At 41.6% G+C, this 57,208-nt stretch carries 53 protein-coding genes and 4 tRNA genes; 46 read left to right on the top strand and 11 right to left on the bottom strand.

The window, feature by feature from the left end:
• Positions 1-1,681 (bottom strand): site-specific DNA-methyltransferase (locus tag JI65_RS06525; RefSeq protein ID WP_191014574.1); only part of this gene is annotated, 1,681 nt, incomplete at its 3' end.
• 145 nt (positions 1,682-1,826) lie between these two features.
• Here JI65_RS06525 and JI65_RS06530 point away from each other — a divergent pair.
• Positions 1,827-2,096 carry a helix-turn-helix domain-containing protein gene (locus JI65_RS06530; RefSeq protein WP_191014575.1) on the top strand — a complete coding sequence of 90 codons (270 nt, stop codon included), beginning with the start codon at positions 1,827-1,829 and terminating at the stop codon, positions 2,094-2,096.
• Between the two features lie 464 nt (positions 2,097-2,560).
• Here JI65_RS06530 and JI65_RS06535 read toward each other — a convergent pair whose 3' ends face one another.
• The 3 genes from JI65_RS06535 to JI65_RS06545 are packed head-to-tail and all read right to left on the bottom strand — an operon-like array spanning position 2,561 to position 3,841.
• Positions 2,561-2,785 (bottom strand): hypothetical protein, encoded by a 225-nt coding sequence (locus tag JI65_RS06535; RefSeq protein ID WP_191014576.1) that lies wholly within the window; start codon positions 2,783-2,785, stop codon positions 2,561-2,563.
• Between the two features lie 29 nt (positions 2,786-2,814).
• A complete protein-coding gene (locus JI65_RS06540) occupies positions 2,815-3,030 on the bottom strand; it encodes a hypothetical protein (RefSeq protein ID WP_197971920.1) in 216 nt (71 codons plus the stop codon).
• 16 nt (positions 3,031-3,046) lie between these two features.
• Positions 3,047-3,841, bottom strand: coding sequence for an Rpn family recombination-promoting nuclease/putative transposase (locus JI65_RS06545; protein WP_191014577.1), 795 nt, complete (start codon positions 3,839-3,841; stop codon positions 3,047-3,049).
• A gap of 485 nt (positions 3,842-4,326) precedes the next feature.
• Between JI65_RS06545 and JI65_RS06550 the strand changes: the two genes are divergently transcribed.
• Complete coding sequence (locus JI65_RS06550) at positions 4,327-5,670, top strand: DUF4832 domain-containing protein (RefSeq protein WP_191014578.1); 1,344 nt, start codon at positions 4,327-4,329, stop codon at positions 5,668-5,670.
• Here JI65_RS06550 and JI65_RS06555 read toward each other — a convergent pair.
• Positions 5,662-6,024, bottom strand: coding sequence for an MGMT family protein (locus tag JI65_RS06555; RefSeq protein ID WP_191014579.1), 363 nt, complete (start codon positions 6,022-6,024; stop codon positions 5,662-5,664). The two genes, JI65_RS06550 and JI65_RS06555, sit on opposite strands and share 9 nt — an antisense overlap.
• Before the next feature lie 318 nt (positions 6,025-6,342).
• Here JI65_RS06555 and JI65_RS06560 point away from each other — a divergent pair, with 318 nt between their 5' ends.
• From JI65_RS06560 to hisS, 14 genes are all read left to right on the top strand, one after another.
• On the top strand, positions 6,343-8,421 hold the full coding sequence (locus JI65_RS06560) for a methyl-accepting chemotaxis protein (protein ID WP_191014580.1): 2,079 nt from the start codon (positions 6,343-6,345) through the stop codon (positions 8,419-8,421).
• Positions 8,422-8,580: 159 nt separating this feature from the next.
• Positions 8,581-9,603 (top strand): LacI family DNA-binding transcriptional regulator, encoded by a 1,023-nt coding sequence (locus JI65_RS06565; RefSeq protein ID WP_191014581.1) that lies wholly within the window; start codon positions 8,581-8,583, stop codon positions 9,601-9,603.
• A 25-nt stretch (positions 9,604-9,628) separates the two neighbouring features.
• A complete protein-coding gene (locus JI65_RS06570; protein WP_191014582.1) occupies positions 9,629-10,822 on the top strand; it encodes a sugar ABC transporter substrate-binding protein in 1,194 nt (397 codons plus the stop codon).
• Positions 10,823-10,892: 70 nt separating this feature from the next.
• The gene (locus JI65_RS06575; RefSeq protein WP_191014583.1) at positions 10,893-12,149 is read left to right on the top strand and encodes a carbohydrate ABC transporter permease; all 1,257 of its coding nucleotides are present in this window, start codon (positions 10,893-10,895) and stop codon (positions 12,147-12,149) included.
• On the top strand, positions 12,146-12,997 hold the full coding sequence (locus JI65_RS06580; RefSeq protein WP_191014584.1) for a sugar ABC transporter permease: 852 nt from the start codon (positions 12,146-12,148) through the stop codon (positions 12,995-12,997). Before JI65_RS06575 ends, JI65_RS06580 begins: the two co-directional genes overlap by 4 nt.
• A 568-nt stretch (positions 12,998-13,565) precedes the next feature.
• On the top strand, positions 13,566-15,737 hold the full coding sequence (locus JI65_RS06585) for a beta-galactosidase (protein ID WP_191014585.1): 2,172 nt from the start codon (positions 13,566-13,568) through the stop codon (positions 15,735-15,737).
• A gap of 18 nt (positions 15,738-15,755) precedes the next feature.
• Positions 15,756-17,729, top strand: coding sequence for a glycosyl hydrolase 53 family protein (locus JI65_RS06590; RefSeq protein ID WP_191014586.1), 1,974 nt, complete (start codon positions 15,756-15,758; stop codon positions 17,727-17,729).
• 247 nt (positions 17,730-17,976) lie between these two features.
• On the top strand, positions 17,977-19,806 hold the full coding sequence (locus JI65_RS06595) for a hypothetical protein (protein ID WP_191014587.1): 1,830 nt from the start codon (positions 17,977-17,979) through the stop codon (positions 19,804-19,806).
• A gap of 11 nt (positions 19,807-19,817) precedes the next feature.
• Positions 19,818-20,414: a hypothetical protein gene (locus tag JI65_RS06600; RefSeq protein WP_191014588.1), complete on the top strand. Its 597-nt coding sequence runs from the start codon at positions 19,818-19,820 to the stop codon at positions 20,412-20,414.
• A gap of 9 nt (positions 20,415-20,423) precedes the next feature.
• A complete protein-coding gene (locus JI65_RS06605) occupies positions 20,424-21,638 on the top strand; it encodes a hypothetical protein (protein WP_191014589.1) in 1,215 nt (404 codons plus the stop codon).
• Positions 21,639-21,855: 217 nt separating this feature from the next.
• Complete coding sequence (locus tag JI65_RS06610) at positions 21,856-23,634, top strand: glycosyl hydrolase 53 family protein (RefSeq protein ID WP_191014590.1); 1,779 nt, start codon at positions 21,856-21,858, stop codon at positions 23,632-23,634.
• A gap of 209 nt (positions 23,635-23,843) precedes the next feature.
• Positions 23,844-24,941, top strand: a complete 1,098-nt coding sequence (locus tag JI65_RS06615; RefSeq protein ID WP_191014591.1) for an N-acetylneuraminate synthase family protein — start codon at positions 23,844-23,846, stop codon at positions 24,939-24,941.
• A 313-nt stretch (positions 24,942-25,254) separates the two neighbouring features.
• A complete protein-coding gene (locus JI65_RS06620) occupies positions 25,255-26,754 on the top strand; it encodes a glycoside hydrolase family 5 protein (RefSeq protein WP_191014592.1) in 1,500 nt (499 codons plus the stop codon).
• A gap of 206 nt (positions 26,755-26,960) precedes the next feature.
• On the top strand, positions 26,961-28,268 hold the full coding sequence (hisS, locus tag JI65_RS06625) for a histidine--tRNA ligase (RefSeq protein WP_191014593.1): 1,308 nt from the start codon (positions 26,961-26,963) through the stop codon (positions 28,266-28,268).
• Positions 28,269-28,300: 32 nt separating this feature from the next.
• Here the strand turns inward: hisS and JI65_RS06630 are convergent, their stop codons facing one another.
• Together JI65_RS06630 and JI65_RS06635 are read right to left on the bottom strand one after the other, a co-directional pair.
• Positions 28,301-28,690, bottom strand: coding sequence for a hypothetical protein (locus JI65_RS06630; RefSeq protein WP_191014594.1), 390 nt, complete (start codon positions 28,688-28,690; stop codon positions 28,301-28,303).
• A gap of 11 nt (positions 28,691-28,701) precedes the next feature.
• Positions 28,702-29,124: a (deoxy)nucleoside triphosphate pyrophosphohydrolase gene (locus JI65_RS06635; RefSeq protein WP_191014595.1), complete on the bottom strand. Its 423-nt coding sequence runs from the start codon at positions 29,122-29,124 to the stop codon at positions 28,702-28,704.
• Between the two features lie 277 nt (positions 29,125-29,401).
• Between JI65_RS06635 and JI65_RS06640 the strand changes: the two genes are divergently transcribed.
• The 17 genes from JI65_RS06640 (at position 29,402) to JI65_RS06720 (ending at position 40,546) form a co-directional block, all read left to right on the top strand.
• Entirely contained in the window at positions 29,402-30,145 is a 744-nt protein-coding gene (locus tag JI65_RS06640; RefSeq protein ID WP_191014596.1) for a YebC/PmpR family DNA-binding transcriptional regulator, read from the top strand.
• Between the two features lie 84 nt (positions 30,146-30,229).
• The gene (ruvC, locus tag JI65_RS06645) at positions 30,230-30,736 is read left to right on the top strand and encodes a crossover junction endodeoxyribonuclease RuvC (RefSeq protein ID WP_191014597.1); all 507 of its coding nucleotides are present in this window, start codon (positions 30,230-30,232) and stop codon (positions 30,734-30,736) included.
• Between the two features lie 86 nt (positions 30,737-30,822).
• A complete protein-coding gene (locus JI65_RS06650; RefSeq protein ID WP_191014598.1) occupies positions 30,823-31,188 on the top strand; it encodes a bactofilin family protein in 366 nt (121 codons plus the stop codon).
• A gap of 24 nt (positions 31,189-31,212) precedes the next feature.
• A complete protein-coding gene (locus tag JI65_RS06655) occupies positions 31,213-31,833 on the top strand; it encodes a tetratricopeptide repeat protein (RefSeq protein WP_191014599.1) in 621 nt (206 codons plus the stop codon).
• Between the two features lie 5 nt (positions 31,834-31,838).
• The gene (gene mtaB, locus JI65_RS06660; RefSeq protein WP_191014600.1) at positions 31,839-33,281 is read left to right on the top strand and encodes a tRNA (N(6)-L-threonylcarbamoyladenosine(37)-C(2))-methylthiotransferase MtaB; all 1,443 of its coding nucleotides are present in this window, start codon (positions 31,839-31,841) and stop codon (positions 33,279-33,281) included.
• 43 nt (positions 33,282-33,324) lie between these two features.
• Complete coding sequence (locus JI65_RS06665; protein ID WP_191014601.1) at positions 33,325-34,104, top strand: ABC transporter permease; 780 nt, start codon at positions 33,325-33,327, stop codon at positions 34,102-34,104.
• 4 nt (positions 34,105-34,108) lie between these two features.
• Complete coding sequence (locus JI65_RS06670; protein ID WP_191014602.1) at positions 34,109-34,792, top strand: cell division ATP-binding protein FtsE; 684 nt, start codon at positions 34,109-34,111, stop codon at positions 34,790-34,792.
• Positions 34,782-35,006, top strand: coding sequence for a hypothetical protein (locus JI65_RS06675; protein ID WP_191014603.1), 225 nt, complete (start codon positions 34,782-34,784; stop codon positions 35,004-35,006). The genes JI65_RS06670 and JI65_RS06675 overlap by 11 nt, the downstream gene beginning before the upstream one ends.
• A complete protein-coding gene (locus JI65_RS06680) occupies positions 34,951-35,760 on the top strand; it encodes an MlaD family protein (protein ID WP_191014604.1) in 810 nt (269 codons plus the stop codon). Before JI65_RS06675 ends, JI65_RS06680 begins: the two co-directional genes overlap by 56 nt.
• A gap of 16 nt (positions 35,761-35,776) precedes the next feature.
• A complete protein-coding gene (locus tag JI65_RS06685) occupies positions 35,777-36,778 on the top strand; it encodes a hypothetical protein (protein ID WP_191014605.1) in 1,002 nt (333 codons plus the stop codon).
• A gap of 184 nt (positions 36,779-36,962) precedes the next feature.
• On the top strand, positions 36,963-37,691 hold the full coding sequence (locus JI65_RS06690) for a helix-turn-helix domain-containing protein (protein WP_191014606.1): 729 nt from the start codon (positions 36,963-36,965) through the stop codon (positions 37,689-37,691).
• Between the two features lie 126 nt (positions 37,692-37,817).
• A complete protein-coding gene (gene infC / locus JI65_RS06695; RefSeq protein WP_191014607.1) occupies positions 37,818-38,339 on the top strand; it encodes a translation initiation factor IF-3 in 522 nt (173 codons plus the stop codon).
• Between the two features lie 34 nt (positions 38,340-38,373).
• Complete coding sequence (gene rpmI, locus JI65_RS06700) at positions 38,374-38,574, top strand: 50S ribosomal protein L35 (protein ID WP_191014608.1); 201 nt, start codon at positions 38,374-38,376, stop codon at positions 38,572-38,574.
• 40 nt (positions 38,575-38,614) lie between these two features.
• Positions 38,615-38,974: a 50S ribosomal protein L20 gene (gene rplT, locus JI65_RS06705; RefSeq protein ID WP_191014609.1), complete on the top strand. Its 360-nt coding sequence runs from the start codon at positions 38,615-38,617 to the stop codon at positions 38,972-38,974.
• A 35-nt stretch (positions 38,975-39,009) separates the two neighbouring features.
• Positions 39,010-39,705 (top strand): cell division protein ZapB, encoded by a 696-nt coding sequence (gene zapB / locus JI65_RS06710; RefSeq protein ID WP_191014610.1) that lies wholly within the window; start codon positions 39,010-39,012, stop codon positions 39,703-39,705.
• Between the two features lie 24 nt (positions 39,706-39,729).
• The gene (locus JI65_RS06715; protein ID WP_191014611.1) at positions 39,730-40,068 is read left to right on the top strand and encodes a cell division protein ZapA; all 339 of its coding nucleotides are present in this window, start codon (positions 39,730-39,732) and stop codon (positions 40,066-40,068) included.
• Positions 40,058-40,546, top strand: coding sequence for a DUF188 domain-containing protein (locus tag JI65_RS06720; RefSeq protein ID WP_191014612.1), 489 nt, complete (start codon positions 40,058-40,060; stop codon positions 40,544-40,546). The genes JI65_RS06715 and JI65_RS06720 overlap by 11 nt, the downstream gene beginning before the upstream one ends.
• Before the next feature lie 6 nt (positions 40,547-40,552).
• On the opposite strand, the gene JI65_RS06725 is transcribed toward JI65_RS06720, so the two are convergent.
• The 3 genes from JI65_RS06725 to JI65_RS06735 are packed head-to-tail and all read right to left on the bottom strand — an operon-like array spanning position 40,553 to position 44,023.
• The gene (locus JI65_RS06725) at positions 40,553-41,881 is read right to left on the bottom strand and encodes an HD domain-containing phosphohydrolase (RefSeq protein ID WP_191014613.1); all 1,329 of its coding nucleotides are present in this window, start codon (positions 41,879-41,881) and stop codon (positions 40,553-40,555) included.
• Positions 41,882-41,922: 41 nt separating this feature from the next.
• The gene (locus JI65_RS06730) at positions 41,923-42,762 is read right to left on the bottom strand and encodes an RsmB/NOP family class I SAM-dependent RNA methyltransferase (protein ID WP_191014614.1); all 840 of its coding nucleotides are present in this window, start codon (positions 42,760-42,762) and stop codon (positions 41,923-41,925) included.
• Complete coding sequence (locus JI65_RS06735) at positions 42,746-44,023, bottom strand: glycoside hydrolase family 3 protein (protein WP_191014615.1); 1,278 nt, start codon at positions 44,021-44,023, stop codon at positions 42,746-42,748. The genes JI65_RS06730 and JI65_RS06735 overlap by 17 nt, the downstream gene beginning before the upstream one ends.
• A gap of 150 nt (positions 44,024-44,173) precedes the next feature.
• On the opposite strand from JI65_RS06735, the gene JI65_RS06740 reads away from it, so the two are divergent.
• Positions 44,174-44,983: an SDR family NAD(P)-dependent oxidoreductase gene (locus JI65_RS06740; RefSeq protein ID WP_191014616.1), complete on the top strand. Its 810-nt coding sequence runs from the start codon at positions 44,174-44,176 to the stop codon at positions 44,981-44,983.
• A gap of 71 nt (positions 44,984-45,054) precedes the next feature.
• Here the strand turns inward: JI65_RS06740 and JI65_RS06745 are convergent, their stop codons facing one another.
• On the bottom strand, positions 45,055-46,053 hold the full coding sequence (locus JI65_RS06745; RefSeq protein ID WP_191014617.1) for a class II fructose-bisphosphate aldolase: 999 nt from the start codon (positions 46,051-46,053) through the stop codon (positions 45,055-45,057).
• A 330-nt stretch (positions 46,054-46,383) separates the two neighbouring features.
• Here JI65_RS06745 and JI65_RS06750 point away from each other — a divergent pair, with 330 nt between their 5' ends.
• From JI65_RS06750 to JI65_RS06805, 12 genes are all read left to right on the top strand, one after another.
• On the top strand, positions 46,384-47,133 hold the full coding sequence (locus tag JI65_RS06750) for a flagellar filament outer layer protein FlaA (RefSeq protein WP_191014618.1): 750 nt from the start codon (positions 46,384-46,386) through the stop codon (positions 47,131-47,133).
• Positions 47,133-47,843: a flagellar filament outer layer protein FlaA gene (locus tag JI65_RS06755; protein ID WP_191014619.1), complete on the top strand. Its 711-nt coding sequence runs from the start codon at positions 47,133-47,135 to the stop codon at positions 47,841-47,843. Before JI65_RS06750 ends, JI65_RS06755 begins: the two co-directional genes overlap by 1 nt.
• 259 nt (positions 47,844-48,102) lie before the next feature.
• Positions 48,103-49,170: a flagellar motor switch protein FliG gene (locus JI65_RS06760; protein ID WP_242457186.1), complete on the top strand. Its 1,068-nt coding sequence runs from the start codon at positions 48,103-48,105 to the stop codon at positions 49,168-49,170.
• Positions 49,163-50,788 carry an insulinase family protein gene (locus JI65_RS06765; protein WP_191014621.1) on the top strand — a complete coding sequence of 542 codons (1,626 nt, stop codon included), beginning with the start codon at positions 49,163-49,165 and terminating at the stop codon, positions 50,786-50,788. The genes JI65_RS06760 and JI65_RS06765 overlap by 8 nt, the downstream gene beginning before the upstream one ends.
• Entirely contained in the window at positions 50,754-52,223 is a 1,470-nt protein-coding gene (locus JI65_RS06770; protein ID WP_191014622.1) for an insulinase family protein, read from the top strand. Before JI65_RS06765 ends, JI65_RS06770 begins: the two co-directional genes overlap by 35 nt.
• Before the next feature lie 186 nt (positions 52,224-52,409).
• Positions 52,410-52,646, top strand: a complete 237-nt coding sequence (locus JI65_RS06775) for a hypothetical protein (protein WP_191014623.1) — start codon at positions 52,410-52,412, stop codon at positions 52,644-52,646.
• An 84-nt stretch (positions 52,647-52,730) separates the two neighbouring features.
• Positions 52,731-53,927 carry a hypothetical protein gene (locus JI65_RS06780; RefSeq protein WP_191014624.1) on the top strand — a complete coding sequence of 399 codons (1,197 nt, stop codon included), beginning with the start codon at positions 52,731-52,733 and terminating at the stop codon, positions 53,925-53,927.
• Between the two features lie 126 nt (positions 53,928-54,053).
• The gene (gene clpB, locus JI65_RS06785) at positions 54,054-56,648 is read left to right on the top strand and encodes an ATP-dependent chaperone ClpB (RefSeq protein WP_191014625.1); all 2,595 of its coding nucleotides are present in this window, start codon (positions 54,054-54,056) and stop codon (positions 56,646-56,648) included.
• Between the two features lie 111 nt (positions 56,649-56,759).
• Positions 56,760-56,831, top strand: a tRNA-His gene (locus JI65_RS06790).
• A gap of 22 nt (positions 56,832-56,853) precedes the next feature.
• Positions 56,854-56,927, top strand: a tRNA-Arg gene (locus JI65_RS06795).
• 42 nt (positions 56,928-56,969) lie between these two features.
• Positions 56,970-57,042: transfer RNA gene (locus JI65_RS06800), tRNA-Lys, on the top strand.
• 72 nt (positions 57,043-57,114) lie between these two features.
• Positions 57,115-57,194, top strand: a tRNA-Leu gene (locus JI65_RS06805).
• The last annotated feature ends 14 nt before the right edge of the window (positions 57,195-57,208 follow it).

Here is a 57,208-nt window from a genome sequence, read left to right on the forward strand (position 1 = left end):
AGCCGTTCAACTCTGGATAGTAATATTGCGGAATGATTTTGACGGAGATTTCTTTTTGCTTTAAAAGCTCTTTTTGCGCTTTTGAAAGCAGAACATCGTGCCCAAGATATACCACCACAGGTGGCTTTTCTACGACAATCTTTTTACAAAACTCTTCCAGCTCCTCTTCCGTCAGCACAATGGCGACCGCCTTGTTATGCTCAAAGTCCACGGCGTTTTCAAGTTCCACAAGCTCGCGAACGTGCAAAAGCAATTTGTCGGCGTATTCGTAGTATTCTTTTTCCGTGATTTCAACAAAATCCACTTTGAAGTATTTGAGCGAGCCTGAAAGTCCGTCAGAATATTTTGAGCCGTCTTTGCGTTCGCCAGTGATAACCGTTTTTAGACGCTCGTAGGTGATGTCGCGACAAATGCCGTTTTCGTTGTTCGTGCAAAGAATGAATTTGCGATGCCCGCCGTCTTCTGCATTGAGTTTGAGAACAGCGTGCCCAGTTGTGCCAGAGCCTGCGAAAAAATCGAGAATAGTGGAGGAATGGCTTTTTTCAGATACATTTTTCAATAATTTTGCAATTATCTCGACCGGTTTTGGATTTAAGAATTTATCTTTAGTATTAAAGATTTCTGTTAACACATTTGAGCCGTCGCCTGTCTCTGCAACATCATATATGATACTTCGATCTTTTATGATTTTAGTTTGTCCTGTAAAATATTCTTTCTCGTAAGGAATCCATTTATTTTCTTTTTGCTCCCAATGAATTAAGTTATTCTGTTCAAGAATTTTCATTTTTTCCTTTCCAATACGCCAACGTCCATCATTTCCGTCAGGAGCAATTGGAAAGCAATCTGAATTGTCTGGGGCTTTTATTGGAAAATACATTGTTGGTCTATCCTCTTTTCGTGAGGTATTTCCCCATTTTGCTAATTTTGTTGTTTTGAAAATTCCATTGGAATCTGAATGATTAAATTCTTTTGATGAACGTTCTACAGTTTCATCTCGCCAAAACATTTGTTCAGTTTTCCTGTAAACACAAATGTATTCATGTTCTGTTGAGAAATAATCCACGGCTTGCCCACCACCATATTTTTTCCGCCAAATATAGTTTCCGACAAAATTATTTTCCCCAAAGATTTCATCACAGAGGATTTTTAATGTTGCTTGCTCATTATCATCAATTGAAATAAAAAGCACGCCCTTTTCGCTCAGCAATTCACGAGCAATGCGCAATCTTTTTTCCATAAAAGAAAGCCACTTTGAATGACGAAACGAATCGGCGGAATCTACAAAATCATCGTCGTAGATAAAGTCCTTGTTGCCTGTATTGTATGGCGGATCGATATAAATCACGTCGATCTTGCCCTTGTGTGTTTTCTCCAGAAGTTTCAGAGATGCAAGGTTGTCGCCCTCAAGCAAAAAGTTCATCTCGCCGCCGTTGCCGACGAACAGCTCTTTTTCTTCCGTCAGAACAGGCAGATTGTTTTCAAGTTTTTCGTCAATCGCTTCTTTGTGCTCCTCAAACACAAGCCCGTATTTCTGACCCTTGATTTCTGAAATAAGTTCGCCTAGGTAGTCCGTGAGTTTCCGGGCATTTTCGTCGTAGAGATTTGTTTTCAGGAATTTTCTGATTTCTTCTATTTTATTAAGCAAGTCTTCGCGTTTTTGTTTAGACAGGTTGGTAGACATTAAGTTTTCCTTATATAACGGAGTAAATAAGAAGTGTTACTCCAATGTATAAAGTATATCGGTATTATCACTCCATTAAATTAGATTTTCAAAATAAATACTCAATTAATATGAGTGTATGGAAAATTTTTTCGACGATTTTCGCATGAATATGAAGTATTACCGTGAACAAAGAAAATTAAGCCAATCAGAATTGGCAATCCAAGCTAATAGTTCAAATGGAATGATAGGAAATATTGAATCAGGAAAAGCAAAACCATCTTTTGATAATATTATAAAAATCGCCGCTGCTCTCCAAATCCATCCCGCCGACCTCTTCCTGCGCAACGCCTCAACAACCGTCTCGAACACGAAAAATCTTCTCAGAACGGAGCTCATCCCGCAGATTGAGGAATTCGTGGAGAGAAGATTGTAGAAAAACGCCCTGCAAAAACATTTCAACCAACGGCGAGTCCTTTGTTTTGTACGATTATTTTGCGGAGAAAGCCTCACTTTGTGAATCATAGGCTCAATTTCGAGTTTCAAAACTAGACCCCAAAAATGCGGTAACGGGAAGAAAAGGGGAACGACAGTATTCTATGCATGGTTCATAAAAATTGTTTTGTCGTTCCTATCATTTTTGCAAAGCAAAACTGAGTAAGGCATTTCTGAAGGTTCGCAAGTAGGGAGCGACGGCTTTGCCGGAAAAACCTGTGAGACAGGTTTTTAGCGATTCTCCGAGCAACTGTGTTGCGAAGGCTGAAACGAGCTCAGTCGGATTCCTATTGCCTTCAGCCATGACAAAAAAGACGCGCTTTTCTGGTAGTGGACGCATTTTTTAAGCTGATTAAAAAAACTCGATATTCGACCTCATATTTGCAATCCCGCTTGTAAAATCGTTTAACCAAGAATTTGCTTCACTGTATCAATCGATAATCCTGTCGCTTGTGTTATAGTTTCTAGCGGAATCCCCAGGGACTTTAATCTTCTAGCTGTTTCAATATTTGCTTCAAGTTTTCCTTCTATTTTACCTTCAAGTCTGCTTCTGCGCTCAACGTCTCTGTCGTGGAGATTCCATGCAAGATATTCATTCACAAACGACTGTTCGAATTTCTTTGTCTGCACTATATTTGCAATCCCGCTTGTAAAATCATTTAGCCAAGTATTTGCTTCACGGTCTCAATCGATAATCCTGTCGCTTGTGCGATAGTTTCCAGCGGAAATCCCAATGAGTTTAATCTTCTAGCTGTTTCAATATTTGCTTCAAGTTTGCCTTCAAGTCTGCTTCTGCGCTCAACGTCTCTGTCGTGGAGATTCCATGCAAGATATTCATTCACAAACGACTGTTCGAATTTCTTTGTCTGTACCATATTTGCAATCACAAAATTAGGATTTCAATTTCTCTATTTCAGACAGAGAAAGCCCTGTCATTTGAGAAACTTGAGCAATAGTTAATCCCATCGCAAGAGCATTGCGAGCTGTCGTTTTTACCCCCTCGATAATGCCTTGCTGTCTACCTCTGCGCTCAACATCTCTGTCGTGGAGATTCCATGCAAGATATTCATTTACAAACGACTGTTCGAATTTCTTTGTCTGTACCATATTTGCAATCCCCCTTGTAAAATCAGATTCTGCTTTGTTTTTCTTTACGAAAGAAAGAAAATCTTTTATTTCTGCATCATCTTCACTTTCGTAAGCCGCCGCGTTAAAAATCAAATGGTGTGTTTGATCCCCTAATTCCACGCTTTCATTTTCGCTGCATTTCCGTTCAAAAGTGTACACTGGAAGTCCGGCTTCGAACGGATCGTCCATGCAGATGAAAATGACATAGCTTTCTTTGAGTTCAGAATAATCCGCGCCTTTCATCAAGCTGTCAATGTCAATCATGCTCTGATAGTATCGAGTTCGCTTTCCTATGCTCTCAACTTTGTATGACTGACATTCCACATCGAAAACTTTGTCAGAGTTGGCGACGTACACATCAAGCCGAACGCCTTTCCGCGAATAAAAAGGGCTTATTGACTTTTGAAGCTCCGGATATTCGATATGGTCAATCTTTATTCGCAAAAGCCGCTCAATAACTCCTTTGCAGATTTCAGGTTCTCGCATAACAGCACCGAACATAAAATCATCAGTGAACACAAGTTCTTCAATCGGTTTAATCAGCCTCGATTCTTTCATGCTTATAATATACAACAACAATACTTAAAAGACCATATTGATTTTCTTGGAGCTTATCCGGAGGCTTGAAAACTTTTCGGACAAGGGCTTTAAAAAAGCAAAACCACCTAAAACAGGTGGTTTGTATGTTGTCTAAATTCGGCTTTAAGTTGCCCGAATGACATTCAAAAGGTATCGGCTTAGCTGCCGTCAGCATTAAAATCAAATCTGAATCAAGACCTTAAAAAGGTCGGCTATCTTTGTCGGAAATTGCATAACGCCTCCTTTTCGTGCAGCCGGTGTAAGTCCTCATCTCTTTCCTGACCACGATTTAATCTTATCATAGCTTTGGCAGAATGCAAGCGAAAATTCAAGTTTTTTTAATCTTTTGAGATTCTGGGACTAGCTAGGAATGAAGGTGGTGAATGAAAATTGCAGATAAACATTGTAAAAAATTTTCAAAAAAATCTACATATATTTTTAAAATTTTATTATAATCGCTTTTTATGATGAAAAAACATAGCTTATTTTTGTTTTTAACGACATTTGCTTGGTTTTGGGGAATTTCGTGCACCCTTGAGGAAGCGTTTTCAGTTGAACCTGAGATTTTGTCATATTCAAAAGTTCAAACGGCCCAGCCGTTAAAAGGTTTTGCCACGTGGGAAGGGGACGCGGAGAATGGCGTTCCGTGCAGTTTGGAATATATTCCGATTCCGTTTAATAAAGTTCTTGTTGCCGAAAACAAATGTGATTTTTCGTTTTTGGAAAAGAAACTTGAAGACGCTAAAAAGCGTCGGCATCAGGCAATCGTAAGGTTTATAATCGATGATACGGGAACGGGGTTGTATCTTCCAGAGTTTCTTTCGTCCGTAAAAAAATTCAACTACACGGATGGAAGCTACACGGGATATTCTCCTGATTACAACGACGAAAAGTTGCTCGGTCAAATTGAGTTTTTTATAAAAGAACTTGCAAAAAATTACGACGGTGATGTGCGAATCGCAAATATTGAGACGGGAATAATCGGTCATTGGGGCGAGCAGCACACTTATTATTGCGAAAAAATTGCAGAGAAAGAAAAGGCAAAAGTGAGCGATGCGACTTGGAAGAGATTTTTTAAGGCTTTTTCTGACAGTTTTTCAGAAACCTGTATTTCTGTGCGTTCTCCGAGTCATCCGGGCGTTTCTTCGCATCCAAAGTTGGGCTATTACAACGACATGGTTTATAGTGATTCTGATGATGAATATTTTAGGGAAATGCTGAATACCGAAAAATCGCTTTGGGATCATTGGAAAGACTCCATGATAACCGGGGAGTTCGCGCCTGGGCTTCAAAGTGATTTTATTTCGAAGTGCGGAAAAAGTTCAGTCTTCTCAAAATATAAAAAGCGAATCGAAGAATTTCACGTTTCTTCGCTTTTGTGCGGCAAGGCTTTTGAGTCAAATCAGAAAAAAGAGCTGATTCTTGCAGCTTCAAATGCCTTGGGCTATGACTTTACGGTGCTTTCTTCGTCGTGTTCGTATTCTGACTCGGAACTAAAAATTTCTCTTTCGATAAAAAATGTCGGAATTGCACCTTTTTATTACAAGTGGCCTGTAAAAATCGCGCTTTTAAAGAACGGCAAGATTATTGAGTCGTTTAAGACGGACTGGGACATTCGGACGATTTTTCCCGACAACACGAAAACGTTCGAATTTTCAAAGACAGTTTCTTCTGCGGAAGGCTGCACGGTTCTTTTGGGAATTCCGAATCCAATGGGAAGCGGTTACCCTGTTTCATTTTCGAATGAGGAGCAGGACAAGGATTTAAAAGGCTGGCTTTCGCTCGGATCGTTGAAAGATTCACTTTAGTGCGAGTCGAATCACTTCAAAATCTTCTTCCGAAATGCAGAATCGCTTCATGTCGATTTGATTTTGCGTAAATTCGACTCCTTCTGATTCGAGTTTTTCTTTTTGGGCATTTGCTCCGCCAAAGGCAAAATTTGCGGAGCAGAGTCCTTTTGCGTTCACTACGCGGTGGCAGGGCGTTTGTTCGTTGCTGGGATTTTTGTGTAGAACGTTCCCAACGTAGCGGCGCAGGTTTTTGTTTCCCGCGAGGGCGGCAATTTGCGAATAAGTGGCGACTTTTCCGCGGGGAATTTGCCTTACTGCGGCATAGATTTTTTGTGCGAGAGTTGATTTTTTTTGTGGCAGAATGTCGTTCATGTTTTTAGTTTCGGTGATTTTTTCAGATTTTTGACGCAGATAAACACTGATAACTGCAGATTGGCCGAAGCTAGTTGTAGAGTTTTATGGCGAATGCCGTCATGCTGAACTCGATTCAGCATCTGCTGTTATGGATTTCGAAACAATTTCGGAACGACTGTAATTTATAGGTTGAATTTCAAGATTTTTCAATAATTTTCAACACTTTTCATAGTTTTTTTGCTGTTTTTCATAATATTTTATAATCTGAATTTTATAATGATTAAAAAGTCAAATTTTGAAAGTTTTTTTCTAAAAGCAGAACTCATGGGGTGATACATGAAAATTGGATTTAACAGTCTTCGGGCAAAACTTATTTCTCTGATTGTGGCGATTGTTGTTTTTTCAAATGCATTGCTGGTTTTTATTTCTTACAAGATTTCAAAGCCTTCAATTGAAAAATCCGTTGAGGAAGTTTTAAAGTCAAATTCAAAGCGTTTTGCGGATGTCGTTTACAAAGAGAATGAACGAATCTTTTCTATTCTGAATGTGATTTCTGGGCAGCCGTACATCATGTCGAATGAGATGGAAATTCAGGAGAAAAATGAAATCCTTGCAAGAATAACGAATTCAAATAAAAATCTTAATCGGCTTTTTTTTGTGGATAACAAAGGCGTTTCATTTTCTCAGGACGGCGAGATTGAGTCTGTTAGTGGCGAGGAATATTTTAAATCTGCCTTGAACGGAAACAATTATATTTCAGACCCTTCAATCGGGGATTTGCAGGTTTTCTTCTCGGTTCCGGTTTATGACGAAAATCGTAATTTTTCTGGTGCGCTGGTTGCTATTTACAAAGGCGAGGCTTTTTCTACGATGTGTGCGGAAACTCTCATTGGCCAGGAAAGCCATCCGTTCATTATCAATATGAAGTCTGGGCGCACGGTTGCTGATGCAAATCCAAAATATCCTGCAAAAGGTCAGATTTTGCGCGACTCTACAAAGGGAGCGATGTACGAGGCGATTTGTGATGCGATGGCTGGAATTGACACTTACAAAGTTTTCTTTGAGCCACGGCGAGCAAAATATATGGTCGCTTCATACCGTCCTGTAGGCGACAACTGTGATTGGGCGGTTTTCTGTATGGCTCCGTATGTTGAATATTTTGGCGGCCTTCGTTCGCTCGTGCAGATTCTTGTGGTTGTTACGTTGATTGTACTTGTATTTGCGAACTTTGTTGCAATTTTGGTTGTTTCGCGCAACATGCGTCCTCTCAAAGAGTTAAAAAAATCAATTTCTGAAATTGCGACTGGTGACGGCGATTTGACAAAAAGAATCAAAATTGCTTCAAAAGATGAGATTGGCGATGTTGTTCGCGGATTCAACACTTTCTGTGACAAGCTTCAGGGAATCATTTTTGACGTTCTCACTGCCAAGAACGAGCTTAACATTTCTGGCGAGAACATGAATGCGAGTGCGGAAGACACTGCCACTTCGATTATACAGATTATTTCAAATATCGATACCGTGCATTCTCATATTGCGAACCAGAGTTCGAGCGTTGAGCTTACGGCGGGGGCTGTAAACGAGATTGCTTCGAATATCGAGTCCCTTGAGATTATGATTCAGAATCAGTCTCAGCAAGTTTCTCAGGCATCTGCGGCGGTTGAGGAAATGATTGGAAATATTTCTTCCGTAAATCAGTCCGTTGACAAAATGGCTTTGTCGTTCGATGAGTTGCAGAGAAATGCGCAGGTGGGCTACGAAAAGCAGCAGGACGTTAATGACCGCGTAAATCAGATTGAAAACCAGTCGAATATGCTTCAGGAGGCTAATGCGGCGATTTCTGCGATTGCGGAACAGACTAACCTTCTTGCAATGAATGCAGCTATTGAGGCGGCTCATGCGGGCGAGGCCGGAAAGGGATTCAGCGTTGTTGCAGACGAAATCCGAAAACTTTCTGAGACTTCAAGTGTTCAGTCGCGCACGATTGGTGAGCAGCTCAACAATATTAAGGATTCGATTAGCAGCGTCGTTGCTGCTAGTGCGGAATCTAGCGTTGCGTTCAGCATAGTTTCAAGAAAAATAGGCGAGACTGACCAGCTTGTTCAGCAGATAAAGGCCGCAATGGCGGAGCAGACTGTAGGTTCTAGGCAGATTGGAGACGCGCTCCACGTTATGAACAACAGCACTATAGAAGTAAAAACGGCTTCCAGCGAAATGGCAATCGGTAACAAGGCAATTCTTGACGAGGTTCATAACCTTCAGGAGGCGACTAGCGTTATTGATGTTAGCATGAAGGAAATGTCTGCCGGTGCAAGAAAAATAAATGAGACCGGAAACGCTTTAATGGGCATTGCCACCCAAATGAACGATTCAATCGAAAGAATCGGGAACGAAATCGGGCAGTTCAAAGTTTAATATAAGTTTTCAGATTTTTAACGCAGATAGTTGTGGGAAATTAGATATTTCTTGAACATATCTGCGTTCATCTGCGTCACCCCCTAAAATATTAAAAATTTGCTAAAAATAAAGAAATTTTATTTTGACAATTTGTGCAACCGATTGCATAATAAAAACATGGACAACCGATTGCACAATAAAAATTACACGATGGAAGATATTGCTCTTGAGCTTGGAGTTGCAAAAAGCACTGTCTCGCGTGCGTTGGCTGATTCCAAACGGATTAGTGCAGAAACTCGCGAAAAAATTCAGCAGTTTGCCAAAACGCATGGATTCAAGCCGAACCTTGTGGCACGTGCGCTTGCGGGGCAAAAAACGCTGAATCTTGCGGTGGTAATGCCGCTTGAAGCTACGGCGGTGCAGATGATGTTCTTCCATGAATGTCTTTCTGGAATTGTTACGAGCGCGGCAAAGCAGGGCTATAGCGTGCTTGTTTGCATGACGAATGACAATGGCGGCGACGAACTTTTGGAAAGTTTGCTCACGAATCATAGGGTTGACGGTGTTATTCTCACGCAGCTTTTGCAGGAGGACAAAAATCTAAAAATCGTTCGGGAATATGGCTTACCGTTTGTGGTCATTGGTTCTGGCGCGGGGGACGACGTTTTTCATGTTGACTCGCGGATGAAAGAGTGCTGCGAGGAATTTACCGAAATGTGCGCAAAAAAAGTTTGCGACGGCGGTCGGGTGCTTTTTGTGTGCGGCTCGCTCGGCATTGTGGCAAACAACAATCGTCTTTCGGGTTTTCTTGCCGGCATGGAAAATTTGACTGAGAAGAATTTAAAATACGCGGTTTGCTCTAATTATTTGGATATCGGCACTGAATTTGACTTAAAAGACTGGCATTTGATTCTTTGTTCTGACGACGTGGTTTGCTCAAAAATCCTTGAAATCTCAAGAAAACATGGTTTTTCGATTGGCGAGGACAAGGATTTTATGCTCGCCTCGTTCCATGACAGCATAATCCTTGAATCAAACTGTCCGGGGATTAGCGCGCTTCGTGTTAATGCCTTCGGTCTTGGTGAAAAGGCTGGCGAGGTTGCGCTAAAACTTCTTTCTTCAGCTAAAGATGGCGTTGAGTGTGAGATAGAAAAAAACAATTACGTTGAATGTTCGTATGAAATGCGCGAGTCTACTTGAGCGCAAAAATAAAAGGGGATTTTGAATGAAAAAAGCTATTCGATTTTTGATTTCAGTCTTGCTGGTTCTTCCGTTTGTCTCCTGCAACGAGAAAAAGGCATCGGACGGAAAAATTACTCTTACGGTCTGGGAGTCAACTCGCGGTCCTGATGAGTTTATAAAGCGTGCCGGTGAGATTTATGAAAAAACTCACGAGAATATCAAAATCAAATTCGTGAACGTGGAAGTTGGCGATGCCGTTGGCCAGTTGATTCTTGACGGTCCTGCGGAAGTTGGTCCTGATGTTTTTGCGGCGCCTCACGATTCTCTGGGAATCCTTGCGATTGGCGGTCACGTGCTGGCAAATCAAAATCCGGCTTTTGTAAAAGAAAAGGCCCTTGCTTCTTGCGTAAAAGCCCTCACGTATGACGGCGTTATGTACGGCTATCCTGTTTCGGCCGAAACCTATTCGCTTTTTTACAACCGGGCTTTAATAAGTGACGACGAAGTTCCTACATCGTGGGAAGGGCTTCTTGAGTGGTGCGAGAAATTTAAAGAAAAGAATCCTGAGAAATTCGGTTTTACGATGGAAGTCGGGGCGGGATATTACACGATTATTTTTACGACTTCCGAGGGAAACAGGCTTTTTGGCGAGAGCGGAACAGACCGCGAGCATTCCAACATAAATTCAGATAAATCTATACAGGGCATGACTTTCTTTAAAAAACTCCGCTCTGTTCTTAATGTACCGGCTTCCGATTTGGATTCTGCCACCCTTGACGCGGCTTTTCAGGCGGGACAGGTTGCAATGTATATTACCGGTCTTTGGAACGTAAAGGGCTTTACCGATGCCGGAATTGATTTTGGCGTTGCTCCTTTGCCTGCTCTTCCTGGAAACAATCAGCCTGCGGCGTCGTTCAGCGGAACTCGTGCAATGTTCGTTTCGGCGTATTCGGATTATCCGAAAGAGGCGAGTGATTTTGCAGAATTCCTTATGAGCGATGAAATGCAGAAACTTCGTTTTGAAATTACGGGTGCGCTTCCTAGCGTAAAAATGGAAGTTGACCGGCCGTATCTAAAAGGATTTTTGACGCAGCTTGATTATGCGTTCCCGATGCCTTCGATTCCGGAGATGAAGCTTTATTGGGACGCAATGAACAGTGCCAGCAAAAATATTTGGGATGGAGCTGACGTAAAATCAGAACTTGATGCCTGCAACATGGCGATTACTGGAAAATAGGGAGACTGTGTATGGAACTTGACAGGAACGGCACGGATTCAAAAAAAATAAAAGATTTGCGGTTGTTTTTATGGGACTTTCGCATTTGATTTTTTTGAAGGATTACATAAAAGGAATCTTTTTTGCCATTTGTGAGCTTGGCTTTTTGGCGTTGCTTCCGGTGACGGTGCGTAAGCTCATAAACTTGGTGACTCTTGGAAGTCCGCATCCGGAACTTCCTATAAAACAAAGAGACAATTCTGTTTTTATGATGATTGACGGTATTCTCTTTTTGGCCATAATCATCGTGTTTGCAATAGTTTATTGGCTCAGCGTAAAAAGTGCGCAGAAAGGTTATGAGGAATATTGCAGGACGGGACGCTTTAAGAATCAGAAGGCTTCCCTTGATTCAACGCTTTCAAGTTCTTTCCCGATTTTTGGGCTTGCTCCTGGATTCATACTTGTTCTTGTGTTCGTAGTGGTACCGCTCCTTTTTAGCGTTGCGGTGGCTTTTACGAATTATAGTGCTCCGGCTCACTTGCCCGCGAATAATACGGTTGACTGGATTGGGTTGCAGAATTTTAAAGAACTTATAGGCGGGCACACGAACTGGTCGAGCGGATTTGTTCGGGTTGCCGTCTGGACGCTGGTTTGGGCCGTTATGGCAACTTTTACATGTTATTTTGGCGGGCTCATAATCGCAGTTCAGCTAAAAGAAATCCATGTGAGAATCGCACCGATTTTTAGATTCATCTTTATTCTTCCGTATGCTGTGCCTGGAGTTGTTTCAATGCTGGTCTGGAAGAATCTTTTAAACGGCTCTTTCGGAATTATAAACAGAACTTTGCTGGCTCTGAACATAATTTCTGAGCCGATACCGTGGCTTGGAAGTCCGCATCTTGCCCAGTTCATGTGTATTCTCGTGAATCTTTGGGCTGGCTTTGGATACTTTATGCTTCTTGCGATGGGAACGATGACTGCAATCAGCGAGGATATGAACGAGGCTGCGAGAATTGATGGAGCTAGCAAACGGCAGATTTTCTCAAAAATCACTATGCCGCTCGTTTTGTATCAGACTTTGCCGCTCATCATTATGAGTTTTGCCCACAATGTTAATAACTTTGGCGCAATTTACTTTTTGACGAACGGTGCGCCGAACGTTCCTGACACTACAATCACGACTGCTGGTGCTACGGACATTCTCGTAACTTGGATTTATAAACTCACCATGAACATGATGAAGTACAACTACGCTTCGGTAATAGCAATTATGATTTTTATTGTTCTTGCTCCGTTTGCGATTTTCCAATTCAGAAAGACAAAGGCTTATAAAGAGGGATCGTTATGAGACAGATAAACTATCAGAAAACTGTTGACGGGCTTAACCGCGCCGTAATTTACTTTTTGTTCGTGATTATTTCATTCGTTGTGCTTTATCCGCTTGTTTACGTTGTTGCTGGAGCTTTTTCTCCGGGAAACAGCATGGCTCAGCTCAATATTATTCCGTTCAAGGACGGTTTTACGTTGGAGCATTTTGTTGAGTTGTTCACCAAAACTGATTATGGACGTTGGTTTTTGAACACGCTCATAATTTCGGTTGAGACGAGCCTTGCAACGGTCGTAATAGCTTCGCTTTCGGCCTATGTTTTTTCTAGATTCAAGTTCAAATTCAAAAAATCATTTTTGATGTCGCTCCTTATTTTGCAGATTTTTCCGAGTTTTGTGGGAATGATTGCAATTTACGTGATTCTTCGTCGAATCGGCGGGCTTGATACTTTGTGGGGGCTTGTTCTCGTGTATGTTGCCGGAAATATTCCGTACAACACGTGGCTCGTAAAAAACTACATGGATACGGTTTCTAAGAATCTTGATGAAGCGGCCCGGATTGATGGGGCAGGGCACTTTAGAATTTTCTGGCAGATTATTTTGCCGATTGCCCGCCCGATAATCACTTTCTTGGGGATAACGAGTTTTACGGCTCCGTGGATGGATTTTATCTTCCCAAAAATGGTTCTTCGCAGCGTAGAAAAACAGACTTTGGCTCTAGGACTTTTTAGCTTTGTTTCTGACAAAAAGAATGAATTTACGATTTTTGCGGCCGGCTCCCTTGTAGTCGCGATTCCGTTCGTAATTTTCTTCCTGATTACTCAGCGCACCCTCGTAACCAGCTTTGGCGGAGCCGCGGTGAAGGAATAAAAGGCTGCGGCAAAGTTTACTTTTAGACAGAAAGTTGACCATTGCCGCAGCCCGGCAGTTTTCTAGAGAAAACTGCCGAATACAATGCGGTAGAGGGGGCTTTTTGACAGAAAGTAGATTTTGCCGCAGCCCAGCAGTTTTCAAGAGAAAACTGCTGAAGGTAATGTGGGAAAAACTGACGTGCCTGTCGGAAAGTTTATATGGCCCCGCCCCAGAAGTTTTCCAGAGAAAACTTCTGAACTCATGCGGTGGAGGGAATTTTTAGGCGGAAACTTGAGTTTGGGCGGCTTAAAAACTGCTGTCATGCTGAAACAATTTTGCGGGAATGCTGCAAAACTGAGCTTTTACACGCTCTAGAGGTGGTTGAGCGAAGTCGAAACCACTTTCAGAACTTATAACACATTATGTATACGCTAGATATAGCGTTTTTTTTATAAAGCAAACACTATATTTTCAGATTTTTTTAGACTTCATATTTTATACTTAGCCCCGGAAAATGAATTTTGCGAGGCTAGGAAATCAAATGTGCAACCGATTGCACTAAAAATATGATTCTTTTGGAGATTTTATGAACTACACATACGATAAAAAGAGTTTGATTCGGGACGGAAAACGATGGTTCCCGATTATGGGCGAAATTCATTATTCCCGCGTGCCTTGCAAATACTGGGCGGACGAACTTAACAAAATGAAGGCTGGCGGAGTTGATGTCGTTTCAACTTACGTAATTTGGATTCATCACGAAGAGATTGAAGGTGAATACGATTGGAGCGGGGAGCGAAATTTAAAAGAATTCCTTGCGACTGCAAAAAAATGCGGCGTAAAAGTTTTTCTTAGAATCGGACCGTGGTGCCACGGCGAAGTTCGTAACGGCGGATTTCCTGACTGGCTTTTAAAAAAGGATTTTGAGGCGCGCACCAATGACGAGCGTTATTTTGAAGTCGTAAAAAAATTCTATTCAAAAGTTTATGAGCAGTCTTGTGACTTTTTGTGCGACGAAAACGGCAAAGATGACAACACTGTAATCGGTGTGCAGATAGAAAACGAATACGGTCATTGTGGCGGGCTTTACGAAAAAGAAGCTGGCGAAGCTCACATGAAGCGACTTCTTTTGATTGCGCGCGAAATTGGATTCAAAGTGCCCTTGTACACTGCGACTGGCTGGGGCGGTGCTTGGACTGGCGGAATGATTCCTGTTATGGGCGGATATTGCGATGCTCCGTGGGACCAGCGAATTACAGAAATCGAACCGAGCGGAAACTTTACTTTTACCCATGAGCGGAACGACCACAACATTGGAAGCGACCATGGATTTGGCTACGGAGTTACGTTCGACATAAAAAAATTCCCGTACCTTACGGCGGAACTTGGCGGCGGTTTGCAGGTTACGGCTCACAGACGAACGATTGCGCTGGCAAAAGACATTTCTGCCGTGGCTACGGTAAAACTCGGAAGCGGCGTAAATCTTCTTGGATTCTACATGTATCACGGCGGCACGAACCCGGAGGGCAAACTTACCACGCTTCAGGAATCTACAGATACAGGATATTTAAACGATCTTCCTGTAAAATCTTACGACTTTAGGGCGCCAATCCGCGAATTCGGGCAGGTTTCTGACACTCTCCGCGAGTTAAAATTGCTCAGTCTTTTTGCTAAGGATTTTGGAGAAGAACTTTGCACATTCAAGGCAGAAATTCCTTCGGATAATCCGCTTGACCCAAAGAATTTGGAAAATTTGCGATATTCATACAGATGCAGCGAGGACGGCTCGAAAGGCTATCTTTTTGTGAACAATTACGTTCGTCATCAGGTGCTAAAATCCCACGAAAACGTAACGTTCGCTTCGCCTGACGGAAAAGTGACTTTTCCAAAAATGAACATCAAAAATGGCGATTTCTTTTTCTTTCCGTTCAACATGACTTTTGGCGACGGAAAAATTCGTTCGGCCGAGATGACTCCGTTGTGCGCCTTAAAGCAAGAAAATCTATTTGTCTTCTATATAAATAGTGTTTCTGACAAAGAAGATTTTATTGATTTTGAAAAACAACCTTCGGATTCAAAATATCTCGTGCTTTCGAGAAAAGACGCGCTTAACGTTTGGAAAGTCAAGAATCATATTTTTGTTGCAAATGATTCTTCGTATGTGTTTGAAAACGAAAATGGCGGAATCACTGTAACGGATTCTTGTTCGGACGGAAAAATCGGTTTTTACGTTTACCCGGATTTGGCTGAGATTCCAAAGGGATTTAAAAAGGGAGCCACAAAGAATCTTAATGTTGCTTTAAAACTTCCGAAAGTTGACTTTGCATATTATGAAAAGTCCGTTGACGCGGGTGAGCTAAATATGCGTGTTGGTGCGCAGGAGATTTCTGATTCTGATTCATCTAAAAAAATTGCTTTGAATCTTTCTGAGTATCTTTTGCAAATCGGAAAAAATGACGTGTCGGACGTGTTCGTAACGATTGATTACGTTGGGGAGAGGGCAAAACTTTACGAAAAAATCGGGGAAGAGCGAAAGTTGATTCTTGATAATTTTTGGGTCGGGGAAGATTTTCCGTGGGAAATCGGCTTAAAACGGTTCGCGGATTCAAAAATCAACCTGGCGAATTTGGAACTTGAAATCCTTCCGCTAAAAAAAGGCGCAAAAATCTATCTTGAGAAATGGCCAGAAATTTCGGGCGATTCAGTTTGCAAAATCAAATCGGTTTTTGTGCGAAAAGAATACACTGTAAAATTTTGAGAGTTTTAGGAGGCAAATATGATTAGGGGGACGCGATTGAAGAAATTTGCAGCTCTTGCAACTATGCTTCTTAGCTTTGGGCCGGCTTTTTCTTCGGGAAAGGCCAGCGAGGCTATAAAGCAGAAAATTGTTGTTGAAAAAGTTGACGGTCTTCGGGAAGACTTTATGAAGGGCGTTGACATAAGCATGATTGACCAGATTGAAAAGTCTGGCGGAAAATTTTACAACGTCCGCGGCGAAGAAGATGATATTTTTAACATCTTGAAGGAGCATGGCGTAAATTACGTTAGAATCAGGCTTTGGAACAATCCTACCTACGAAGAGAATCAGTACGACAAAAACGGAAAGCTCATTGCAAAAAAAGGCTCAAAACGTGGCGGCGGAGACAATACGATTGAGACTGACCTTAGAATCGCAAAGAGGATAAAGGCTGCTGGCTTAAAATTCATGCTCGACTTCCATTATTCTGACTTTTGGGCAGACCCTGGAAAGCAGTACATGCCTCAGGACTGGAAAAATTTGACTCCGGCTCAGCTTGAGGACACGGTTGAAAAATTCACCCGCGAGACAATTGACCGCTTTGTTGCGGCAGGTTGCGCTCCTGATTCCGTTCAGATTGGAAACGAGCTTAACTCTGGATTCATGTGGCCTGTCGGTCAGACTTGGAGCGAGAATCCAAAAGAAAAAATCGGCGGAATGAAGGAATTTATGCGTCTTTTGGACCGCGCTTCTAAGGGCGTTCGTTCTTCAAAAGCGGGCGAGAGCATAAAAATCATAATTCACCTTGCGGACGGCGGAAAACAGGATTTGTACAAATATGTTTTTGACGAAGTTAAAAAGTCAAAAATTGAATACGACATTATCGGTCTTTCGTTCTATCCGTACTGGCATGGTTCTCTTGCCGACTTGAAGGCAAATCTTGAGATGATTTCTAAGCGTTACGGAAAAGAAATGGCGGTTGTTGAGACTGCTTATGCTTTTACCGAGGAAAATGGCGATTCTCAGGGAAACGTGTTCCAGATTTATTCTGATGATGCGCACGGTTATGTGCCGAGCGTTCAGGGACAGGCGACCGAGATTCGCGACATTATCGCTACGGTTTCTAGCGTAAAGGGCGGATGCGGCGTTTTTTACTGGGAAGCTGACTCAATTTTGGCAAAAGGCGCGAATCTTTCTGCAACAGAAGGAAACACTTGGGAAAATCAGGCTATGTTCAGCTTTGACGGAAAAGTTCTTCCTTCAATGGCAGTATGGAATCTCGTTAGCGGAAAAGGCGAAGTTAAAAACGTTTGGGGCGGCGAAGCTAAAAACGGAACTGCGTCTGACCCGTATGCTGTTGCGGAAAAAATTGAGGTTACGGTAAAACCCGGCGAAGCTCCAAAACTTCCTTCAAAAATCAAAGTGATTTTAAAGAGCGACAGCGAAACTTTGGCTGACGTAAAATGGAACGAAGTTGACTGGAAAAATCAGAAAGTCGGAAAAGTTTTGGTTGAAGGTTCGGTTTCTGGAAGTGATTTTAAGGCAGTAGCGACTGTTGAAGTTTCAAACAAAACGAATCTGATTTTAGACCCTTCGTTTGAAAGCGGAAAATTCGGCAAATGGGTTTTGAACGGACCTTCAAGCGCAAGTTTCCTTGAAAACAACAAAGGTAACGCGCACTCTGGAAAATTCACTTACAAGTACTGGCTTGCAAATGGATTCCGCTCTATTCTTTCGCAGAAAATTACGGCGCTTGAAAACGGCACCTACGAGCTTTCTGTTTGGGCAATGGGCGGTGGCGGCGAGAAAAACATTCGTCTTTTTGCGGCTGGCTACGACGGAACAGAAAAGCAAATCACAGCAAAAATCACGAACACTGGCTGGAACGAGTGGAAACAGTACAAAATCCGCATTCCTGTAACTTCGGGAGCTGTTACTGTTGGAATCTATTTGGACACTGCCCCGGATTGTTGGGGAAACTTTGACGACATTGAGCTTGTAAAAGTGGATTAGACACTAGATACGAAGTATGAAGTATGAAGTATGAAGTTTGGAGTGGGACATTCTGACGGTTAGGCATTCTTGTTGTTATGGGAATGCCAAAAAGAATTGTCATGCTGAACTCGACCGCTTTCGTTTTCGCGGTCGCCTTGATTCAGCATCTGCACTGCATGGTGCACAGATAGGAATGTCTACTGATTATTATTAGAGGCGTTCGAAAACTTCAGCTTTTCGAACACCTTATACTGCTGGAGGAAAAATGAAAAAATCAAAATATATTCTTCTGCTCACGGCACTTTTTGCGTCTTCGCTTTTTGCGCAGGAAGCTAACGATGGTTTTGTTGTGCCTTTGAACGAAGATTTGAAGAACGCGATTTTTGCCGCAACTGCAAACGGGAACGCAAATGCAGAGTCTGCAAACAATACCCAGAGCGCAGCTGGCCCATTTAAGGATTTGAAAATGGGACTTTGGCTTGAAACTCAGGCTGTAACAGAGTCTTTGATTCGTAACATCAGCGACCACACCAAAAAAGGCTACGAGTTTGACAACGCTCATTGGAAGACCGAGGCAAACTGGTGGTTCTGGGGAAAAGTTTCAAAAAACGTCTTGCTTTCTTCTGAAATCTCGGTGCTGAATTTTGACAAAACTCTTTATCAGGCAAATTCCTATGCCGCAAATGTGCCTGACGTAACTTGGGGCGACGGATTCCAGTCTGTTTTTGCAATGTTCGCCTCTCCGTTCAAAAACGGAAATGACGAAGGACTCGGCTATTTTAAGAAAATGGGTGTGGAGCTTACCACGCCGTATGTGATTACCCGACTCGGTTATGGCGACCTTGGCCGCGACGGCGGAATGAGCCATTTTGACGGAATCTTTAACGTAATCGACTATAAATCTTGGAACGGATATACAGAACTCAAAAACGGTTCTGCAATTCAGGAATTCGGCGATTTTAAAGTTGACGCACTTCTTGCATTGAGCGACAAAATCGGAACTTACGGAACTTACGACTGGCTCGGCGTAAAATACAAAGATTTTGCCGAAGCAAAGTTCACATTCGGAAGTTCCAGCACGGAAGAGCAGCTTTTCTTCTACAATCGAACGAACACGAACGCATTCTCAACTTATTTTGCCGTAAATCCGCTTGAAAAGTTGAAGGTTGAAGCTCATCTTCTCGGAACATTCGGAACTGACGACTTAAAACTCGGAAGCGACACTTTGGCTTACGCAGGCCGAATCGGCTGGAAGGCAGATTCTTGGAACGCAAGTCTTATGCAGAGCGTTGCCGGAAAAAATGTAAACTCGGTTTGGGGAAGCGACGGCGCATACTACGACGACATCAACGCGAATACGGCGACGACACAGCTTGACGCAAAAAAATCTTTTGCAAACGAAATATTGCCTTTTTCGGTTGGACTTGACCAGGGCTTCACTTATGTGCTGAACGACACGGACAGCCAGTATGAGGGCGCATTGAAATTCAGAACTGAGCCATTCGCAGACTTTGACGTTTCAAATCTTCTTGGAAAGAATTTGAAAGTTGGCTTTTACGGCGTTATGAATTTTGACAGACTTTCTGAAAATCAGGACGCAGACAAAAACTTTATAAAAAGCTTGGACGAAGCCGGAGTGGAGCTTTCAACAGAGAATGCACTTCCGTTCGCAAAAAAGACGGTTTTGAGCTACGCGGTAAAGCGCACTTATGGCAGCTGGGAAAGCGGTTCATCTTACCCGCTTCAAATGACTTACCATTCAATCATGCTTACTTCTGACGTTACGGACAACTTGAACGTTACGTTTGGTTCGGTAATCAGAGATGACAACACCGACAGCGACACGAACGTTCCTGCAGCATTCGCACTCGGAGCAAGCGTTAACAATCTTCCGCTTCCGGGACATCCTAGCCTTTGGACGCACTTTACTTACAGCATGTTCCCTTACACGGACAACAATTACACTCTCCGACGCTGGGACGAAGAAAACGAGTTGTCTACTCACAGAAGCTATCTCTTGAACGAGCTTAGCGGCGAAGAAAATGATTGCAGATACAAGAGCCGCGTGAGCGTTGGTCTCATTTGGAACTTGTAAGGGGGTAGAAGATGAGAAAATTAGGAATTAGGAATGAAGAATGCAGAATTCGGAATGCGAAATTCGAAAATTATCATGCTGAAGTCGCTTCTTCCAATTGTCATACTGGACTTGTTTCAGCATCTAGATTCCGAAACAAGTTCGGAATGACGCGGTTTTCCAAACTTGGAATGGCAATGTTTGCGATGATTCTTTCGCTCTCTATGATTTTTGCCCTTGTTTCTTGTGCTGACGAAAACGGCTTGCATGACCAGAACGCGCTTTTGGTTACGATGAAATTTACGGGTTTTGGAAGCGTTTCTGGAAATTATTCTATTCCTGGAAATTTTGACGGAACTGGTTCTTGGGACAACACGAATGTTGATGTGGTTTTGAAAGACGGCGAAGGAACTTCAAACCAAATTGCAGTGACCGTGAGCAACATTCAGTTTTCGCTCTGTCCTGTAAATAGTTGGGATCGCCCGTGGAACGATAACGGCATTAATGGAAATGGAAGTAGCGATGGCAAGATGCAGAATTTTTACATTGACGGACTTGATTTGGGTGCTGGCGAAGTGACTCTCGTAATTGACGCTTCAAGCGGAACGGCAGTGCCAGTTGTAGAATAGGAGAGCTAAATGAAAAAATCAAATAAATTGAATATTTCAAACGGAAAAAATAGATTGCGATTGTTGAATTTGTCTAAATCACTTGTCGCGAGTTTGAGCGGACTTTTTCTTGCTTTCGCCTTTTCTTCTTGCGAGCAGCTTCAGGACACGCTTTCAAGCGAGCAGCTTCTTGATCAAAAAGACGGAATCGGTGCTTTGAGCGCACTTTCAACAACTTGCTACTACAACGGACTTGCAGATGCCAACGTAAAAGGCACGGAATCTCACCTTGTTTTGAATCTTTCCCAGCTCGCGGATGCCACTTCTGCAAGCGTAAAATACGAGCTTTCGTATTCTATGAACGGCGTGGCTTACACTTCGAGCGGAAGCGGCAGCGGAACTTTGAGCGCGTCAAAAAGCAAATATTACGTTGACCTTTCCCCGGCAATTAATTTGCTCGACGGAACACAAAACCCATCTTACGACGATATTTCGTATACCGTTACCGTTTCTGGCATAAAGAACGCGAGCGGAAACGACTACGACGGACGCACAATGCCGACTTTTTCAAAGAAAATTTCTTTTGCCCCGTTGTACAGCGGTGAGGAAATTGAATTCTCAACGAAACTGGCACCTGCGGGAACAGAATTCTCAATTCCTGTAAACGGAATTTTAACAGCCGTTGACGAGACCGTAGAAGTGACTGCAGCCTCCGGCACTCTTCCAAGCACAACCTTTACCGCAAGCGTTTCTTCCGACGGAAAAGCAATTAACATAAAAACTACGGAAGACATTTCTAACGAAGAATTCACCGCAAGCGTAAAATGCACCGGAATAAAAGTCAAAGGAATCAAAGAAAGCTACGAACACACATTCACTGGCTTGAAGTTTGTAAGTTCTGAGACTACAAATTTGGAAAGCGAAAGCACAATTACGTTAGATGGCAGCGTTCAAAACGTTTTTTCTGCTGAAAAATTTGCAAATTTTGGAACAATAAAAGAAATCAAAATTTTTGCAAAACTTGCAGGTTCTGCAAGTGGTTGGTGGATTAATGCATGTGACAATACTGGGGAAAATTATCTGGTACTCTCTTGGGCTACTAATCCTACTTTTGAGGGATATAACTATGAAGGTACCGCAAGTTCTGAGTTGATTTCTGCAATACAGGCTAATGGATTTTATATAAAAGGTTTAGCAACACTCACTTGCGATGTGATTGTTCAAGTAAAATTTATTGCTGAATAATGAAAGGCGGTCTTAAAATTGCGGGGCTGGAACCTTCGCAATTACAATAAAACTTTTTTTACAACGAATAGGTTTGGTCGGTAACTTTACGTCATTCTGAGCTTGACTCAGAATCTCAAATTTCAATATTGAAAAAGATTCCGAAACAAGTTCGGAATGACAGACTTCGTATAACTTCTATATCCGACCTAATAATTTTTCATCACGGAGGATTTTTATGAAAAAAATGATAAAACGTTTTTTGCATCGTTTTGCTTTTCCTCTTATTTCAGCTTTTATGCTTTTCTCGTGCAGCGACGGCATTGACTCTGCCAGCACCACACGCGGCATTGACGCAACCGACGACGATTTGGTGAGCCTTTCCGACAACAACGGAAAAAGCGACAAAGACACGCGCAAAGACACCGCATCTTCTGTAATCGACTTTGGCGACAATTTTATCCGTGGATTCGACGCAAGCGCGGTGGATTATTTTGAGAATGTTTATGCTTCGTCAAATACCTGGACAGATAAAAACTGGTATGAAGCAGACGGAACACAAAAGGATATATTCAAGCTTCTTGCCGACCACGGCTTTAATACAGTTCGCCTGAGAGTTTGGGTGGACCCGTCTGAGACAAGTACGATTACTGATTCCGTGTGGCCAACTTCAACAACTGGTGATGCATGGCGAGCTGGCGACTGCACTATTGAGCGTGCTACAAGGCTTGCAAAGCGGGCTAAAGCTGTTGGACTAAAAGTTCTTCTCGACTTGCATCTTTCCGATTATTGGACAGACCCTGCCGTACAGCTTATTCCTAAAACTTGGCAAAGCGCTGCGACAGCTTCTGATATGGAAGAAATGCTTTCTTCTTATATAACCGAGACCTTGACTTACATGAAAACTGCTGGTGTAACGCCAGATTTCGTGCAGGTTGGAAACGAAATTGACCGTGGCATCCTTGTTGATTCTTCGATAAATACTTCAACTGGTTCAAAAGTTGCGACAGCTGCAAGTTCATCAATAAATGGTGGAATCAACACAGACAATTTTAAGACTTACATAAAAGCTGGTTGCAAGGCTGTTCGAGATTTTGATAGCAGTATAAAAATTGTCGTGCACATTACAGCTCAGAATTATACGTGTTTCGATAAAGTTGATGCTTCTGGTGCAGATTACGACATAGTTGGGCTTTCTTATTATCCGTGGGAAAATCACGGCACAATTAGCGCGCTTAAAACAAAAATACAAAGTTTTAGTAAGCCTGTTATGATTGTTGAGACTTCGGCAAGTGCAAAGGAATATACCGATTCTCAGGCAAGTACAGCATATTTAAATTTGAGTGGCGAATCGTATGCTGATGTTGAAACTTCTGGATCAAAAATTACGGCAAGCGAATCGAACCAAACGAACATTCTCCGTCATGTGATGCAAGAAATTTATGATGCTGGCGGAACAGGAATCTGCGTTTGGGGCGGTGAACGCCGCGATTATCTGTACGGACTCTTCTCATGGGAAGGATATGCTTATCCAGCAATCGACGCCTTCAATTACACCCCAGCGGACGGCTATCCAACAGCCAACAACGGCTCTACAACCGACGAAGAAACTGGCGACTCTGGAAATTCCGGTGAAACTGGTGGCTCAGACGACACAACTGGAAATGAAAGTGGAGATTCTGAAAATTCTGGTGAAAATGAAACGCTGCTTGATATTTCGACTTCGTTCTCAGGGACTGGAAGTTTCGTAAAGGTTGTTGACTCTGGTTCGATGCCTTCTCAAATATCAGAATTGTATGTGGCGCTTGAAAATATGAGTGGTAGTGGCGATTGGTGGTTTCAAATAAACTTTGATGGTTCAACTTGGGATATAGCAAAAGCTGCTTGGGATGATAATTGCTCTGGATATAGCATGACAATTACAGATGCGAATTTGATTTCTAATTTGATTTCAAACGGAATATATGCTGTAACAGGCTCTGGTCTTTCTGGTACTTTGATAATCAAATCTAAATAACACCATTCCTTCAACACACGGATTTGTTCGTTCCTAACGGAACTCACTTTTATAAAAAGCGAAAAACGTTAGTTTTGAGCAAATCCGTTTGTTTTCCCGGCGGACTGCTCGCTTGCTGTCTGCCGATTTTTTTAATTCAGCATCATCTTCTAAAATCCGAAAATTTTACAGGACTCTTGTCTTAAAAATTCAATTTTAGGAAAAATACCATGCAAATTGTAGCAGAAATCGGAACATCTCACGGCGGCGATTTTGAGAAAGCTAAAAAACTTATAGATACATCAATAGATTCCGGGGCTGACTTTGTAAAGTTTCAGTGGGTTTATGCGGACGAAATCCTTCACCCGGAGACAGGGTTCGTAAATCTTCCGGGCGGAAAAATTCGCCTCTACGACAGATTCAAGGAACTTGAAGTTCCAAAAGAATTTTTTGCGGACTGCCAGAATTATATTCACTCCAAAAACGCAAAATTCATGTGCAGTCCATTCGGTCTAAAAAGCCTAAAAGAGCTGATAGAAATAAATCCTGACTGCATAAAAATCGCTTCGCCGGAACTCAATCATCTTCCGCTCTTAAAAGAACTTGCAGAATATAGAAAGAACTTTAAGATTCCAGTTGTCGTTTCATCTGGCGTCTCAAAACTTCGAGACATAGAAAACGCGCTTTCGATTCTCGGAACAGACGGCGTTACGCTCCTTCACTGCATCACTTTTTATCCGGCTCCAGAAGAAGAATACAACTTGAATTTGATTCCGAATCTCTCAAAGATTTTTGGCGTTCCTTGCGGCGTTAGCGACCACTCCCTTGACCCCGTTCTGGTTCCGTCGCTTGCGGCAGCGGTGGGCGGCGAGATGATAGAAAAACACATCACTTTGAGCCGAAAGACCGACGGACTCGACGACCCGGTTGCCCTCGAAGGCGAGCAGTTCGCGCTTATGACGCATTGCATCCGGCAGTGCGAGGCTGTTTTTAGGCAATACGGAAAAGAAAACGGCAAGGATTACATTATCCGCCAGCTAAAAGAAGAATACGAAGACCGCGTTGAAAAGTGCCTTGGAAACGGCATAAAAAAACTTGCTCCCGCCGAAGAAGCGAATTACGGCCGAACTAACCGAAGCCTTCATTTTATGCACAGCATGAAAGCCGGCGAAATCGTTCAGATTAAAGATATTGGAGTTTTGCGCACCGAAAAAATACTGACACCCGGAATTTCACCAGAATTCTTGGACGAAGTGATTGGTAAACGGCTTACAAAAGAAGTAAAATCTGGGGAAGGTGTTTTATTTACACACTTCTTTACAGATTAACAAGTTCTAACAGCCTTTGTGACAGAAATTCCGCATTATGAAAAGTTGACTAAATGGTTCAATTTTGAGTTTTTACAAAGCTCGTCATTCCGAAGTGGTTTCGGAATCTCTTCCAACGTTGCAGGGAGAGCGTAGATGCTGAATCAAGGCGACCGCGAAAACGAAAGCGGTCGAGTTCAGCATGACAGCAGTGCGCTCTTCTCGCATGGCAGAAAACTCGAAATTCAGCCTAAAAATCTGATGGGCGGACGACCAACTGATTTTTGTATCGACAAGTTTTATAATGCGGAAGTCCTGGGCTTAATGAGGTTTTATGAAAAAACTCTTTGCGTGCCTTTCTTTTATCGTGGCACTTGTAAGCTGCTCCGCAGATTTTTTGGCAGAAGCCGAGTCTGTGCTTTCTGCAGGAGAAACAAAATCAACTCCAAAATCCAGCACAACTGTCTGGAGCGGAAATACAGATTTTAATGATTCTGAGTGGAAAGTGAACATTCAGATTCCTTCAAATAAGTTTGCATCATTTTCGGCAGGCTCTAAAATTCAAGTTGAATGGTATGCCTCAAACACTGCAAAAAATTACAAAAAACTCCAGTTTGACTCTATGGGGTCAAGCTGGAACGAACTGACCGGCGGTTCGTTCATTGGCGGATACAAAGAAAGCGGGGAGAACAGCCCAGGCGTTATTCCCACTTCAAATCCACTTGCGTACACGGTTACTTCGGCGAATGCGTCCGCTCTAAAATCTGGTGGATTTGCTTTGATGGGTTACGGAGTTGTCGTAACAAAAATCACGCTGATTTCTGGCGGAACTTCTGCAAAAGAAAATCAGGATGAATCCGGAACGAGTTCTGACGTTGCGACAAAGCCAAAACCAACTTCTGTTACAGGAACACCTTTTTATAATCACGGAAAACTCCACGTTTCTGGGGCCTATCTTTACGACTCGCACAATCAAAAATATCAACTTTACGGCATGAGCACCCACGGACTTAATTTTGGGGACGACTTTAGCCGTTACGTGAACGAGGACGCTTTTAAGACGCTCGTTGACGATTGGAACACGAACTGCATACGGCTTGTGCTTTATCCAAAAGATTACAACGGTTACTGCAATGGCGGTGACAAATCTAAGCTCAAACAAATCGTCAAGAACGGAATCGAATACGCAACGAAATGCGGAATGTACGTTTTGGTTGATTGGCACGTGCACAATTACAATCCGAACGAAACCAAAGAAGAGGCAAAAATCTTCCTTGCCGAAATCGCAAAAGAATACGCAAACTACGGCAACGTGCTTTACGAAATCTGCAACGAGCCAACTGGCTCCCCTTGGGACAGCTCAATAAAACCCTATGCCGAGGAAGTGATTCCTGTAATCCGCAAGTACGCGAAAGATGCTGTTATTATCGTTGGAACGAACACTTGGAGTCAGGACGTTGAAGAGCCATTGCAAAATCCGCTTAAATTTTCGAACGTAATGTACACTTTCCATTTTTACGCGAACAGCCACACTGATTCATTCAGAAATCGCGTGGAGAACGCAATAAACTCTGGTCTCCCGATTTTTATTACCGAATTTGGAACTTGCGACGCGAGCGGAAACGGAGGATTCAATGAAGCTGAATCTAAAAAATGGTTCGATTTGTGCAAAAAATACAGCATAAGTCATTTGAACTGGAGCCTTTCAAGCAAGAGTGAGACTGCAAGCGCGATTGTTTCGGGCTGCTCAAAAACAAGCGGCTGGACTTCTGGCGAGCTTACGGATTCTGGAAAACTCGTCGTAAATCACTTTAGAAGTGACTGCACACGATAGTCAACTCTCGATAGGGGGGCATCGTAAGTCTCGGTGGGAGAGGGTAGTGCTTCGCGGTGGTTGAGCTTGTCGAAACCACCGCGAAGCATCACAAAATAGACATTTTTACGGTAGTGCAGACAATTTTTTTGCATCTGTAAGTTTATAATGAAGTTGTTCCGTAGGCGGTTTAAATTCTTGCGGATAAATTGTAAGATTACCTCATTATGGCAGAAATTATTCAACCTAGAGTCCTAAAAGGATTCAGAGACATTTTACCAGACGCAGAAATATTGCGCACAAATCTTCAGGAAAAAATCACACAAGTTTACCGCTCGTTCGGATTCGTTCCGATTGACACACCTGTTCTTGAATATTCGGAAATCTTATTGCGAAAATCTAACGGCGAGACTGAAAAACAAGTCTTCAGATTCGAGGACAACGGAAAACGCGACGTTGCAATGCGCTTTGACCTTACCGTTCCGTTCGCACGTTTCACAGCCGAGCATGAAAGCGAACTTTATTTTCCGTTCAAACGTTATCACCTTGCAAAAGTTTGGCGTGGCGAAAAACCTCAGGCAGGTCGCTACCGCGAATTCGTTCAGTGCGACATTGATACCGTAGGAACAGACAGCGCTGGCGCGGACTTTGAAATTCTTAGCGTAATGAAGGCGGCTCTTGCTGCAATCGGTGTAACCGACGTTACGATTCACGTAAACCACCGCGGAATTTTCAATCGCTTCCTCGCAAAAATCGGGCAGCTTGAAAAATCAGAGGATATCCTTCGCTCTGTCGATAAACTTGCAAAAGTCGGCGAATCTGAAGTTAAAAAAGAACTTGTTGAATTTACTGGCAGCGAGGAAGCCGCACAAGAAATTCTCAAATATATTGCCGGCGGAAAAGATTTTGACTCAACTCTCAATCTGCTTGAAGAAATGGCAGGTGGAGAAGGCGAGGACACAAAACGAATGCGAGAAATCCGCGAGATGATGAAAGCTTCCGGCATTGAGGCGACTTACGTTCTTGACCCAAGCATTACACGTGGGCTTGACTATTACACAGGAATCGTTTACGAAACATTCTTGAACGAACTTCCTTCAATCGGCTCGGTTTGCTCTGGCGGACGTTACGACAACCTTGCGGGCTTGTACACAAAAACAAAATTGCCGGGAGTCGGTGCTTCAATTGGTCTTGACCGCCTTATTGCGGGCTTGGAGCAGCTTGGGCGCACGGAGAAAAAAGGAAGCTACCTCGACGCAGAGATTTTCTGCATGGACAAGAACCTTACGATTTTGTATCAGGGCGTTGCGTCTAAACTTCGTGAAAAAGGAATCGCTGTTGAAGTGTTCCCGGAAGCAAAGAAGATGAACCAGCAGTATGCCGTTACAGATGCGAAAGGCGTAAAATGGGGAATCATAATTGGTTCGAACGAAGCCGAGAAAAATGTGGCGACATTAAAGAACTTAAAAACTCGTGAGCAGTTCGCTGATCTTACTGTTGACCAGATTGCCGACAAAATAATTCAGGAACGCTAATTTTTAGGTTGTGGCTTTTGTGGTCACAACCTTTATTCTTTTAGCATCTGTTTTTGTGCGGTCAGTGCCCTGCGGTAGCTCGTATAAATTACAAGCGAACTTGCAGGAACCCAGCCGCCAGAAACTGCATACCATTCTTCTATTCGGTCTTTTTTGTTCGGCGACTCGACTTTTACGGTGCAATTTCCTTCAATTTGCACAAGGTCGCCTTTTCTGAGGCTCGAAAGAACCACGGAGTCATATCCACCTTCTTTGCGGGCCGCTACATACGGATCTTTTACGACTGCCCATTGAACCGTCGGAAAAACTTCAAGTTCGTTCAATTGCTCAAAATGAATCTCGTCATCTTGTTTGAGACAAGAAACTAACATAGGAAGAGAGAAAGCTAAAATAATGCAAGCAAGAAAATAAGACCTCTTCATCGTTTTTTAACCTATTTTACATCAGGAAGTATATCTACCAAATATTTTGCGATTTGTGGATAAATCATCAAATCTGAATCAACAAAATTCAGCGTCGGAATTTCGGCAAGTTCTGCCCATCTGTATTCAGAATGCTCTGTCAACTTGAATTTTTTTTCGATTCCGTTGTGCGGAAGTTTTACGAGATAGGCATGAAGGTCAACTCGCTCGTTGTTGTGCTTAAAATTTGTTTCGGCAATCCGTTTTTCAACCTGCACGGTCACTCCGAATTCTTCCTGAAATTCTCGCACTACGGCTTGTTCGTCAGTTTCGCCTTCCTCAACTTTTCCGCCAGGAAATTCCCAGCGTCCGCCCATTTGTCCAACTGGATTTCTGTGAGCAATCAGTATTTTTTTTTCATCAAATGCAATACACGCAATCGAAGTTTTGTTCATAAAAATCTTCCCCACCGTAGAGTTTTTTGCCCCTGGTTTTCAGCAAAAACGATTATCCTCGCATGAATCGCAATATTATAGAAAAAACAAAAAAAATCTGCAATGAAAAATAGCGTGGAACTGCAAAAAAAACTTACTCCAATCTTTAATTTTTCGACTTGTGTCAAAATTATAACCGTTCCACGTTGACAGTATTTTTTTGAATATGGTAGTATAAAGAACTAAATTCTTTCATTTAGTCTATTCAAGTCGTACACTATTTTTAAGGAGTTCCTAAATGTCAGGACACAATAAATGGTCAACCATTAAACATGCAAAAGGTGCTGCAGATGCAAAACGCGGTGCGCTTTTCACAAAATTGATTAAGGAAATTTCTATTGCTGCTAGCATGGGTGGCGGAGATCCAAACGCTAACCCTCGTCTTCGTGCTGCAATCGTAAAAGCACGTGCAGCTTCAATGCCAAAAGACAACATCGAGCGTGCAATCAAAAAGGGAACTGGTGAGCTTGGTGGCGGAACTTACGAAGAGCTCGTATACGAAGGATACGCTGCTGGCGGTGTTGCAGTTCTCGTTGAAGTTCTTACAGATAACAAGAACCGTGCAGCTGCTAACGTTCGCAATATTTTCTCGAAGACTGGCGGAAACCTCGGAACAACTGGTTCTGTAAGCCGCATGTTCGATCGCAAAGGCGTTATCGAGTATGATGCTGAAGCTGTAAACGAAGAGGAAGTTATGGAAGCTGCTCTCGAAGCTGGCGCAGAAGACATCGTAAACGAAGACGGTGTAATCACTGTAACAACAGCTCCTGGAGATTTCGCTGCAGTTGTAGAAGCTCTCGAACCAAAGGGATGGTCTTCACTTTCTGCTGGCGTAAACATGGTTCCGCAGGCATACACATCAGTTGATAAAGATACAGCTGCAAAAGTTGACAAGCTTATCAGCCGTCTCGAAGAAGATGATGATGTTCAGAACGTTTACACAACTGTTGAATATCCAGAGGATTACGAGCCAGAGGAGTAATCTTTAGCTTTTTAATCTTTAAGAAAGCCCGTTTGGAAACCTTTGTTTCGGCGGGCTTTTATTTTTTTTTGTTAGGATTTTGCTTTGAATAAAAGACGAGTTATAGGAATTGACCCTGGACTTGCCCACACCGGATTTGGCGTGATTGATGCCGTCGGAAATAACATTCGTCTCGTAAGTTATGGCGTTATAGAAACTCCGGCAACGGAAGAGCATGGAATAAGACTTCTTTCGATTTATAACCGTCTTCTCGCCGTGCTGAATGAGTTTAAGCCGAATCAGGCTGGTATGGAAGAGCTTTATTTTGCTCGCAATGTTTCCAGTGCAATGGGGGTTGCCGAGGCGAAAGGCGTTGTTACAATGTGCCTTGCCCAGCACGTAATTCCGCTTTCCATGTACAGACCGACTCAGATAAAATACTCGGTGACAGGAACCAAGACTGCCGATAAAAAAACTGTTGAGCAGTACGTAAAAATCCTCTTGAATCTTGAAGTGGAGCCGAAGCCTGACCACGCTGCAGACGCGCTTGCCGCCGCAATAACCCACGTGTATTCCACGAATGTCATGTCTTTTGGAAAACGCACAAGTTGATTCAAAATTAAAAATCAACTCTTTTAGAGTTTCCTTTTGTTCTCGCCTTGACCATAACTTATATTGCCGATAAATTATAAAATACTATGTTCGATGTAAAAGACACTGATTTGTTTGACCTTGAAGAAGAAGATTTTGATACTGTTCTTGCAGAAGATATTAAATTTACGGGCAATATAAAATTCGCCAAACCGTTTATGATTCGTGGAACTGTTAATGGTTCTATCGATGCGACTGGCGACCTTGTTATTGATACAAATGCCGTTGTTAGCGCAGAGATTTCTGCCGCCAGAGTGCTTGTCCGCGGAAAGGTTGACGGCAATATTCTTGCGAGCAAGATTGTTTTTGTTTCGGCGACAGGTTCCGTTAGCGGAGACATTTCTTCGGCGCAAGTTGTTCTCGAACCGGGGTCAAGATTCTCTGGTCGCTGTACGATGCTCGAATCAAATTAAAAATTATTGAATTAAGGTAAGATGATGAAAAAATCTATTTTAGTTTTACTTACGCTCTCATGCATTTCTGCTTCGCTTTTTGCGCAGAAAAAGCTGGATGCATTGGCTTTGTACCGAAGCCAAAAATTTGCCGAGGCCGCTGCTGTTTGTATTCAGGAATTGCAGGCTAATCCTCGTAATATTGATTCTTATGTTGTTCTTTGCTGGTCGCTCGTAAAAGACAGAAAATATGCAGAGGCTGAATCTTATGCAATTGAAGGAAGAAAAATTAATGCATCTGACAGCCGATTAATCGAAATTTTGGGCGAGGCGAAATATTATCTTGGCAAAAATACGCAGGCTTTGGAGTTGTTTCAACTTTATGTTGCCGCAAAAGAGAGCGGTGCGCGACTTGGAAATGCTTACTATTACATGGGGGAAATTTACATCCGTCAAAAACAGTACCTCCATGCGGATATGGCACTTTCTTCTGCCGTTCATGCAGAGCCTAACGTAGCGAACTGGTGGAGCCGCTGTGGCTATGCCCGCGAAATGGCTGGATATTATTTGTCTTCTCTTGAAGCCTACAAAAAGGCTCTTGCACTTGACGCAAACCATGCAGACGCTATACGCGGTAAAAATCGCATGGAAAAACGTATTAATTAGTTTTTATGCAGAAAAAAAATATTCATTTTGAGACTCTCGGTTGCAAACTCAACCAGGTTGAAAGCGAAGGTGCCGCTCGCGTTTTTGTTGACGCAGGTTTTTCCGTTACGATGGAGCCGTTTACCGCAGCCACAAAAGTTGCTGACGACGTTGTTGCGTGTGTCATTAATACTTGTACTGTGACGGCTAAGGCTGAGCAGAAAGCTCGCAGAATCATACGCTTGCTTTTGACAAAATGCCCGAATGCAGTTGTCGTTGTGACTGGCTGCTATGCTCAGCTCGACCGCGACGAAATTCTTGCTCTTGGTGACAGAATTGTTGTCCTCGGCGGTCAGAATAAAGGAACGTTGGCCGACATGCCTTCTGTTTTGAATCAGAATCCAGAGACTTTTGGAGTTGAATTAAAAAACGTTCTGCAAGATTTTTTTGACAGCAAGAAAAAACTTACAAAAATCAATGAGATTTCTGAACCGTTTAGACTTTCGACCGACACTTTTATAAATCATTCTCGCTCGTCCCTAAAAATTCAAGACGGATGCAATTGTGTCTGCACGTATTGCAGAATCCGTCTTGCGCGCGGAAAATCTGTTTCCCTTGATGCTGCTTCCGTTATTGAGCGCGTAAAGGCTCTTGAAAATGCCGGTCAGAAGGAAGTTGTAATAACGACCGTAAATATCGCCCAATATCGCGGAAAGTGGCAAGACGGCACTGTGAATTTTGCAGGACTTTTGCGTCTGATTCTTGAAAATACAAATTCAATCGGAATCCGCATTTCTAGCCTTTATCCTGAGATTGTGGACGAGGAACTTGGTGAAATTGTTTCAAATCCTCGTGTGCGTCCGCATTTCCATATTTCAGTTCAGTCTGGAAGTGATGCTGTTCTCGCAAAGATGAAGCGTCCTTACAAAATCGAGGCTGTTTACAAGGCTGTAAAAATCCTTAAAAAGGCGAAGCAAAATCCTTTCCTCGCATGTGATATTATTGCGGGGTTCCCTGGCGAAACGGATGACGATTTTGCGCTCACGATGAAAATGCTTGAAGAGTGCGGATTTGCTTTCGTTCATGCCTTTCCGTTCAGTGCTCGTCCTGGAACGGAGGCTTTTTCTATGCGTCCGATGGTTCCGAATTACATTACCGACAAGCGAATTTCGGCTCTCGAAGAATATAATAAAAAATCAAAGTCCGAATATATAAATTCTTTTGTCGGAAAGACTTTGCCGGCCGTTTGCGAGACGATTCACCGGGCACGGGCCGCACTTATGCGCGACAGAATTGTTGTTCATGCCGTTACGGAAAATTTTTTGCATTGTCAGCTTGTATTTGCAACCGACGAAAAAAATGTGCCGGAAGCAGGTTCTGAAATTGAACTGAAGGTTTTGCGCCCGCTTTCTGATTCAGAAAGAACTGGCGAGAGCGACACTTTTGCTCAATTTCTCAAAAAACTCTAAAATTTCATTCTAAAACTTTGGTCGATTTGATATACTAATTAATATGATTGAAAAGTTAGGTGTTCATGTAAGACAAAGATTTGCTTCTGTTCCATATCTTATGGGCTACATCGGAAGAATCATGACTTCTTCCCTCGCATTTATAAGCAAGGAGAAGGCTGCCCGAAAAATCCTCGTAATGCAGCTTCTCTTTACGTTTATTGAAGCACTTCCGATTATCGCGGTTCTTTCGGCGGCACTTGGGGCGGGGCTTTTTCTCGTCGGCTATTCAGTTTTGCTTTCAATTGGCCAAAGCGGTCTTATTTACAATCTTCTGCTTGTTATGGTCGTGCGGGAGTTGGGACCGATTCTCGTGGCGTTCGTTGTTACGGCGCGTTCTGCAACCGCGATTGCCACCGAACTTGGCGGCATGGTCACTTCTCATCAAATCGAAAGTTATATTTCCGTTGGCGTTGACCCGATTGATTATCTTGCGGCTCCGCGTTTTTTGGGCGTAACGCTTTCTGTATTCTTTTTGAATCTTTATTTTTCTTTTTGCGGTATTTTGGGACCAGAAATCGTTGGGAAATTGTTTAACCCGATTCTTGTTAACGGATATTTTTCGAACATTTTAAAATGTTTTTCAATCTCAATGATTTTGACTTCCATCATAAAAAGCGTTGTTTTTGGAATGGTAATTTCAATCACGGCGACTTATTATGGATTTAATGTTGAGCGTGCCTCTACCGAAGTGCCTGTCGCTGGAATCTCTGCTGTTAGTAAATCCTTTGTCGGAATTATTATTGCAGATGTTGTAATTGTTGCATTGCCGTATATTTTATAAAAAAATGTCTTTGTTTGAACTTCAAAATGTAAAATTTGATTCTCGTTCGCAGCCTATCATTCGGGGAATTTCCCTGACGATTGAAAAGGGGACCGTTACAGGTCTTGTAGGAAAGTCTGGAAGCGGAAAGTCAACTCTCCTAAAACTTATCGCCGGAATCCTTGTTCCAACGTCTGGTCACGTTCTTTTTCACGGAAAGGATATTCAGACCATGAATAATTTTCAGAACAAACTTTTCCGAAAAAAATGTTCGTTTGTTTTTCAGGATTCGGCTTTGTGGGCAAATCAGAATATTCAGCAAAATCTTATGCTTCCTTTGCAAACTCAGTCCCCTAAGATGTCTAATGAAGAGCGCATGAGAAAAATAAAAAAAATCTGTGAGACGGTGCGTTATGACCGGCCGCTTGAACTTCGTCCTGTTGATTTGTCAATGGGCGAGCAGAAAAAAATAGCTTTTGCCCGTGCGTTGATTAACGAGCCTGAAGTTCTTTTTCTTGACGAATGTACTGAATCTCTTGACCAGCGCGGTTCGGCAGAAATCATCGAACTTTTGCAGAAATTCATTGCCGATGGAAATACTGTTGTTTTTGTAAGCCATAACAGTAATTTTATTAACGAAATGAACGGAAAACTGTATGAATTAGAAAAAGGTGAATTAGTTGTCCAGGAGATAGAATATGAAATTTAAAATTAGATACGCAGATCAAATTGTCGGTGTTGCATCTCTGGCTGCGATTGCGGCGCTTATAGTCCTTATTTTTGCGATTGGTGCGAATCAAAACTGGTTTGCCAAAAAAAATTCTTATTACACTTTTTTTGTATTCGGGGGCGGGTTTTTCAACAGGAATGGATTTGACGTACAAAGGATTTTCTATTGGAAAAGTAAAGTCTGTAAGTCTTGAAGGCAACATGGTTCGCGTTGATTATTACGTTCTTGGCGATTATTTTGATTATGTAAAAGGGGATTCTTTGGTTGAGCTTATTTCAAGTCCGATTGGACTTGGTTCTTCTTTTATACTGCATCCTGGCGAAGGCGAAGAGACTATTCCTACGGAATCCGAAATTTACAGAATCGATTCTCCGTTCGGACAGAAAATTATTGATGATGGAAAAAATAAAATCAACAAGCAGACTGATTCAATCGGTGCTCTTATGGCTCAGGTTTCCGCGCTTCTTGATAATGTGACTCTCCTCGTAAAGAATATAAACGATGCGCTTGCAGGTAACGGAGACACTCCGTTTACTGGCATTATCGAAAATATTGCTGATTTGACGGGCATTTTGAGCGATCCGAACGGTGCGGTTCCTGGATTGCTCGGTCCAGAAATGACGAGCGAACTTAATACGTTGCTTGTTCAGATTCAGGATATTCTTGGAAATCCTGAAGGCGTGGTTCCTGGTGTGCTTGGCTCTCAAATGGCAAACGACCTTACGAATACAATTACGAATATTTCTTCGATTACTTCGAATGCTGATAAACTCATCGGAAATGCAACTCCAGAGGTTACGGAGGCTCTTGAAGAACTCAACACTGTTCTTGTGGGCGTTGAAGACGTGCTTACAGGCGTTAAGAATAATCCTCTTATTCGTGGAGGCGTTCCTAACCGCAAAAACGAAAGTTCTGCAACAATCCAGCTCAGGAATACGGATTTTTAAAAAGTAGGAGACAACGATGAAAAAGATGAAAAATTTGAGATGTTCAAAAAATTGCCTTTTGATTGCGGCTGGACTTGTCCTTTTGTCAGCGTTCTTTTCTTGTTCATCATCTCCTAAGCGGGCTATGCAGATAACAGAAATTGCTTCAAAGGCGGATGAGCGTTACGAGACTGCCAATTCAGAACTGATTTCCGGAAAAATTGAAGATGGGGCTGTGCATCTCGTTCAGGCTTATAATTATGCGGTTTCAATCGACGATTCTGATTTGCTTACACGCATTTTTCTCTCTGGAATTTCTTATAAAATCACGGTTCAGGGCTTGGGCGTGTCCGTAGAAAAAGAGTCGTCGTTCCTTACTCTTGAGCCTGAAGTTATGCTTTCAAAAGCAAAGATGTTCGCGAATCGTTCCGAGAGAAAAAATCTTCTTTCCGCAATTTGCGCGATTTACGAAGTCCGTTTGAATATCGCTCAGTCTGGCACGGATTACGCTGCTTATATTGAAAAACTTTCTGCTACCGAAAAGTCTGTTCAAAAAGAAGCCTGGTATTTTGCTTATCTAAAACGAATCAAGGGCGATATTTATATGCTTGCGCAGGATTTTTCAAATGCTGAGGAAAGTTATCGTTCGGCTGCCGCAGTTCACACGAAAAATCGGTATCTGGTTGAAATCGGACTTGACTGGTACAGTGTTGCTCGTGCTTGCTCGCAGGCTGGAAAAAAATCAGAGGCCGTAAAAGCAATCGAAACTGCTTTAAAATATGACCGAGCTGCAGAAAACTCAACAGGAATCGCGACTGACCACTTCGCTCATGCAAAAATTCTTTCAAAAGGCGAAGAAATTACCGACGAAGAACTTATGCTTGCAAAAAACTCCGCAGAGTGGGCGGAAGAAATTTATACCGTTATCGGAAATGAATTTCAGGCTTCTCAGGCATCGGCGTTAAAACTTGAACTTGAAGAAAAAATTTCAGTCCGTGAAGCCGAAAAAAATTCTCTGAATCAATCGAACGGACTTTAACTTTATGATTCTGAATAGAGAAAATTGAGATATTTTTTGGAAATAATAATAAATTTTTAAGAAATTATATTTTAAAAACAGTGACATATTCACTTTGTCTCAATATTTTAATATCTTAAAGAAAAATCTCGCTTATCTTTTGGATTTTTCTTTAAGATTGGCAATTTAAAAATGGGAAAAGTGAATGAAAATTGTTTTTGCATGTCGCTCGTTTAATATGGCGTCGGAACTTTCTATGTTCGTCGCTGAGGAAAACGATGAGTGCGCTTTGTACGAAGATGCTGTCGGGCTGATGCTCGATTTAAAATCTGGAAAAGTTGCTCCTGACATAATGATTTTTGATGTCAGATTCTTTAATGAGTGTATTGATTATTTTTTCGATTCCAAAAATAAAAAAGGCGATAAAATTCCAATCGTGTTTTTTAATGACCCGTTCGGACACAATGCGGGGCGCGTTTCTCGTTGGATAAACCGTCTTATAAGCCGTTGTGGAATGGATTATTGCGATTATGACAGAGTTAGTTGCTTTTTTCCGCTTCTGAATCGCTTGAATGATTATGTTGAAAAGCGTGGAATCGAAAATTTTACTGTCTGTGTAAGTGATTCTGGAGAAAAGACTTGTAATGGTGCAGATAAAACTTTTGAACTTGAACGTCTGACACTTGAATCAAATCTTACGCCTGTGCTGAATAATCTCCTGCAATTTTTTATCTTGAATAAAAATCGGGATGTTTCCTTAAGCGAAATAACCGAGTATATGGGAGAAAATTCTAAGCTCAATCTGTCTTCAGTTTATTCTTATATTTCGAGGGTTCGTAAGTTGTTAAAAAACGGGCACTTCAAAAACTTCAAGATTATTCGTACCAACAAAGGTAAGTACCGTCTTGTGACTGTTGTGGACAGTGTGAAATAATTATAAAAAATGCTTTATAATTTGATGATAAGATAAATTCTAGCTAGACAGTAATTGCTGTTTTCTGATATTATCTAAGAACATATTTTTATAAACGTGGTGTCTTTAGTGGCACTAGGAGGATCGTTGGCAGATACAAAAGGATTGCGAATCAATGAACAGATTCGTGTGCGCGAGGTCAGACTTATTGACGATGAAGGGGAGCAGAATGGCATTATGCCTACAGTGGAGGCTCTCAAGTTAGCTAAAGAGCGCGAACTCGACCTTGTTGAAGTTTCACCAACGGCAAATCCGCCGGTTTGTAAAATACTTAACTATGGTAAATACAGGTTTGAGCAGGAAAAAAGACTCCGTGATTCCCGCAAAAACCAAAAAGCCCTTAAGATTAAGGAAATCCGTATGCAGCCGAAAATCGGCTCTGGTGACCTTGATACTAAGGCAAAACATGTTCAAGAATTCCTTGACGAGGGCGATAAAGTTAAAGTTACGATTCGTTTTAGAGGTCGTGAGTTGGCTCATACCGAACTCGGCTATGATGTATTGAACGAAGTATTGAAACGGCTTGTTGAGAATTCATTTGTCGTAGAGAAGCCTGCCGCAATGGAAGGTCGATTTATGTCAATGACTTTGAATGCTAAGGCAAAATAATCAATAAGTCAGATTAAGGAATGAGGTAATAGAAATGCCTAAAATGAAAACAAAGAAAGCCGCTGCAAAACGTTTTTCTCTCACAGCTAGCGGAAAAGTAAAGTACAAGAAGATGAACCTTCGTCATATTTTGACAAAGAAATCTTCTAAACGTAAGATGCACCTTCGTGGCGCTGGAATCCTTTCTGAAGCTTCAGCAGCAAGAATCAGAAAACAGCAGCTTCCATACGGCTAATTTTTTAGATTGGTCGTAAATCATTATTTAGGAGATTGAAATGTCTAGAGCAGTAGATGGAACAAAAAGAAATAACCGTCGTGCTAAAATCCTTAAACTTGCAAAAGGATTTACAGGACGACGCGGAACAAACTATAAAGCAGCTAAAGACGGCGTTGTAAAGGCTCTTTCACACGCTTACGTTGACCGCCGCGACAGAAAAGGCGACTTCCGCCAGTTGTGGATTGCACGTATCAACGCAGCTGTACGAGATGAGGGAATGTCATATTCTCGCTTTATCGACGGCCTTACAAAAGCTGGCGTTGCTTTGAACAGAAAAGCATTGTCAAACCTTGCAATCGAAGATCCTGCAGCTTTCAAAGCTGTAGTTGAGACTGCAAAAAAAGCATTGAACGCTTAGTTTAGATTTTGAGTTTATAGAAGAGGGGCTATAAAATGATTTCACTTGAACAGGTTTTACTTCTGGAGCAAAAGGTTGAGAGCGCTGTTGCAAAAATTTCTAAGTTAACAGAAGTTAATGCACAGCTTAATGCAGAGAATGCTGCTTTGCGTAGCAAATGCGCAGAGCTCACAAACGCACTTTCTGCTAAAACGGAGCAGTTCTCAACTTTTGAGGCGGAACAGAGCCGAATCGAGGAAGGAATCATTAAAGCCCTTCAGCAACTCAATACTGTTGAAAATGTTGTGCTTGCAGTTCCTACGAATGAGGCTACAAGTACAACAAGCACACCTGTTTCAGAAACAGTTGAGGTTCAGGATGAAACTTCAGCTGTAGAAGAACAAGTTTCAGAGCAAGTTGTTGTTGCTGAGCAGACTCAGCCGGAGCCACAAGTAGAACAGGAAGTTCCTGAATCGAATGAGGTTGTTGAAACATCAGTTGTTGATGTGCCTGTGTCTGAAACTGTAGAATCTAATGAACTTGTGTCTGAAATTCCAGAGCAGCAGGTTGCGGAGGCACCTGTAATGCAGGAAACTGACGCTCAGCCTGAAATTCAGTCTGCAAGTGTTCAGAATGTTCAGCTTGATCAAATCTATTCTTCTTCTGCAGAGGTCGTTGAGTCTTCTAACGATTCTGAGAATGTTCAGGACTTGCAGGAAAATAAAAAACAAGAATTGTTCGATATTTTCTAATTTTTTTGCGGTAGGTAAGTCTGGATGGGCTCTTTACAAATTAATGTGCTAGGAACTTCGTTTGCAATAAAGGCAAATGAGGATGATGCCTACCTTGAGCGGCTTTTAAATTACTATAATCAGATAACAGACCAAATAATCGAAAGCGGTTCGTTGTCAAGCAAATTGCAGATTTCTATCTTGGCAGGGATAATGCTTTGCGATGAATTGTATAAAGAAAAATCAAAAAGTTTAAAAATTGGGCATGAACTTGAAAAAAAAGATGATTCTGCAAGTTTTGATGCAATAAACGAAGAAAAGGTTTCAAGACTTACTTTGGAAATGATTAGAAAATTGGATAAGGTGCTTGTTGATGGCATATAAATTCATTGTTTGGATCGATGGTGATTCTTGTCCAAAAAAAGTGAAAGATTTTCTTTTCAATTATTCTAAATCAAAATCTTTTTTGATAAATGTCGTTGCCAACCGAAAAGTTGAATTGCCTACTGATAATCCTTTTATAAATCTTATTATCGTTGAAAATCTCAAGGATGCCGCTGATAATCATATTTTTGATAATTCTTCTTTGAATGATATTGTTGTTACACGCGACATTCTGTTTGCTCAAAGACTTGTTGAAAAAAAAGTTACTGTTATGAATGACAGAGGGCTTATTTTTAATAAGGATAATATTCAGGACAGATTGCGTGAGCGTGAATTTAGCATGAATCTTTCTGCAATTGGTTTTGGTGGCGGTAAAAATAATTATTACGGTGAAAAAGAGATAAAGAAATTCATCGCGGTGTTTGAAAGGGAATTCCAAACACACGTGATGAACGAGATTTACAATATAAAACTTTAAGAAAAGCTAGTCGCCGGCTTTGCTTTCCCAGCGGGAATTTATGGCACAAATTCGTTCTTTTATCGAAAGAAAAGCCAAAACTAATTCGGGGTCGAACTGCCTTCCTGAAAGTTTCTGAATTTCTATGAATGCGTCATCAACTGACCAAGCGGATTTATAAACCCTCTTGTGGCTTAACGCATCAAATACGTCGGCAATTGCAACTATTCGTGCGGAAAGCGGAATTTCTGTTCCTTTTAACGGTTCTGCCTTTGGAACTGGCTCGCCTGTGACGTATTGATTATAGTTAATTTTTCCTGGATAGCCATTTTCGCTTCCGTCCCACCATTCGTGATGGCGCAATGCAACTTCAAGAGCCATGCTGTCAAGTTCTGATTCTGGTTCCGTAAACAAAATTGCACCGATGCAAGTATGACCTTTCATAATGTTTCGTTCTTCTTCGGTAAATCTTCCTGGACCAGGCTTTTTTAATATTACGTCTGAAACTCCGACTTTTCCTAAATCATGGCATTTTGCAGCAATTTTTAAAATATCACCATATTTTTGCATCTCTTCTTTTGGAATATGCTTGGAGATAGCCCATTTGTCATAAATCTCTTTTGCAAATTCTGAAACCCGCTGTACATGCTGGTAAGTTTCTTTTGGGTCACGATATTCTGCCATTCGCTGCATACGCATAATCATGTTGCTTGTGAGATAGGCGTGTTCCAACGCTTGTGTTGCACTTGAGGCAAAATGGTTTATAAACAAGATTGCATCATCATCGAATGGAATTTGTTCACCTTTTTCATTTTGGGCGTTTATGATTTGAAGAACTCCGAGAGTTTTGTTGTTCGTTGTTATGAGCGGAACTGTGAGCATTGATTTTGTTCGATAATTCATCGCCTTGTCAGTGCTGGCATTAAACGAATACGGACAACTTTCATCGATGCAGTATGCGTCTGGTAAATTTACGATTTTTCCGGAAAGTACGGTGTATCCTGCAATCGATTTTTCAGTTATGTCGAATGTAAAGTACACATAGGGTGATTTTGAGCCTGGTTCAAGTTTTTTAAGCTGAGTATCATTCTGTGCGTATTTTATGCGAAGAATTTTATTTTTTAGGTAAACAGATTGTTCGGAATTTGGGGGTTGTATAGGTTCTTGTATCTGATCCTCGTTTTTTACAGGTGTTTTATCTTCAATGACGTAAATCGAGCCTGCATCAGCATTTACGATGCTACGCGCCTCTGTGAGAATCCTTTCGAGAAGAACATCTGTATCTTTTATTTCATTCAAAAGCCGTTCTGTTTCCAGAATCGCTTTCAGCTTACTTTCTTTTTCAGTTGCTGTCATAAATTAGATTTTACTCCAAAATTAAAGATTAGTCTAAGGTTTTATTCTGCAGATTTTTCGCCTTTTTTTATGAGACAAAAATATAATGGTCCTGCCCCGTTTGCTTTGTCTGGCAAAATGTGTGCGCCAAATTCTGTTTTTTCATATTCTGGTAGCGTCGTGTCGCAAACTGAACTTACATTGCTGCTGATTTCAGGCATCTGAATTTCTGCATCGCCAAATTTTTTTAAGAGCTTTGCGATTACTTTATCATTCTCTTCGTCAGTCAACGCGCAGGTTGAATACAAAATATATCCTCCAGGAACGAGCATTCTGTAAGCGGAGGAGAGCAGTGCCCACTGTGCCATTGAAAGCGTTTTGATTCTTGAAGGTGACCATTCTGCAAGATATTTTGGGCTTGAAAGCACATGCCTCTCTGATGAACACGGTGCGTCCAAAAGAATCCTGTCAAACGCCTCGCCATTTGAAAGGCACATTTTGGCACCGTCCTTGCAGCAAACGTCAACTCGCTGCCGAATAGATTCTGGTAGGCACGTGTCGCAGACTTTTTTTAGGCGAGCACATCTGTCCGAAGAGCGTTCGTTTGAGAGCAATGTGGCATCTTTGTCCATGCAGGATGCAAGAATCAACGTTTTTCCGCCTGGAGCCGCGCATAAATCAAGAATCTTTTTTGCTCCTTTCAGGGGCAGTGTTACGGCGCAGCGTATGCTTCCTGAATCCAAAAAATATGGTTCATTTTCGCCGATTAAAAATTTTTTGTGGTCGCTTTCGCCGTAAAGTGAATTTTTTAGTGATTCCCAGCGTTCCTTGTAAATATTTCTGTAATATTCATCAAAGCCTTGTTCGCCTTGCATTTTTTGAGACTTATCTTTCTGTTTCATGGTTTATCAAATTCATTCCTTTTTCGTAAGCGTTTGAAAATTGTTTTTTGTCGAATTCCTTTGAAAAATCTTCGTTGATTTTTACGATAAATTTTAGTTTGAAATCTTCGTTCGACGAATCTTTTGAAATTTCTTCAAATTTTAAAATTCCTGTTTTGATTTTATATTCTATGATTCTAAAAACGGATTTTTCAATCTTTTTTCTGAAAACTTCGTTTTTGCTTGCTTCAGCTTGGAGAATTTCTGAAACCGTTCCGAATTTTTTCTCAGAGAGCATAATTACGTTTATGCCCGCGTTTATTGCTTCGATTGCAGCTTTTTCGGGCGGAAACCCGTTGTCGGTGAGCGCGCCCATAAAAATATCGTCAGAAAAAATAAGTCCGTCAAAGCCATATTTTTCGCGCACGATTTGCGTTACCCAATGATAAGACAGGCAGGCCGGCGAATCATAAATTTTTTCTTGCGAACCGTATGGTTTTACGATTGCATGGCTCATCAAAACCGCGGAACTTGATTTTAGTAATTCCTCGAATGGCTTAAAATAAATTTCCTTTTCTGAGTCGCTGTATGTGATTGACGGAAGTCCTGTATGTGGATCTGTGCTGGAATTCCCCGGAAAGTGCTTCAGAACCGTGGCAATACCATTTTTTTCAAATCCGTCAATTTCGATTTTTCCGTATTTTAAAACATTTTCAAGATTTCCGAATGTTCTGGTATCCAAAAAATCATGATTGAAATCTGTTTCAACTTCGACTACGGGAGCTAAATTCATGTTGAACCCGATTAATGCCATTTGTTTTGCCTGAGTTTCGTAATATTCACAAACAGCCTGGTCCGTTTTTAAGGCATTTTGAGCTATCTCTTTTTGTGACAAGAACTTGGAAGTCACTTTTCTGAGCCGAACGACGTCTCCGCCTTCTTGGTCGGTTGCAATATATGGAGGAACAAGGTTGTTCTGAACATAAAAATCCTTGATTGATTTTATGAACTGAAAAGTTTTTTCGGCATTGTCAGAAATGTTTGGAAAAAATAAAAGACAGCCTCCCGGAACTAGCGGTTTTTTGTCTTTCGTGTTTTCAACGCTTCGAAATTTTTCATTTCCTTCTATATTTACAAGAAAGAGCTGGGCAAATTTCTCGTCCGGGGAAAGTGAGCCAACAAAGTTTTTTATGGCTTCATTTTTTGCCTCTTCGATTTTAGAAGCTTTTATAGCTTCTGCAATTGCTCTTTCTTCTTCGGCGCTGTTCGTTTTTTCCTGCAACGATATATTTTTCTGGCAGGAAACAAATAATTGGACAGATAAAATGATTGAAATTGGTTTTAAGATTGATTTTAACAAACGAAAAAAAAGTATAGCTAAATTTTTTAATGTTTTGTACTCCTTTCGCTGATTTTACTTTATAATTTTTTTATGAAGAAAATTGCGATTATTACAGGGGCGAGTTCTGGAATGGGAAAGGAATTTGCCCGTCAGCTTTATTTAAAAAATGATTCAGATTATGAGATTTGGATGATTTCGAGGAATCTTGAAAAACTTGAAAATGCAATGCAAGATGTTGTTCGCGAAAAAAAATCATCTTGCGCAATAAAAGTTTTTTCTCTCGATATTTCAGGTGAAAGTGGCGTTTGGAAATTTAAGGAGTTGTTCCTTCGGGAAAAAGCTTCCGAAGATTTTAAAATTGATTTTTTGATTAACAATGCAGGATTCGGAACTTACGGTCCTTTTGAAGAAACGCCGCTCGTGCGTGAACTTGAAATGATTGATTTGAACTGCACGTCGCTCACCGGCATTTGTGGCGTGGTTTTGCCGTATCTTGAGCAGGGCAGCAAAATTATAAATGTTGCTTCTTTGGCTTCATTTCTTCCGCTTGGGAATTTTGCGGTTTATGCGGCCACAAAAGCGTATGTCCTGAGCTTTACTGTCGCGCTTGCCGCCGAATTAAAAGAGAAGGGCGTGAAAGTTACCGCACTCTGCCCAGGTTCCGTCAGCACCGATTTTGCAAACGTTGCATCGAACGGAGCTAGAAAAGAGGTTCTGCACGGAAAAGATCCCGTAAAAGTCGTTGCACACTGCCTTAAAAAATCTCAGAAAGGGAAGTTGATTGTTTTGTGGGCATTAAAATGGAAAATCACGGCGTTTATGAGTCATTTTGTGAGCCGCTATGCAGGGGCAAGATATACTTATCTTTTTAACAAGCGGCCTTACGACAATTCAAAATAATAAAAAAAAGACTGTCAACTTTTGAAGAACACTTCAATTTGACAGTCTTTTTGCTTTAGGCTAGTTTTTGACTAGTCCAATGCATGTCCTGCTGAACCGAGAACTTCGATGTTCTTTCGAGCATACATTTTCTTAAGTTCGTCGCGAGCAGGTCCAAGATATTTTCTTGGATCGAATTCATCTGGATGTTCTGCAAACACTTTTCGAATCATTGCTGTCATTGCAAGACGTCCGTCAGAGTCGATGTTGATTTTGCAAACTGCTGATTTAGCTGCTTTGCGGAGCTGTTCTTCAGGAATTCCTACTGAGTCTGGAATTTTCCCGCCGAACTGCTCGATGATTTTTACGTATTCAATCGGTACAGAAGATGAACCGTGGAGTACGATTGGGAATCCTGGAATTCTCTTTTCGATTTCTTCGAGAACGTCAAATGCCAATGGCGGTGGAACCAAAATTCCGTCAGCGTTGCGAGTGCACTGCTCTGGAGTGAATTTGCAACGTCCGTGAGAAGTTCCGATTGAGATTGCGAGCGAGTCAACACCTGTCTTTGAAACGAAGTCCTGAACTTCCTCTGGCTTTGTGTAGTGGCTTTCTTCTGCAGAAACCTCGTCCTCTACACCGCCGAGAACGCCGAGCTCGCCTTCTACAGTAACATCATGCTGGTGAGCATAGTCAACGACTTTCTTTGTGAGAGCAACGTTTTCTTCATAAGGAAGAGAAGATCCATCAATCATTACTGATGAGAATCCGTTGTCGATACAATCTTTTGCAACTTCGAAGCTTGGACCGTGGTCAAGGTGAAGAACAATCGGAATATCGCATCCCAATTCGTGTGCATATTCTACAGCACCTTTAGCCATGTTTCTAAGAAGAATACCGTTCGCATACTGGCGTGCGCCTTTTGAAACCTGGAGAATTACAGGCGATTTTGTTTCTACACATGCCTGAATGATTGCCTGCATCTGTTCCATATTGTTGAAATTGTACGCAGGAATTGCATAGCCGCCTTTGATAGCTTTCGCGAACATGTCTCTTGTGTTTACAAGTCCAAGTTCTTTGTAACTTACCATAAAAAAACTCCTTTATCGCTAGAACCGAATTTTAATTGTTCCGTCAAAAACGGTTTAAATTAAAATAAAGAATCCAAAAATTCTAGCCGATTTTAATATGAAGAAATTTTATGTTGTTTTTTTCAATAAATCAAGAAAAATCGTCATGTTTTTGGATTTTTAAGGCTTTTTTATGATTTTTCTGGTTTGCTCTTGTAAAACATTGGATTATTTGTTTGACAAAGATAAACACGCGAAATATAATAAATTAATTATCAGTTGATTTTCAACTTTGATGATAAATGTTGTGTCTTTATACAAGGTGGAGATACAAAAATGAAGGAGTTTTGAATGAAAAAGGGCGCAGTAGTCTTTACCAGTCTTGCTCTTTTGCTTGCGTTCTGTCTTCCGGCAGCCGCTCAACCTAGCAATAGAGCTGTAGAGACAATTGTTGTTGATACTTTCGACAACAAAGGTGACAATGAATGGACATGGAATGTACAGGCAAGTCACTTTATCGATGCAGAGAAAGGTTATCCAAAAATGCAGTATTTTGATGGACAGCCTAATTCTCTCAAAGCATTAAATGCAAATGGTGATTCATCTCCAAAAGTGCTTGGTGTAAAAACAAGCTATCTCAGAAAGGGTGAAAACTGGTTTGAAGTATACCCTGAGAAAGATGGAAAGCCTTTTGAAATTGCTTTGATTGGCAATGTTTCTCAGATTGATTTCTGGGTATGGGGTGCAAATTATTTGTACTATATCGACCTTCTTGTACGTGATGCAGATGGACGTGTATACACACTTCCTGCTGGAAACTTGACATTCGACGGCTGGCGAAATGTTATTGTTTCTGTTCCTTCTTATCTTAGACAGCACTCACGACTTCGCAGTGGTCCAAAATCTATGATGTTTGTAGGTTTTAGAGTTCACACAGATCCTGATGAATATGTTGATGATTTCAATATCTTCTTTGATCAGCTCAAGTACACAACAAATACTTTGAGCAACATATTCGACGGTTATGAGTTGCGTGATATTGACTTCGGAGATTCTTCTTCAAGCTCAAATGGTAATACTTCTACAGGAGATGCAAAATAATGAAAAAGTTACTTACTACTGTATTGGCTTTATCAGTTACAGGTTTGATGTTTGCACAGGAAAGCCTTGCTTCTCCAGATCCAACTGTAATTGGAAACGATTCTGCTAGACAGGCTCTTAAAGAAGTTTCTGTTGATAGATTTGAATTGGAAGGAAGTTGGAATGCTGCCATTTCTCCTGATAACGGTGTAATTAGTTCTCGCTTGTTCTCTGGTTCTCCTGCTGCTAAAGAGCCTTTGAAAGGAGAAGAAGAGGCTGTTGATACTAAAGTACTTGGTGTAAAAGTTGAGTTCTTCCGCCGTGGAGTTAATTCGTTCTTTATTCGTTCTGCAAGACCTATTCCTATTGAAGGTGTAACAAAGACTCTTTCTTTGTGGGTAGCTGGACGCAATATGGATCATTCTTTGTACGCTCTCGTACAGGACTATTATGGAAATAACTTCGAGCTTTATGTTGGTTCACTCGGATTCAGCGGATGGAAAAAAATGCAGGTTGCTGTTCCACCGACTCCGGATGGAGAACATGGAATTATTCAGTCAAGTGCATACGACGGTGTTCGCCCAGGACTTCGTGTTGTAGGTTTCAGAGTTGATTGTAACCCAATCCTTGCTCGTGGAACATACTATATGTACATTGATGATCTTCGTGCAGTAACAGATCTTTATGATATTGAAAACCGCGATGAAGATGATATGCGTGATGATTGGTAGTCGTTAAGATTTACCGAAAAGCCGTCAGTTTTGGCGGCTTTTTTTGTTTTTAAAGTAATTTTTCCGTTTCTTTGTATTTTACTTTTACAAAAATAAATTCTCTTGTTGTCACTTAAAATAATTATAATTAAAATATAAGAATGAGATTGAATGAGTTTCAGCTTAATGCTTATAAAAATGCTGGTTCAGGTAAAAAAAAAATACACCCCTATTGATGACCTGCTTCTTAAATAAAAAAATAAAAAATCGTCCTGTAAATATGGAAACGCAGTCTGCTGTTGATACGTTGACTTCTGGTGGACTTATAATGGTTCCGAAAAAGCCAAATGATGCCGACGGTCGGGAAAACGTCTATCGACGCGTGGCAAAATTTTTGCTTTTGATAGGAGTTGATGAGGCTGCAAAAATAATGCCACATCTCTCGGAAGAGCAAACTGAAAAAATCATTCCTGAAATTGCTTCCATAAAAAAAGTTGATGCTGATGAGGCTGAAGAAATTCTTGCGGAATTCAATGGTCTTCTTGAAAAGGCGAGGGAAGGTGGCGGAATTGATACAGCTCGGACAATTCTTCAAAAAGCTTTTGGAACAGTAAAAGCCGAAAGAATCTTGGATGAGTCCGTGACTTTTCAGCAGGGGAAGCCATTTGAATTTTTGTATGAAGCGGATGCCGACAAAGTGAGTACCTTGTTAAAAGACGAGTCAAATGCTGTAAAAGCTTTGGTACTTACGTATTTGAAGCCAAAAATATCAGCTGGGGTAATTCAAAAACTTTCAGATGCGGATAAAAAAGACGTGGTGGTTCGTCTGGCGAAAATGCGAAATGTGAATCCCGATGTTTTGAAAAATGTTGACTATGCCATGCACCAAAAAATGAACAAAATGGCAATTCAAAAATCAGATTCAATCGACGGAAAATCTACGTTGGCTCAGATTCTAAAGAGAATGTCACCGTCTGCCGAAGAAGGCATCTTGAATCAGCTTTCGGAGCAGGATCCAAATCTTGGCTCAGACTTGAGGGAATTGCTATTTACGACCGAAGATATTATAAATGGCAGCGACAGATATTTGCAAACTTATCTTCGTGGCATGAAAGACGATGATATTGCGCTGTTGATTTGTGGAAAGAAAGATGATTTTAGAGGAAAAATCCTCAAAAATGTTTCTTCTAACCGTGCTGCTTCGATTCTTGAACTTGAAGAAATCAAAAAACCGATTCTTAGAGCTGATGTTGAAAAAGTTACATCTGCCTTTTTTACGGCACTGCGTCGTGCCTACGATTCCGGTGATTTTATAATAAATGGACGCGATGGAGAAATTTATGTCTGAAAAAATTGAAAAAGGAAAGAATTATAAAGATTTTGAGTGTTTGGATATTTTTGAAGTTGCTGATTATCATTCGACGGTTGTTTATCTTCGCCAGCTAAAAACTGGGCTCGAAGTTTTTCATATGGTTAATTCAGACCCTGAAAATCTTTTTTCATTTGCTTTCAAGACTCCTAACGAAAAGTCTACAGGTGCTGCGCATATTTTGGAGCATTCTGTGCTTTGCGGCTCGGAAAATTTTCCGTTAAAAGATCCGTTCGTAAATCTTTCGAATCAAAGTGTAAAAACTTATTTGAACGCAATGACTTACCCTGACCGTACGGTTTTTCCTGCAAGTTCAATTGTAAAAGCCGATTATTTTAATTTGATGAATGTTTACGGGGATGCGGTGTTCTTTCCGAAGTTGGAAAAGGAAATCTTTTTGCAGGAAGCTCACAGACTTGAAATAGATGAAAACGGAACGCCTTCGATTCAAGGTGTCGTTTACAACGAGATGAAAGGAAATTATTCTTCATTTGATTCTGTGGCTGGCGATGCCTGCAATATAAGTCTTTTGCGTGATTGTATTTATGAAAAAGATTCTGGTGGCGACCCGTTGGAAATCCCGAAGTTTACGTATGAAGAATTTTTGGCATTCCATCGACGATGGTATCGACCTGATAATTGTTTTGTCTTTTTGTATGGCAATATTCCTACCGAGGAGCAGCTTGACTTTATTCAGGAGCATTTTCTTGAGCGTCTCGAAAAAAAATACCCGGATATTGTGGTGTCCGAAAAAAATCGTTTGGACAATTTGAATCAGTTTTTGAAATATGTTACCCCTGTCGAAATAAAGGCTCCTTTCGAATTTGCTTGTGAAGGGCCTGCTAGCGAAGAGGAGAGTTCTTCTGGCGATACTGTTGTTGTAAATTGGTCGTTGGGACCGACTGAAAATGCCGAAAAGAGTATGTTGAATACGGTTATTGCTGGAATTTTGATGAATCACGATGGCTCCCCGTTGCAAAAGGCTCTTGTTGACAGCGGTCTTGGCGAGGATATGGCTCCTCAGTCTGGACTTTCGAATTACATTTATCATTCAATGCTTTCGATTGGACTTAGAGGCGTAAAAAAAGGTGATGCCAAAAAAGTTGAAGATTTGGTGCTAAACACACTGCAAAAACTCGCTGACGAGGGCATAAAAGAATCTGATATCCAGTCTACGATGATGTCTCTTGAATTTTCTCAGCGTGAAATAAAACGAAGTGGCGGCCCGTATTCGTTGGTTCTGATGAATCGCCCGATATTCGGTTGGCTTTATGGTTTTGATGTTAGAAAACAATTCAAACTTCGCTCGATTCTCGAAGAAATCCGTTCAAAAATCAAGAATGAAAAAGGCTTCCTTGAAAATAAAATTAGGGAATTGCTTATCGAGAATCCTAGAAGGTCGTTGGTTGTCGTAACGCCTTCAAAAGAATTCAATGCGAACCGTGAGCGTCTCGAAAAAGAACTTATAGACTCTTTGATGCAAAAAACTTCTGTTGAAAACGTAAAAGCTGATTGCGAAAAGCTTCACGAATTTCAAAGAAAAAACGGAAGACAGTTCTTGCTTGCCTCATTTGAATCCAAAAGATTTCTTTGTTGACGGACATCCTGTAATGAATAAATTTCCGACCGAAATCAATTTCCTAAAAGGCATTGATGAATCTGAAATTCCTTACATTTTGAATCGCGAGAATACAAACGGCATTATTTATTTTGACGTTGGCTTCCCGGTTGATGTGCTGAATGCCTGCGATTATCCAAAATTGACTCTCTTTTCGGAGGCAGTTGCTGAAAGTGGTTGGAAAGATATTCCTTGGGACAAAACTTCGGAACTTTGCGCGCTGCATACCGGAGGACTTGGAGTCAGTTTGATTTCTTCAACTTCACTTTCAACTCCGAAGGCAATGGAATTGCGGAAAAAGTACGATTGGTGCGACCGAGAGTGGCTTGTCTTTAGAATCTCAATGATTGATGAAGAGTATGAAAATGCTTTGAATCTTCTTGTGGACTGTCTTACAGGCACGGACTTCCATGATTTAAAACGTTTGCAGGATATTGCGAATGAACTTCGGAACGACATTTTTGCGAGCGTAATCCCGGACGGGCACAGTTTTGCTTCCATGCGGGCAAAGGCTTTGTGCAATCGGAGCGAGTGCGTTGACGAGATTTTTAACGGAATAACGCAGGTTTATACGATTCAGTCTCTTGCCGAAAAAGATCAAAAAGAAAATGCTGCGGATTTTAGGCGGATTCTTGAAAAAATTCGTTCGAGCGGTTGTTTTATTCATGTTACTGCGGAAGATTCTGGAATTGAAAAATTGAATTCGATTTTGCCGAAATTTATTTCTCAGCTCGGTTTGAGGCATCCTGCAAAAAAACTTGCCACTAAGGATGAGGATTTCTTTAGCCTTGTTCTTCTTGACGGGCAGAAAAAAGATGACAAACTTAATGAAATTCTTGCCACTTCTGGACAAATCGGTTTTGCGGCGGAATGCATGAATGTCAGCAATTATGACAGCAAATTCTGTCCTGCGGAGGAAGTTTGCGCTCACTGGCTCTCGAACAATTTGCTTTGGGAAAAACTCAGGACGATTGGCGGTGCATACGGAGCGTTCTGTCACGTTGATTCCGTTTCGGGAATTTTGAATTTTGCGACGTACCGCGACCCGAATCCACTGGATTCTTGCAGTACTTTTGAATCGTGTCTCTTGGAAGCTTCTCAAAAAGATTTTGACAAAGATTCTGTAGAGAAGGCTCTTATGGGTTACTACAGTCAGTGGATTCAGCCTACGACGCCACGCGGAAAAGGTTCTACAGCGCTTATGCGGACTCTGTATGCTATCCATGACGATGACCGCGAGCGAAAACTTGCGGCTGCCTTGAACGTGACACCTGAAGATTTGCGTTCTGGATTTAAGCGTCTCTATGAATTCAGTCAAAGTCCAAGCTTTAAAAACAGAACTTTTTTGACCGGAAAATCAATTTTAAATAAAAAAGTGCTTTCAACTGGAAATATCACAATATTGCCTTTATAATATTTAAAGGGTTCGATTTTGAGTTTTTCCAAAGCCTGTCATTCCCGTGTTCGTCACGGGAATCTTACCATAAATTGTCGATAAAGATTATCGGGTGCGCCTGATAATGACACATATTTCAGTATTTGAAAAATAGAAACTCGACATTTGACCTAATGAATTTTTTTTATTTGGAGCAGGATTTTTATGACAGACGAAAAAATTAAAAAATGTGTAAAAATGATGCGGCAACTTGTCTCTGACGTGCAGGGGGCGCCTTACCCTGGCGAGAATTTTGAACCTGAACTGTACAGAATTTGGTATGAGCATGTTCAAAAAGTTGCTGTTGAGTGTTTTGAGTATTTGGATGCAAATTTTCCAATACCAAAAACTGATATTGGAAAAAAACTTGATAAATTTTTGAACGATTCAAAAAAAACGTGAGTCTTAGATAAAAATCTGTGAAGTCGTACTTTTTCTATACCGAGAATTGAATAAGATTGTATACATTTTAGAAAAGGTGCAAAAATGGCAGGTGCAAAAAAATTTCAGAAGTTCGATCAATATTCATTGCGAGGAAAACTTCGGCAGGAAGGATTTGAACGGTGGAGATATACATTCTGCGCTTCAAATAAAATTTCTGGCGAGGAACGAAATTTCTTTATTGAAATGTATCTCGTAAATCCTGTGATTTCTCCAAAAGTTGTCGTTATTGCACAAAAATCACGCCTTGCATTGAACGAAAATGAGATTCAGTACGCTCTTGCTGGAACTGATTCTGCGATAAAAGGCGACACCGAAATTGTCGTACGACCGTCGTATGTCGTTATAAAGGCTGGTATTTATGGCATGCCGGCTAAGCAGTTGAATAAATTCATTCCGTCTTCAGAATTGTTCTTCTCGAAAAATGAGTGCAGCTTTAAAGTTGGGGAATGCACTTTTGCTCCGAACGCATTGTTTGGGGCTATTTCGGTTTCTGCTCAGGAATTGCGCGTAAAACCAGAAATTGCTTCGGATGCCGGCATTATGGATTGGGATTTGAAGTTCGAACGCCAAATTTCATGCGGAATGATTCACTCTGGAAAAGACCATTCGTTTGTTCCATACGGAATTAAGACTGCTTTTAGCGGAACGGTCCACTTTGATGGCGAAGAATATATCGTAACTCCGAGAACGTCTTTTGGTTACTCTGACAAATCTTGGGGGCAGAGTCTCTTGAAGAATTATTATCATCTTTCGGCTTCAAAAATGACGAGTATCATTTCTGGAAAGTCAATGGTGAATTCTTGTTTTGTCATTGAAGGCGAATATGATGGTGCGTTAAAAGCATTCGTAAATATTGACGGTCATTCGTTCAAAATCGAAAAGAAAAGCTTTTTTAACAGGTTTACCGAAATCCACGACGTGAATCAGATGCCTGCAAACGAAGATGGTGACAAGATTCACTGGTCTATGAGCATTCATAAAGGCAAGTTCGTAATTGATCTTGATATTATGTGTCGGGCCGACGAAATGCTGGTGCGCGATTATGAGATTCCGCAGGGAAAGCGCACTTTGCTTCGCGTTCTTGGCGGTGGAACTGGAAAAGGCGAAATCCGAATCTTCAAAAAGAATGGAAAAAATCTGGAGCTTCTCGAACATGCGAATATTTTTGACGCGATGTGCGAATACGGGCATTTTGAAGAAATCGGAAATACTGCAATCAGCTCTGATTTTGAAGAGTAAATCTTGTTATAGCTGTTAGAAAAATTTGCCGTTTTGAAAATTTCTGATTAACTTGAATTTGAAAAATGAATTTTTTGATTTCAGATTTCAAATTCAAAGTTCAATGGAAATTTTCAGGAGGCAGATATGAATTACGAGCAGTTTACTTTAAAACTTCAGGACGCAATTCAAAACGCAACTGCGATTGCTCAGCAAAATGACCATGGGGAAGTGGGGCTTGAGCATATTCTTGAGTCGCTTATCGAGCAAAAAGACGGCATGGTAAAGCCGTTGATTGAACGAATCGGCGTGAATGTCGGCGATTTGCTCAATGCAATAAAATCAGTTCTTAATACTTATCCAAAAGTCAGCGGAAATATAAGCATGCAATTCTCTGGCGAGTCTCAGAAAGTTCTTGCGAAAGCAGAGGGCGTGATGAGTAAGCTTGGCGACTCTTTTTTGAGCGTTGAGCACGTCCTTCTTGCCATGAGCGAGTCTTCGAGCCGTGCAGGTGAACTTCTGCGTCAGTTCGGAATCACGAAAGAGGCGATTCTTGAGGCTCTTAAAGCTGTTCGCGGAAACAGCAAGGTTGATTCTCAGGACCCGGAAAGCAAAATGCAGGCTCTTTCAAAATACTGCACGGATTTAACGGCACGGGCCAGGCAGGACAAAATTGATCCTGTAATCGGTCGTGACGAAGAAATCCGCCGCGTAATGCAGATTCTCGTTCGTCGTACAAAAAATAATCCTGTTCTTATTGGTGAGCCTGGTGTTGGAAAAACGGCGATTGTTGAGGGGCTTGCCCGCCGAATTGCAAGCGGTGATGTGCCTGACAGCCTAAAAGACAAGCGTCTTCTTTCTCTCGATATGGGAACTCTCGTTGCCGGCGCAAAATTCCGCGGTGAATTTGAAGAGCGGCTCAAAGCCGTTATCAGCGAGGTTTCAAAAGCTGAGGGACAGATTATTCTCTTTATTGACGAGTTGCACACGATTGTTGGCGCAGGTGCGAGCGAAGGCGGAATGGATGCTTCTAACCTCTTAAAGCCGGCTCTTTCCCGCGGTGAGTTGCACGTTATTGGAGCTACGACCCTAAACGAATACCGAAAGTACATCGAAAAAGACAGTGCTCTTGAGAGAAGGTTCCAGCAGCTTTATTGTTCCGAGCCGAATGTTGAAGATACGATAGCGATTCTTCGCGGTCTTCGGGACAAATACGAAATCCATCACGGCGTAAAAATAAACGACGAAGCTCTTGTTGCGGCTGCAACGCTCAGTAACCGCTACATTACGAACAGATTTTTGCCAGACAAGGCGATTGACCTTGTTGACGAGGCCGCTAGCCGCCTAAAAATGGAGATTGAGAGCGAGCCTACTGAGCTTGACCAGCTTGAGCGAAAGATTCTCCAGCTTCAAATCGAAAAACAGAGTCTTTCAAAAGAAAGCGACAATGCTTCAAAAGAGCGGCTTGAAAAACTTGAAAAGGAACTCAGCGAAATTTCTAGTCAGCGTGACGCAATGAAGTTGAAATGGCAGAACGAAAAGGCTGAAATCAACAAGTCTCGCGAACTAAAAGAAAAACTTGAGGCTGCGCGTTTTGAGCAGGAAAAATTCACTCGTGAAGGAAATCTCGAAAAAGCTGCCGAATACAAGTATTCGATTATTCCTGAGTTTGAAAAACAACTTGCCGAGAGCCAAAAAATGGACGAAAAACGCCAGTTTGCCGAAGACAACGGAGTTTCACAGTCACTTTTGAGGCAAGAGGTTACAGAGGAAGATATTGCCCGTGTCGTAAGCGTGTGGACAGGAATCCCTATTGCAAAAATGATGACCAGCGAGAAACAAAAATATATTCGTCTCGAAGAAGTCTTGCATGAGCGCGTTATTGGCCAGAACGAAGCTGTGACGGTGGTTAGCGACGCAATCCGACGTAACAGGGCCGGACTCAACGACCCGAACCGTCCGCTCGGAAGCTTTATGTTTATTGGACCTACAGGAGTGGGAAAAACGGAGCTTGCCAAAACGCTTGCGGACTTTCTTTTTAACGATGAAAAGGCTCTTACTCGAATCGATATGTCAGAGTACATGGAAAAATTCAGTGTGACACGTCTTATCGGAGCGCCTCCGGGATACGTTGGCTATGACGAAGGCGGTCAACTTACGGAGGCAGTTCGCCGTCGCCCTTACAGCGTGATTCTTTTTGATGAGGTTGAAAAGGCTCACCCTGACGTTTTCAACGTGCTTCTCCAGGTGCTTGATGACGGTCGCTTGACGGACGGGCAGGGACGCGTGGTTGATTTTAAGAACACGATAATCATTATGACGAGTAATCTTGGAAGCTCGTTGATTCTTGATGCTGATTCTGATGAAAAAATGAAGGGCGTAAAAAATCAAATTGATGAGCTTTTAAAGCAGAGTTTTAGGCCAGAATTTCTTAACCGAATTGATGAGATTGTCATGTTCAACAAACTCGATAAATCTTGTATTTCTGGAATCGTAAAGAATCAGCTCAAACGTTTGGAATCTCGTTTGGTTTCTCGAAGGATTTCGATTGAGTTTGATGATTCTGCAATTGATTTCTTGAGCGAGGCAGGTTATGACCCGGCTTTCGGTGCACGACCTGTAAAAAGGGCGGTGCAGTCGCTTGTGGAGAATCCGCTGGCAAAAGAGATTCTTGCCGGAAAGTATTCCGAGGACTCGGTAATAAAGGTTTCTTCCGACGGAAATCGTATTACTTTTGCCTAAAAAAAAGGAGTTTTAAAAAAAACGAAAAAAATAAAAAATTTTGAAAAAAATTGAATTTGTGTATTGACCTTTTGTTACGATTTTTGATATATTAATTAAGTCAATTACACGGTGCCTGTAGTTCAGGGGTAGAGCGCCAGATTGTGGATCTGGTTGTCGAGGGTTCAAATCCCTCCAGGCACCCTCCTTTAAGTTAAAAGGATATGCGTTCGTAGCTCAATTGGATAGAGTAACGGACTTCGAATCCGTAGGTTGCACGTTCGATCCGTGTCGGACGCATTAATGTTTAACTAAAAGGTTTGTGATTGAAGTAGAGAAGTCGGGCGACTAGCTCAGTTGGTAGAGCAACAGACTCTTAATCTGTGGGTCCGGGGTTCGAACCCCCGGTCGCTCAAATGTAGCTGATTTGTTTCGGTTGCATGAAAAATCGGAATTGTGACTTATGTCCGTTGCCGATTGCTCGCTTGCGAGAGTGGTGAAATTGGCATACACGCTAGACTTAGGATCTAGTGCTTCGGCGTAAGGGTTCAAGTCCCTTCTCTCGCATAACACTTAGTGTT

Source organism: Treponema zioleckii, assembly GCF_014737315.1.
Classification (GTDB): Bacteria; Spirochaetota; Spirochaetia; order Treponematales; family Treponemataceae; genus Treponema_D; species Treponema_D zioleckii.

What these genes read in the sequence shown, in the direction of transcription:
- JI65_RS06530 (WP_191014575.1), top strand. Translation starts at nt 1,827, where the DNA reads ATGAATATGAAGTATTACCGTGAACAAAGAAAATTAAGCCAATCAGAA.
- JI65_RS06540 (WP_197971920.1), bottom strand. Translation starts at nt 3,030, where the DNA reads ATGGTACAGACAAAGAAATTCGAACAGTCGTTTGTGAATGAATATCTT.
- JI65_RS06545 (WP_191014577.1), bottom strand. Translation starts at nt 3,841, where the DNA reads ATGAAAGAATCGAGGCTGATTAAACCGATTGAAGAACTTGTGTTCACT.
- JI65_RS06550 (WP_191014578.1), top strand. Translation starts at nt 4,327, where the DNA reads ATGATGAAAAAACATAGCTTATTTTTGTTTTTAACGACATTTGCTTGG.
- JI65_RS06555 (WP_191014579.1), bottom strand. Translation starts at nt 6,024, where the DNA reads ATGAACGACATTCTGCCACAAAAAAAATCAACTCTCGCACAAAAAATC.
- JI65_RS06560 (WP_191014580.1), top strand. Translation starts at nt 6,343, where the DNA reads ATGAAAATTGGATTTAACAGTCTTCGGGCAAAACTTATTTCTCTGATT.
- JI65_RS06565 (WP_191014581.1), top strand. Translation starts at nt 8,581, where the DNA reads ATGGACAACCGATTGCACAATAAAAATTACACGATGGAAGATATTGCT.
- JI65_RS06570 (WP_191014582.1), top strand. Translation starts at nt 9,629, where the DNA reads ATGAAAAAAGCTATTCGATTTTTGATTTCAGTCTTGCTGGTTCTTCCG.
- JI65_RS06575 (WP_191014583.1), top strand. Translation starts at nt 10,893, where the DNA reads ATGGGACTTTCGCATTTGATTTTTTTGAAGGATTACATAAAAGGAATC.
- JI65_RS06580 (WP_191014584.1), top strand. Translation starts at nt 12,146, where the DNA reads ATGAGACAGATAAACTATCAGAAAACTGTTGACGGGCTTAACCGCGCC.
- JI65_RS06585 (WP_191014585.1), top strand. Translation starts at nt 13,566, where the DNA reads ATGAACTACACATACGATAAAAAGAGTTTGATTCGGGACGGAAAACGA.
- JI65_RS06590 (WP_191014586.1), top strand. Translation starts at nt 15,756, where the DNA reads ATGATTAGGGGGACGCGATTGAAGAAATTTGCAGCTCTTGCAACTATG.
- JI65_RS06595 (WP_191014587.1), top strand. Translation starts at nt 17,977, where the DNA reads ATGAAAAAATCAAAATATATTCTTCTGCTCACGGCACTTTTTGCGTCT.
- JI65_RS06600 (WP_191014588.1), top strand. Translation starts at nt 19,818, where the DNA reads ATGAGAAAATTAGGAATTAGGAATGAAGAATGCAGAATTCGGAATGCG.
- JI65_RS06605 (WP_191014589.1), top strand. Translation starts at nt 20,424, where the DNA reads ATGAAAAAATCAAATAAATTGAATATTTCAAACGGAAAAAATAGATTG.
- JI65_RS06610 (WP_191014590.1), top strand. Translation starts at nt 21,856, where the DNA reads ATGAAAAAAATGATAAAACGTTTTTTGCATCGTTTTGCTTTTCCTCTT.
- JI65_RS06615 (WP_191014591.1), top strand. Translation starts at nt 23,844, where the DNA reads ATGCAAATTGTAGCAGAAATCGGAACATCTCACGGCGGCGATTTTGAG.
- JI65_RS06620 (WP_191014592.1), top strand. Translation starts at nt 25,255, where the DNA reads ATGAAAAAACTCTTTGCGTGCCTTTCTTTTATCGTGGCACTTGTAAGC.
- hisS (WP_191014593.1), top strand. Translation starts at nt 26,961, where the DNA reads ATGGCAGAAATTATTCAACCTAGAGTCCTAAAAGGATTCAGAGACATT.
- JI65_RS06630 (WP_191014594.1), bottom strand. Translation starts at nt 28,690, where the DNA reads ATGAAGAGGTCTTATTTTCTTGCTTGCATTATTTTAGCTTTCTCTCTT.
- JI65_RS06635 (WP_191014595.1), bottom strand. Translation starts at nt 29,124, where the DNA reads ATGAACAAAACTTCGATTGCGTGTATTGCATTTGATGAAAAAAAAATA.
- JI65_RS06640 (WP_191014596.1), top strand. Translation starts at nt 29,402, where the DNA reads ATGTCAGGACACAATAAATGGTCAACCATTAAACATGCAAAAGGTGCT.
- JI65_RS06650 (WP_191014598.1), top strand. Translation starts at nt 30,823, where the DNA reads ATGTTCGATGTAAAAGACACTGATTTGTTTGACCTTGAAGAAGAAGAT.
- JI65_RS06655 (WP_191014599.1), top strand. Translation starts at nt 31,213, where the DNA reads ATGAAAAAATCTATTTTAGTTTTACTTACGCTCTCATGCATTTCTGCT.
- mtaB (WP_191014600.1), top strand. Translation starts at nt 31,839, where the DNA reads ATGCAGAAAAAAAATATTCATTTTGAGACTCTCGGTTGCAAACTCAAC.
- JI65_RS06665 (WP_191014601.1), top strand. Translation starts at nt 33,325, where the DNA reads ATGATTGAAAAGTTAGGTGTTCATGTAAGACAAAGATTTGCTTCTGTT.
- JI65_RS06670 (WP_191014602.1), top strand. Translation starts at nt 34,109, where the DNA reads ATGTCTTTGTTTGAACTTCAAAATGTAAAATTTGATTCTCGTTCGCAG.
- JI65_RS06675 (WP_191014603.1), top strand. Translation starts at nt 34,782, where the DNA reads ATGAAATTTAAAATTAGATACGCAGATCAAATTGTCGGTGTTGCATCT.
- JI65_RS06680 (WP_191014604.1), top strand. Translation starts at nt 34,951, where the DNA reads ATGGATTTGACGTACAAAGGATTTTCTATTGGAAAAGTAAAGTCTGTA.
- JI65_RS06685 (WP_191014605.1), top strand. Translation starts at nt 35,777, where the DNA reads ATGAAAAAGATGAAAAATTTGAGATGTTCAAAAAATTGCCTTTTGATT.
- JI65_RS06690 (WP_191014606.1), top strand. Translation starts at nt 36,963, where the DNA reads ATGAAAATTGTTTTTGCATGTCGCTCGTTTAATATGGCGTCGGAACTT.
- rpmI (WP_191014608.1), top strand. Translation starts at nt 38,374, where the DNA reads ATGCCTAAAATGAAAACAAAGAAAGCCGCTGCAAAACGTTTTTCTCTC.
- rplT (WP_191014609.1), top strand. Translation starts at nt 38,615, where the DNA reads ATGTCTAGAGCAGTAGATGGAACAAAAAGAAATAACCGTCGTGCTAAA.
- zapB (WP_191014610.1), top strand. Translation starts at nt 39,010, where the DNA reads ATGATTTCACTTGAACAGGTTTTACTTCTGGAGCAAAAGGTTGAGAGC.
- JI65_RS06715 (WP_191014611.1), top strand. Translation starts at nt 39,730, where the DNA reads ATGGGCTCTTTACAAATTAATGTGCTAGGAACTTCGTTTGCAATAAAG.
- JI65_RS06720 (WP_191014612.1), top strand. Translation starts at nt 40,058, where the DNA reads ATGGCATATAAATTCATTGTTTGGATCGATGGTGATTCTTGTCCAAAA.
- JI65_RS06725 (WP_191014613.1), bottom strand. Translation starts at nt 41,881, where the DNA reads ATGACAGCAACTGAAAAAGAAAGTAAGCTGAAAGCGATTCTGGAAACA.
- JI65_RS06730 (WP_191014614.1), bottom strand. Translation starts at nt 42,762, where the DNA reads ATGAAACAGAAAGATAAGTCTCAAAAAATGCAAGGCGAACAAGGCTTT.
- JI65_RS06740 (WP_191014616.1), top strand. Translation starts at nt 44,174, where the DNA reads ATGAAGAAAATTGCGATTATTACAGGGGCGAGTTCTGGAATGGGAAAG.
- JI65_RS06745 (WP_191014617.1), bottom strand. Translation starts at nt 46,053, where the DNA reads ATGGTAAGTTACAAAGAACTTGGACTTGTAAACACAAGAGACATGTTC.
- JI65_RS06750 (WP_191014618.1), top strand. Translation starts at nt 46,384, where the DNA reads ATGAAAAAGGGCGCAGTAGTCTTTACCAGTCTTGCTCTTTTGCTTGCG.
- JI65_RS06755 (WP_191014619.1), top strand. Translation starts at nt 47,133, where the DNA reads ATGAAAAAGTTACTTACTACTGTATTGGCTTTATCAGTTACAGGTTTG.
- JI65_RS06760 (WP_242457186.1), top strand. Translation starts at nt 48,103, where the DNA reads ATGGAAACGCAGTCTGCTGTTGATACGTTGACTTCTGGTGGACTTATA.
- JI65_RS06765 (WP_191014621.1), top strand. Translation starts at nt 49,163, where the DNA reads ATGTCTGAAAAAATTGAAAAAGGAAAGAATTATAAAGATTTTGAGTGT.
- JI65_RS06775 (WP_191014623.1), top strand. Translation starts at nt 52,410, where the DNA reads ATGACAGACGAAAAAATTAAAAAATGTGTAAAAATGATGCGGCAACTT.
- JI65_RS06780 (WP_191014624.1), top strand. Translation starts at nt 52,731, where the DNA reads ATGGCAGGTGCAAAAAAATTTCAGAAGTTCGATCAATATTCATTGCGA.
- clpB (WP_191014625.1), top strand. Translation starts at nt 54,054, where the DNA reads ATGAATTACGAGCAGTTTACTTTAAAACTTCAGGACGCAATTCAAAAC.